Origin of the sequence: Staphylococcus gallinarum (assembly GCF_000875895.1) — a bacterium.
Lineage (GTDB): Bacteria > Bacillota > Bacilli > Staphylococcales > Staphylococcaceae > Staphylococcus > Staphylococcus gallinarum.
The window spans coordinates 747,641-795,487 of sequence record NZ_JXCF01000007.1; the positions used below are offsets into that span (position 1 = coordinate 747,641).

Below are 47,847 nucleotides of genomic sequence, written 5' to 3' on the forward strand. Positions count from 1 at the left end.
GATCACTCATCTTAATATTCTCGTCTACCACTAATCCTTCGATTTGAGTAAATTGGTGACTGTGTGTCGCATCATCAGAGTCTCGACGATACACTTTCCCTGGACATAGAATTTTAACTGGACCTTCACCATTTCGTTGTTCCATCGTTCTTGCTTGTACAGGCGATGTATGTGTACGCATCAGAATCTCGTCCGTTATATAAAAGCTATCTTGCATATCTCTTGCCGGGTGAGATTTCGGTAAATTTAAAGCTTCAAAGTTATAATAGTCCTGTTCAACTTCAAATCCTTCAACAATTTCATATCCTAATCCTAAAAATAGGTCTTCGATTTCTTCAACTGTACGTGTTAATGGATGTTTGGCACCAATAGACATTTTTCTACTTGGTAATGTCACATCGATTTTTTCAGCCTTTAATTGTCGTTCTAATTCTTCATTTGCTAGAAGTTCACGACGTGATTCTATTTCACCTTCGATTGCTTGTCTAACTTCATTAACTTGTTGTCCATATGCTGGTTTTTCCTCATTAGGTAAATCTTTCATATGTTTCATTAACCCTGTTACAGAACCCTTTTTACCTAAATATTTCACTTTTACATCTTGTAATTCTTTTTCATTTTTAGCTTCATTTATATCGACTAATGCCTGTTGCTTAATTTCAGTCATCGCTTCAGTTTGTGCCATGATTTAACCTCCATTTGTCTATTTTCTTGTTAAGTAAAACCAATAAAAATACAAAAAAGACTTCCATCCCGTTGAAACTGGGACGAAAGCCTTCCGTGGTACCACCCAAATTTATGCATAAGCATACACTTGTAATTATTGATAACGGAGTCATTTCCGACTTAAATCTCTTTAAGTAACCAAAAAGGTGAAAAAAACTAAATGTAGCGATATATCTTTCAGTCTACGGATATACTCCCTTATGCTACTACATTATTTTAGTTTACGTCTTTTTATTGGTTCATATTCTACTGTTTAACATTACTTTTATTATATACGATTTTCATTTAAAGGGTCAACCTTTCAAATGATAAATCAAGATACTGCCAGCAATAGCAACATTTAAACTCTCTGCTTTTCCATAAATTGGAATTGTTAGGTTTTGAGTTGTTTGCGCCAATAATTGTTGCGATACACCTTCTCCTTCATTACCTAATAATAATGCAAAGTGTTCTTTCGCACTTATCTCGTGAAATGAATCAGCTTCTTCTAATGCCGTTCCGTACACTGGTCCATCAAACGAATCTATAAATGATTCTAAAGAATCAATGATAATCGGTAAATGGAACACACTACCTTGACTGGCTCTTAATACTTTGTCCTGGTATGGATCTGCAGTGCCCTTTTCTAACACAATTAAATCTATACCTGCAGCATCTGCAGTACGAATTAAAGTACCTAAGTTCCCTGGGTCTTGTATACGATCAATCAACAATACTTGCTTTGCTGTTGTTGTTTCATAATTAGGTTTTTCAATTACAGCAAAAAAACCTTGTGGTGTCACAGTTCCAGATAATGCTTCTGCAACTTTTAAATTTATTTCAAATACTTCCTCTGCATATTCAATTAAATCTGAGCTAATTCTAGAAGTATCTACTATAAATAATTGTTTTATCGTTAACTTACTTTGATAAGCTTCTTCGATAAGGTGATAGCCTTCGATAAGGGCTTGACCTGTTTTGTCTCGATCTTTTTTCTTTTTGAGTTTATTTGCATTTTTAACTTTACTATTTTGTGCGGACGTAATCATTTCCATAGCATAGCCTCTTTATTTTCATATTTTAACTTTTAAAAAGTTGTAAGATATTTGTACGTATATTTTTTATAAAGGATAACAAGAAATGTTCCTTTTCAATTAAGATGTTATTTCCTGTATAGTCTACTATATCACCTTTTTCAGGTGAAATCGTCTCTTGTAATTTGATTTTTAGCGTATGTGCTTTAGCGATATCTTTTCGATCCATAATTTGAAAATGTATATGTGGTTCTGATGTGTTACCTGAATTACCTACTTTCGCAATATGTTGTCCGCGAAAGATTTCATCTCCTACTGATACATTTAGTGAATTAGGCTTTAAATGTGCAATTAAACTATATTCATGTTTTGCATGCTTAATTATAATATAATTACCTTGTGGATGTTTTACATTAAATTCTCCAGGTACACAATCTGGAATACCATCAACAACTTCTACAACTTCACCATTAGCTGGTGCAACGACAGTTAAGTTGTAGGCATAGTAATTAGTTAATTGATTAGGGCTACCTTGATAGCTACATTGATCCTTTAACTTTACTAAATCAATAGCATGTTTGTAACGTTTATAATGGAAGTGATGATTTAATAATTCATTATCTCCGCCGGCAATAACCGTCCACGCTTCTTCAATTGGCATAGTATATTGCAGTTTGGAATACTTTGCACTATCTTGATGTTGTATAGGTAATAATGCAAAACCAATTATTTCATTATATTTATTCAATGTAACACTAACACCCGTTGTCCTCTTGTCATCGAACCACAGGTATTCGTCTTGTCTGTTTATATGTATATGTTTGTAGAATGAATTCACACTTCTTTTCTCATTATATACTTTTAGTAGCTTTTCCAATTCTAATAGCGCAGATACTTCTTGAAAATCTTCGCTAAAATGATTATATATCCAGTTGACATCACTATTCTCAATTTTTTCAATAATTTTTTGCGGATTCATTGCTTCCATTGATTTCACACAACCTATCGCTCGATATCAAATTTACATCTATATAAATAAAAAATCGCTCAAAAATTATTTAGTGAATAATTAATGAACGATATTAAAAGACTTTCATCAAGTCATTAAATTAATGAAATTATTTTGATACAACTTCTTCACCATTGTATGAACCACAGTTCTTACATACGCGGTGAGATAATTTGTATTCTCCACAATTTGGGCATTCTGTCATACCAGGTACTGAAATTTTGAAATGAGTACGACGTTTGTTTTTTCTTGTTTTAGACGTTCTTCTTTTTGGTACTGCCATGATTAATCCTCCTTATATTCAAACACTAAAATAGTTATTTTCAGATTCAATAATCTATTATACTATAGATTACAAAATTCTGCTATTGCTCTTCGTCATATAATTGTTGTAGTTTTTGAAGCCTAGGATCGATTTGCTGAGACTCAGATTCTTCTGCTTCTTTCGCATTCTCAATCGCTTGCTCTTCGTCAATAACTTCCCAACCATTACCCTCACGTAACATTTGATCACTATTATCTGCGAAAACACGCATTGGCTTTTCAATGATAACTAATTCTTCAGCAATATCCTTTAGATTTATCATGCCATCTGATGCATCATGATAATGTTCATCTTCATCGTCATCACCATACTGATTATACCCTTCTAGATCAAATACTTCTTGAGATCTGATATCTAAAGGAACTTCTACTGGAACTAACGTACGCGCACAAGCCATCGTATATGTTCCTGTAACATGCATATCTGCAATGACTTCATTTGATTTTACTGTCAATTCGCCATCAACATTTATTTCAGATAAATCTATTAAATCTAATGATTTTACTAAATGATCAAAATTCACCGTTTGATTGAATTCAAAAGGTTTATCTTGGAATTTTCTTAATTGCGTTATTGACCATTTCATATGGCTTCACCTCTAACAAGCACAAAATTTATTTTAACTTTATAGATATAAGTTGTCAAGATTTTTTCTTAACACAATTATATCTGTTACAATATCTATAATGAATTCTGAAAGGAAGAAATGCAAATGAAAAGCGTTGCACTAGTCACTGAATATAATCCTTTCCACAATGGTCACTTATACCATGCAGAGAAATCAAAGTCAATCACTGATTCTGAAATTTCTATAGCAATCATGAGTGGAAACTTTGTTATGCGAGGAGAACCTGCAATTTATAATAAATTTACTCGAACTCAGATGGCGCTACATGCTGTGGATTTAGTCGTAGAGCTTCCTGCTCATGCTTCACTATCAGCTGGAAGCTATTTTGGTGATGCCGCAGTACGCGTAGCTAATTATTTAAATGTCGACCACCTTGCATTTGGTAGCGAGTCGGGCGATATTAATGCTTTTTTAAATCTCGCTGAACAAATGCAAAAAATTGAACAAACCTCAGCCTTTGCTCAAAAAACTAAAGAAGGCAAAAGCTACCCGCGCATACTTAGTGAATTAATTTCAGATAGCCATTTATTAACTGAACCTAATAACACTTTAGGGATTTCATATGTTAATGCCATACAAAAGCATGGCTTTAATATTAATCCAGTTACTATAAAAAGACACGCATCAAAACACCACGATAGTAAAATACAACATATGCACTTTGCAAGTGGTACATCAATCCGACAATCTCTCCAACTTGAAGATCAGGATTGGCAAAACGTAGTCCCATCTCAAATAAAACATTTATACCATTCAAATATTGTGACAACTGAGCGCACATTTAATTACTTAAAGTATGCATTATTAACTCAGAGTCCCTCAAGTTTACAAAATATCTACACAATGACTGAAGGTTTAGAACATAGGCTAAAAGATTTAATCTTGCAAGCAACTTCATTCGAATCATATATGCAGTTAATCAAGACCAAACGCTATACCTATACACATTTACAACGTGTGCTGATGAATGTATTGCTAGATTACACTTATGATGACATACCAACACAAATAGACTCTGTTCGTATACTAGGAATGAATCAACGTGGCCAAAAATACTTAAAATACCTTAAACAACAATTTCCAGAACGAAATTTTGTAACACAAATCAATAAACGTAATGCCATGACATTTAAAAACGAAATTAAGAGTACGAACATCTATAATTTATTATCCAATGATACAGCTAACGACTTTAACACACACGTCATTTTTTAGCCCCACTTCTCGATTTTATCGAGATTAGTGGGGCTTATGCATGAGCACTCTCATGTATTCCTCTATCCACTTCTCGATTTTATCGAGATTAGTGGGGCTTATGCATGAGCACTCTCATGTATTCCTCTATCCACTTCTCGATTTTATCGAGATTAGTGGGGCTTATGCATGAGGCTACTCATGTATTCCTCTATTCACTTCTCGATTTTATCGAGATTAGTGGGGCTTATGCATGAGCACTCTCATGTATTCCTCTATCCACTTCTCGATTTTATCGAGATTAGTGGGGCTTATGCATGAGGCTACTCATGTATTCCTCTATTCACTTCTCGATTTTATCGAGATTAGTGGGGCTTATACATGAGGCTACTCATGTATTCCTCTATTCACTTCTCGATTTTATCGAGATTAGTGGGGCTTATGCATGAGGCTACTCATGTATTCCTCTATTCACTTCTCGATTTTATCGAGATTAGTCGGGCTTTTGCTTGAGGCTACTCATGTATTCCTCTATTCACTTCTCGATTTTATCGAGATTAGTCGGGCTTTTGCTTGAGGCTACTCATGTATTCCTCTATTCACTTCTCGATTTTATCGAGATTAGTGGGGCTTATGCATGAGGCTACTCATGTATTCACCCTTTTATCAATTGTTCTCGCAATTAAACAGCAAAAAACACCAACCTTTGATGGCTTCATCAAATTTGTTGGTGTCACTGTATCGTCTTATTTCTTGAATTTTTCATTTAATGCCTTTTCAACATGTTCAGGCACAAAATCAGATACATTTGCTTTATATGCAGCAACTTCCTTTACTACGCTAGAACTGATAAATGAATAATTAGTGCTAGTCATCATATACATTGTTTCAACATTACTATTTAACTTTTTATTCATTGAAGTTAAGCGTAATTCATATTCAAAATCACTAACAGCTCTTAATCCTCTAATGATAGTTTGAGCACCAATTTGGTCACAAAAATCTACCAATAATCCATCAAAATGATGCACCGTCACATTATCTAAATGTTTAACTGAAGCTTCTATCAAATCTATTCGTTCTTCTACAGTAAATGTACCCGCCTTACTACTATTTCTTAACACACAAATATGCAATTCATCAAAACGATCCGCACTTCTATCAATGATATCAATGTGCCCATATGTAATCGGATCGAAACTACCTGGTATGACTGCTTTAGTTCTAGACATTTTAATCTCCCTTTTCTAATAACAAAGTGTCTGTTAAACCATAATGATATTGTTTAATCTCTCGGAATGGTTCAGTTTTTATTTTTTCATGATGATTAAACTCACAAACGATAATACCATTTTCTTTTAATAAATTAAACTTTGCAATTTGCTCTAAAGCATCATCAATCAACCCTTTTTCATATGGCGGATCTAAAAATATTACATCGAATTGGATTTCACGCTTGGCTAAGGCTTTTAATGCACGTTCTGCATTATTTTTATATACCTCAGCTTGACTTGCAATATTTAAATGGTCTAAATTGCGCTTAATCACTTTAACTGCTTTAAAATTTTGATCAACAAATATTACTTTTTCCATACCGCGTGACAGTGCTTCTATACCTAAAGCACCACTACCTGCAAATAAATCTAACCCTAATCCTGAAACATCATGCAAGCTGTTAAATATCCCTTCTTTGACTTTATCCATTGTTGGTCGTGTGTTACGACCTTCGATGCTCTCTAATGGCTTGCTTTTATGTATTCCAGATATAACTCTCATTTCAACACTTCCATTCTTAAATTATATTCTTTATAATTCATAAGCAAGGAGGAACATAGCTTATGAAACAATCTTTTATTAAAATTGGTGAAGGTTTAACAGATTTATTTGAATTTAATACACTTATCGAATATAACTATGCCCGCATAGATTATATTGTTTACTTTCATACACCGACTTCCGAACACCAACGATCATCTGTAGCCATTATCATGAAACCAACAAGTGGTCGACATTTCCAAGCCATGTATATCATGATTAATGCCTTGAATTATCCATATCCAAATTCCAATAAGAAATTTGAACTAATTAATCAACAGGCAGAGCAGTACAATATAGAAATAAAGGGTGTAGATGTAAAACCACCTGAGACATTTCATGATATAGAACTATATTATAATTATTTAATTAGCGTACTAAGATTACAGCGTTGGATTCCGCCATTACAATAATGTAGCTACAAACCTATGTTTCACTGTACGCAAAGCAATTACATTAAGGCTCCTATTTATGAAAATTCATGTTGTTCCTTTTCATAATGCTTTTTTAAATATTTATAAGGAGAGCCTTCTATTTCTTTCACATACTTTAGTTTCATCAATTTAGTAACTATTTGATCTGAGTCACTTTCATTGATATACATTACAACATAACGTTGCTTTTTATTAGAACTTACGATATGACCAAATTTTCTAATTTGTCTTTCATGTTTCATATGTTTTAAATATATAATTAAACTTGTTCTAGGCACAATATTCATTTTCTTCTCACTCCATTTATTAGCCCTTTTATGATATCATTTCCTATTATTTTTATAAATAACAATTATTTTGCAGTTGAACAATCTTTTGCTATATTACTAAGTATATTTATGTACTAAGGAGGATTTGTACATGTCAAAATTTAATAAAATGTTTAAAGGATCATTCATTGGCTTAGCAGGTATAGTAGGTAGCTTGCTGTTCATTAATAAATATAAAAGAAAGCCTGAAAATTTACCGACACATCATTTTTATAGTCAAACAGCACCCTATATTCTAGCCAATCGCGGTGGATCAGCTGTTAGACCTGAAAATACTAAACTCGCATTTGATAATGCAATTGCTCATAATATAGATGGATTCGCTGTTGGTGTTACCCTGACTAAAGATGATCAAGTCATCGTTTTCAATAGCACCTCATTAGATGCAACAACAAATGGCTCAGGTACAGTGAGTGAACATACGCTTAACGAAATAAAAAAATTAGATGCAGGATACTATTTTACTGATATCAATGGTCAGACACCTTATCGTAACCATAAAGACGCTACTATATTAACCTTAACAGAATTATTAACTTATTATCCAAATGCTAAGGTAAATATTCATTTAATTAATCAATCAACACAACAACGAAACCACCTGATTTGCGAAAAAGTAAATACCATAATTAATGAATATAATTCAGATAATCGTATAGTAATCGGCAGCAATCAAGGAGAAATAATTGATTATTTCAGACACCTTAACCCGAATACAGCAATTGCTGCTAGCAAGAATGATATGATGAAGGGATTCATCCATTTTTATTTAGGTGCTGGCAATTTATTTGCTACAAAAGCACATACCTTTATTCTACCAATTGAACGAAATGGTATAAAATTTAATTCACCACGTTTTATTCACTGGTTAAATGAGCGCAATATCGTTCCTGGATATTGTCATGTTAATAATTTGGATTTGATGAATGACTTAGTCTATCATGGCGCACATACTTTAATTACTGATCGCCCAGACCTTGCAGAGCGCTTTAAACTAACTTATAAATAATCTTGGCTATTATAAAAGGTCGAAGATATAAAGTTTTCGGACAAGTAAAAAAAGGCAATTTCTATTGAAATTATATAGAAATTGCCTTTTTTAATATTCATTTAGAATGATAGCATGTGGCACTATAGTAATGTTTGAATTCATATAATTTATTTTCACGGTTTGTTTGTACACTTTTATTAACCTATCGTGACATATTATTTATAGAGATATACTGAATTTTACAACGTTAGTGTATATTGAGTCATTTCTTACTCTGCATATTTAAGACACCTTGTAAATTTAATTTAATAGTGTTTACTAAATAATACGGATAGACCTTATTTTATTAAATACTTTTTAATATAAATCAACATATTAATGCAACGTATTTTGGCGAGACTCCTGTGGGAGCAAGACAAGCTGAAGACTACAGGCTGAAGCTGTCCCCTAGGAAAGCGAGCCAATAATACTAGATATTGAATAAAACAGCACTCAGATAAATTGAATTCAATCATCTGAGTGCTGTTTTTCTGGGATTTAAGCCCAAACACTTACTTTAAATATAAAATTTTTCTATGTTCCGTTACATTATAACGAACAATTACAAGACCCGCCTGTTGAACAGCCACCAGAATCTTTTTGAAAGAAAGGATTTCCTGTTTCAATTTTTACATTTTCCGAGAATGAATAAGCAATTTTAACTATTACCTCATCAATCAAGTCTTGCAATGCAACTTCCTTTTGTTTGTAATCCATGACGACAGGTAACATTTCATATGCACGTTTTCGCTTTCTCGTTTCTAACATTACCTTTTGATAATCCGGATGATATTTACCAAATCTCATAATTTCATCATAATTTTGCTTCGACTTTAAGAAAGCTTGATATAAAAGATGTGCCTCATCATTATCTGACAATGCTTGTTGCGCCGCTTCATATGCTTTATAAATATGCGAATCCACTATTTTATCACTTAGCGCTTCAATATCATCCAATAACGTTAATGTCTCTTCAGTTATCATTCTTGGTCATCTCCTTTCTTCTTTTCACCTACAAATATGAGTGTATAATAGCCTTCCATTACTTCGCCGCCCATTTCATTATACTTTGCATTCAACATTCTAGAGCGATGCGTATCAGAATTCAACCAACTGTGTATTAACGTCGGTACATCATTAAAGTCATACCCTACATTTTGACTACTATACGTAAATGGTACTTCCTGAGCATTTAATTGATCTCTTAATGCATCTTCAGTAAATTCAGCACTATCATCTTGTCCTGTTGCTTCGTATAAATTAAACGATGCAATGTGTGCTAATTTATTATTAATTTTTAATGGTTGTGTATTCTTTAATTTGCGCATTTCATTAGTTATTTCATAAAGCGTCATCAACTGATTAGAACTTTGAGCGTATGGCGCATTACCGTGTTTACTTTTTACTTCCTTTTCTTCTTTAGAAGTAACCATTTGATATGGTTTAAATTCAGCTAAAGCATCACTATCTAAAAATCGTACCGCAACGATATGATTCGATTGTTGATCTATATAAATTTGAGCATACATATTTTTAAATTTCACTAATGACTGCGTCTTCATGTCAGTATCAGATAATTCCAGTTCATATTTCTTACCATTGGAAGTAATCGTCGGCTCTGGATTAACGCTGAACTTCTCAAACACATGTGCAGCATTATTAGTAATATGTAATGGTTCAACATTAGCCTTTTTACCTGTTGCATAAACAGATTTAATTATGCCATCTTTGGTTGTAACTAAATAATATGCTTCTTTTTCTTTAAATACGTAGTTTTTATAATTATCTTTATATGGATACACACGATCTGCTTGTCCATATTTTTTAGTCAATTTACTTAGACTTTGACCAACCCACGTCCCTACACCATCTTTGGGCATCGGATTTTCAGCAGTATTTTTACTCTTATCAAAATCCTGAGTTTGTGTTGTTTGTGTTGTTTTCGTAGTATTTTTATTGGGATTTTCTAAAACATCAAACTTTAAACGTGGTGAGTAAAATAGATAAATCAGAAAACAAATTAATACTAAAACACCAATAACTTTAATTATCAGTTTCTTCATCGCTCACCCACCTATTAGCATGTTAGGTTCATTGTACATGGAATTTCATATAACAAGCAAGATAAGACTCTGTATTTGCAAAATCTTCATATAAACGTTATACACAATTTAAATTATGGGTATATGTGCAACAGAGGTGAAATAAAAATGACGGATATTAGAATTCATGGAGCAAAACAGAACAATCTTAAAAATATATCAGTCGATATACCAAAGCACAAAATCACCGTGTTCACTGGTCGTTCTGGCTCAGGCAAATCATCTTTAGTATTTAATACCATTGCTGCAGAGTCTGAACGCTTATTAAATGAAACATATTCAACATACATTCAACACCAATTAACACAATATACTAAACCGCATGTAGATTTAATAGAAAACCTACCAGTTTCTATGGTAATCAACCAAAAAAGATTAGGTGGGCATGCACGTTCTACGGTCGGCACAATTTCAGATATATATGCTTCAGTAAGATTATTATGGTCGAGAATTGGTGAACCATTTGTGGGTTATTCAGACATCTTTTCTTTCAATAATCCTAAAGGAATGTGTCCTACATGTTCTGGCTTAGGTTATGTAGAAGATATAGACTTAAATGAACTCATTGATTTTAATAAATCATTAAATGAAGATGCGATACGTTTCCCATCATTTAGGCCAGACAGCTGGCGTGGTAAGCGATATTTATACTCTGGTTTATTTGATAATGATAAAAAGTTAAAAGATTACACAGAAGAAGAATTAAATATTTTTTTATATACTGAACCTAAAAAATTAAAAAACCCACCTTCAAATTGGCCAAAAACTGCAAAATTCGAAGGACTTATCCATCGTTTCAGACGATCTTTTTTATTAAATGATAACTTTGAGAAAAATAAATTCAAGTCTGACATCGAACGTGTTGTATCTTCAAAATCTTTCCCTACTTGTAATGGTAAGCGATTAAATCAAAAGGTATTACAATGTAAAATCAACGAATTAGATATTGCAGATTTTACTTCGCTATCTATTGATGAGGCAATTTCATTTATTGCTAAGTTAACATCTGATAAAGCTAAGACAATTATCGAACCATTATTAAAGCAACTGCAGTCGTTAAGTTATATTGGCTTAAATTATCTGACTTTATCGCGTGAAACTAAATCCTTATCAGGTGGAGAATCACAACGTATTAAACTTATTCGACATTTAAATAGTCCATTAACTGATTTAGTATATATTATTGATGAACCGAGCATTGGCTTACATCCAGAGGATATTAGACGCATAAATGAAATCATTATCTCTCTGAAAGATAAAGGTAATACTGTACTTGTTGTCGAACACGATCCAGACGTAATTTGTATTGCTGACCATATTATCGATTTAGGACCTTTAGCTGGTAAGAATGGTGGGACTATTACCTTTGAAGGTCCGTATCAGCAGTTACTAAATACTACTTCATCTAGTGGTATCGCTTTACGTAAAAATCATAAGTTAAAACCTCACCCCCGCGAATCTCAAGACTTTATCAATTTAAATCATATAACGAAAAATAATTTGATTGATGTTTCGGTCCAAATTCCTAAAAATGTAATGACTGTGGTTACAGGGGTTGCTGGTTCAGGTAAGAGCACATTAATTTCAACTGGATTGAAATATTTTGATAACAGTATTTTCATTGATCAAAAGCCTATACATGCATCTAGCCGTTCAAATCTATTAACTTATTTAAATATTTTTGATGCTGTAAGAGAATACTTTAGTGACCAAACTGGTTTAAAGAAATCATTGTTCAGCTATAATTCTGAAGGTGCTTGTCCTGAATGTCATGGTAAAGGAATTATAAAAACTGAACTAGCCTTTATGCCTGACTTCACACAAGTATGTGACGTTTGTAACGGACAACGCTATAAACCAGAAGTATTAGAAGCTAAAGTAAATATTCATTCTATCGCTGATATTTTGAATTTGACAATAGATGAAGCGCTAGCCTTCTTTGCAGAGAATATTGATATAGAGCAACCTTTACACGCTTTGAAATCTACCGGTTTGAATTATATGACACTAGGTCAAACACTCGATACGCTATCTGGAGGTGAAATTCAACGTGTAAAATTAAGTAAATATTTGACAAAACCTGTAGAGAATCAAATATTTGTATTCGACGAACCCACTACAGGATTACACGAAGATGATATTCCAATATTATTAGACTGTTTTAATAATTTAATTGCTGAGAATAATACACTTATAATTATTGAACATAATTTAACAATGATGACACAAGCTGATTGGATAGTAGATATTGGACCTTTTGCAGGTGCTAACGGAGGACAGTGCTTGTATCAAGGATACCCAGCAGGTTTGCTTTCTGTCGAACAATCCCTAACAGCTAAGCATTTACAACGCTATATAAAATAAAAAAAGAGGTGTGCCTATTGGCTCACCTCTTTAGTCTTAATATTGCCCAATATAAGACTAACAATTTCATTTATTAATAGTGTTATAAACCTAATGTTGCTTTAATCAATGATGTCGTTTCTCCACCCGGATATAAAACATAGAGTAATACATAAACTGCGACACCTGTGATTGCCGTAAAGAACCAGATAATTGATGCGATTGGTCCAATTCTTCTATGGATCTTTAACTTATCCTTTAACGCAGTAATAATCTGTACTGCACCTAAGATACCACCGATTGTAGCTAAATTAATATGGAATATTAAAAAGATTGTATAATAAAGTTTTACGGAATCTGGTCCGCCAAAAGCAGTATTACCTATAAAGATTGTTCTAGAAGCATAAATAATAAAGAATGCGAGTGCAAAAAACGCTGCACATAGCATTACCTTTTTATGACTTTCTATTTCCCTTTTCCATATTTTACGCCAACCTATTGCAACAAGGATTGCACTAATAACAATAAAACTCGTACTAATTGTAGGTAAAATTGGTAAATTCATAAATTTCATCCTTATTATTAATTATTAGAACATTTGTATTAATGAGACGACAACAACAAGTACAAAGAATACCACTAAGTAATTTAGTGAATATATAAACATTTTTGTTGCCCATTTTGTTTGATCTGTGCCCTTTTTAAAACTTGTTAATCCCATGTATAACCATCCTAAATTTAATAGTGAGGCTAACACGATAAATGTAACACCTATATTACTTAATAAAAATGGTAATGGTAATAACAATACAAGCCAGATGAACATACTTACTCTTGTTCGTTTAAAACCTTTAACTGAAGGTAACATTGGAATATTAGCTAATGAATATTCATCTTTACGTTTGATTGCTAATGCATAAAAATGAATGGGTTGCCAACAAAATACAACTAAAAATAATGCAATTGCTGCAACACTAATATTACCCTCAATAGCAGTCCATCCAATTAAAGGAGGTACAGCACCAGGAAAACTTCCAATAACCGTATTCCAAACTGTGTGGCGTTTTGACCAAATTGAATAGAATGAGACATACCCAACTATACCTAATAATCCGATAACACCAGATGGTATATTTAAGGCAAATAATAATGCTTCCCCTATCAACATCATTCCAAAGCTAAGAATTAATAAATTTCTATTTGAAATTCTATCATTGACCGTTGGTCGTTGTTGCTTACTTGGCATGATACTATCAATATCTTGATCATAATAATTGTTCACAGCACAAGCGCCGCCCATAATAAGCGTTGAGCCAACAATCATCATTAAGATTTGTGGTATTGACGAGAGAAAGGAATGATTTGCCATCACAATTGCAAGCCATGAACCAGCAAAAGCAGGAACTAAGTTACCTTGCACAAGTCCCATTTTTATAATCTGTTGCAACTCTTTAAAGGTTACACGACTTGTATTATGCGACAAAGTTTGTTCTTTGTTCATAATCCCCCTCCTATTTTTTTCATATAATACAATGATATATTAAATTAATGCCTTTTACTACATTTATAATAATTTATTTGTGACACTTTAAAGACAATAATAAATCGTCATTTTTATGACACAACTAATTAACGTTTTCTTGTTATAATAATCCTTGAGATTTATTTAACGTTAAACAAGTATGTCTTTTGGGAATATCATTTACAAACTTTTCAATCTGAATTTGTATTAACTGTGATACTAGATTTATTATCCCAATAGTTTTATTAATAAGTGGGGTGTTAATTATTGTTTAACAAGAAAAACCTGAAATGGTTATCTATACTAGCAACATTAATCATGACATGGGTACAACTTGGTGGCGCACTTGTTACTAAGACCGGATCGGAAGACGGTTGTGGTTCAGATTGGCCATTGTGTCACGGTGCATTACTTCCGCAAAATTTACCTATACAAACGATTATTGAATTAAGTCATCGTGCCGTTTCAGGGTTATCATTAATTATTGTTTTATGGTTAGTCATTGTTGCCTGGAAACATATCAGTTACATCAAAGAAGTTAAACCACTTTGTATCATTAGTGTTGGTTTCTTACTTCTTCAAGCTTTGATTGGTGCAGCAGCAGTTATGTGGCAGCAAAATGCATACGTACTCGCATTGCATTTCGGTATTTCACTCGTTTCGTTCTCATCAGTATTTGTATTAACATTGATTATTTTCGAAGTCGATCGCAAATACGAAGCTGATGAACTATTTATCAGAAAACCATTAAGAATATATACATGGTTGATGATGTTAATCGTATACTTAACTATTTATACAGGTGCATTAGTTAGACATAAAAAGGCCAGCCTCGCATACGGTCAATGGCCATTACCATTTAATGATTTAATGCCACACACAGTACAAGATTGGGTAAACTTTACTCATAGAGGCATGGCATTTATCGCATTTATTTGGATAATGTTGACATTCATTCATGCAGTTAATAATTATAGACATAATAGAACCATTAGATATGGTTATACAGCAGCGTTCATCCTTGTATTATTACAAGTCACGACTGGTGCTTTATCTATAATCACACATGTAAACTTATTTATTGCACTGCTACATGCATTATTTATTACATTGTTATTCGGCTTAATTGCTTACTTTGTAATACTCATGCTACGCACAATTCGTAGTGGCGGATAAGTTAACGGGTTCATTAAGAAATATACTTAAATCAAAACCTTAACATATCTTCTAATTAAATAAATAGAATGACGCGTGAACTTTACGATGATAACTTTTATTAACAAGAAACGTCAATTCCTAATGAAATAATAATAGGAATTGACGTTTCTTCTTTTGTTAAATTTTCTGCTGTTTCATTAATATAAAGCATTTTAACCATCATATTTATCTAGAACACTAAATAAACGCTTTGATTTATAGAAACATTTCTGAATCTAAAAATCAAAGCGTTGTGTTGTTTATCTAATCGATAGCTAGGACAATAATCAACCTAATCTACTGGCTCTTTTTCAATTTCTATTAATAAATCACCTGTCTCAATGGCTTCACCACTTTGTACAGTAACTTTCTTAATGACACCATCAAATGGCGCTTGTATTGTTGTTTCCATCTTCATTGCTTCAGTTATCAATAATGCTTGACCACTTGTGACATTTTCACCTTCTGCAATCTTCACTTCTGTAACTGAACCTGGCATCTGAGCCCCAATATGATTAGGATTCAATTTATCAGCTTTTGGTTTCACACTTGCATTAGCTTTTACATTTTCATCTTGTATAAAGATACGACGAGCTTGACCATTCATATCATAGAATATAGTACGTACACCTTTTTCATCCGGTTCAGTAATAGTCTTTAATGTAATAATAAGTCGCTTACCAGTATCAATTTCAATTTCAACAGTTTCATTAGAACGCATACCAAAGAAGAAGGTTGGTGTATCTAATAATGAAACATTTCCGAATTGTTCTTGTGTCGCAATAAACTGTTCATATACTTTAGGATATAAAACATAACTTATAATATCCTGTTCAGTAACTTCACTCTGTTGTTTCTCTTCTAATTCTTTTCTTACAGCTTCAAAATCAACAGGTTCTAAATACTCCCCTGGACGGTCTGTTAAAGCAGTTTGACCTTTTAAGATAACTTGTTGTAGCTCTTTATTAAATCCATTAACCGGTTGTCCGATATCACCTTTAAAGAAGGATACTACAGATTCAGGAAAGTCTAGTTTATGTCCATCTTTAATTACTGCTTCCTCATCTAAATCATTTTGAACCATATACAACGCCATATCGCCGACAATTTTAGAAGATGGTGTTACCTTCACCAAATCGCCAAATAAGAAATTCACTCGACGATACATGTCTTTAACTTCATTAAAGCGATTACCTAATCCTAGACTTTTCGCTTGTTGTCTAAGGTTTGAGTATTGGCCACCTGGCATTTCATGTTTATAGATTTCAGTGTTTGGTGACTTAATATCACTTTCAAAATCGCTGTAATATTGACGTACTGTACCCCAATAATGTGATAATTCTTCCATTCCTTCGATATCAGCACGTAAATTTCTATCAAAACCGTTTAATGCATAATATAATGCATTTCCACTAGGTTGACTCGTTAAACCGCTCATTGATGCTACAGCTGTATCTATTACATCCACGCCAGCATCGATTGCTTCTTTATAAATCATCAAGCCATTACCACTAGTATCATGCGTGTGCAAATGAATCGGTAAGTTAACTGCAGATTTCAATTCTCCAACTAATTCATATGCTGCTTTTGGTTTCAATAACCCTGCCATATCTTTAATTGCCAAGATATGGAATCCTTCACGTTCCAATGTTTTCGCCATATTCACATAATATTCTAATGTATAGAGATCAGAGCGTTCAGGGTTTAAGATATCTCCAGTGTAACAAATTGTACCTTCTGATATTTTACCAGCTTCTTGCACCGCTTCATTTGCTACTTTCATTTGATCAACCCAGTTCAATGAATCAAAAATTCTAAATACATCTACACCAGCATCTGCACTTTCGGCAACGAATTTTTTAATCACATTATCTGGGTAATTCTTATAACCTACCGCATTTGAAGCGCGTAATAACATTTGGAATAAAACGTTTGGAATTGCCTTTCTAAGACGTTCTAAACGTTCCCAAGGGTTTTCCTTAAGGAAATTAAATGCAACATCAAACGTTGCACCACCCCATAATTCTAATGAAAAGTTATCTTTCATTACTTGAGCTGTTTTTGATGCAATATTCATCATGTCTTTCGTACGTACTCTTGTTGCCAGTAATGATTGATGTGCATCTCTAAATGTAGTATCTGTAATTAATACATCTTCTTGTTGTTTCAACCAATCAGCAACTGCTTTAGGCCCTTTTTCATCAAGTAATTGCTTTGTACCTTGAAGCTGTTCGATTTCTTTCTTTGCCACTTTTGGTATTGGTGATGTTTCATAAATCGGTTTCGGACGTTTTTCAACATTTGGAAAACCATTAATAGAAACATTTCCAATATACTCTAGTGTTTTTGTTCCACGGTCAAGCGTTGGTTGAATATCAAACAATTCAGGTGTATTCTCTATATACTTCGTTGTGTAATCGCCTGTTTTAAATTGAGGATGTCTCATCACATTTATTAAGAATGGAATATTGGTTTTAACACCACGAATTCTCATTTCTTGTAGTGATCGGTCCATCTTTTCATCAGCTTGCTTAAACGACATAGCATGTGTGGATAATTTAACCAGTAATGAGTCATAATATGGTGAAATTTCTGCACCTTGGAAGCCATCACCTGCATCAAGTCTAACTCCAAAACCACCACTTGAACGATAAGCACTAATTCTTCCTGTATCTGGCATAAAGTCGTTCGTAGGATCTTCAGTAGTGATACGACATTGAATTGCATAACCTAACGTGACAATATCCTTTTGCTCAGGCATATTGATTTCTTCATCAAATAAACTTTCTCCATCAGCTACAAGTATTTGCGTCTTAACAATATCTACACCTGTAATCATTTCTGTAATAGTATGCTCTACCTGAACACGAGGATTCACTTCAATAAAGTAAAAATCTTCACCAGACACTAGGAATTCAACTGTCCCAGCATTAACGTATTCGATATGTTTCATAAGTTGTATCGCTGTATCACAAATACGTTCTCTTAGTTCATCAGATAGTGCTACAGATGGTGCTACCTCAACTACCTTTTGATGACGACGTTGAACAGAACAATCACGTTCATATAAATGAACAATATTCCCATGTTCATCACCAATAACCTGTACTTCAATATGCTTAGGATTATCGATATATTTTTCAATATATACTTCGCTATTTCCAAATGATTTCTCTGCTTCAGATTTAGCACGGTTAAAACCATCTTCAAGTTCTTCACTTGTACGCACAATACGCATACCTTTACCGCCACCGCCACTTGTTGCTTTAATCATTAGTGGAAAACCAGCAGTTTCAGCAAATGCTACAGCAGCTTCATAATTTTCAATTGGTCCATCTGTACCAGGAATTACCCTTAAGTCTGCCTTAATTGCAGTTTCTCTAGCTTTGACTTTATCACCAAACATATCTAAATGTGATACATGTGGTCCAATAAATTTAATGCCTTCTTCGGCACATCTACGCGCAAATGTTTCATTTTCACTTAAAAAACCATACCCCGGATGAATCGCATCCACTTCAGCACGCTTTGCAACTTCAATAATTCTCTCTATATTCAAATATGAATCTGCAGGCCCTAAATCTTCACCTACTAAATAGGATTCATCAGCTTTATATCTATGTAAAGACCCCTTATCTTCATTAGAATAAATAGCAACTGTTTTAATATCTAATTCGGTTGCCGCCCTAAAAATTCTAATCGCAATTTCCCCACGATTGGCCACCATAAGTTTGTTTATTTTTTTCAAAACTTGGTCCCCCTTAAAAGTTTGAATTTTCTAAAAAGTTTGATATTGAATACATTATAGCAAAATACGAACAATGTAAACAGTAAAAAAATCTCACACTTTTTGTTGAATATGACAATTGAAATACCATTAAAGTTGTTTACACTAGTAATTAAATTAACTTTGATTGAGTGATAAACATTGTTTTAAAGCTATTTCTAGCTTATTGTATCATAACTAACAGATAATAAAAAGTTATATATTACGATAAGTTTTTGTTATCATTTATAGTCAGCGTTCTAACTTTTTCGAAATTTATGTGATAATATAAAAAAATAAGCAAACGTTTTCAATGTCTAAACATTGAAATGTTTGCTTATTTTTGTCGTATCAAATCATTTATTAAAACGATTAAATTTTCTAGGAACTTCTACGTTTTTTTGTTGTTTTCTTGCTTGCTTTCTACGGTATTCTTCTATTTTAATTTGTTTCGCAGTGATTAATAATAATCCCATAGCAATACTTAAACTAATCATTGAAGAACCACCAAAGCTGATAAACGGCAATGGAACACCTGTTAGTGGGATTGTCCCAGAAATACCGCCTAAGTTTACAAAGGTTTGACTTCCTATATAACTGGCAATACCGACACAAACTAATTTATAGAAGAACGAAGGTGTTTTATTCGCTAGTTGGAAGGCCCTGTATACGATAAAGAATAATAGGCAGATGACAAACAAACCACCGATAAGTCCTAATTCTTCACAAATAATTGAAAAGATAAAATCTGTGTGAGGTTCAGGTAAATAACCTAATTTCATAATACTATTACCTAAGCCCCTACCAAACAGACCACCATTACCTATTGCAATTAATGAGTTTGAAATATGATAACCTGTTCCAGATTCTTTACTAAATGGATTTGCTAATGTACTAAAACGTGCAGTCAAGTAATCAGGTACTAGACCTAATAATAAGAATAACCCACCAATGATAACGATCCCAGTTAGTACTATCAAACCATATTTAATAGACTTTTCTACACCAATACCGGCATAAAATAAAATTGAAAAGAAAATAACTAATATAAGTAACGTTTGACCAACATCTCGTTGTAAAAATACGAGCCCAATACAAAATGATGCCAAAATAATTGGCGACATTAAAATTCTCGGCTCTTTAAACACTTGCGGTCGTTTCTTCTCAATCATATAAGGTATGTACAATATAATCGCAATCTTCAATAACTCTGATGCTTGCAAATTCATAAATCCTAAGTTAATCCAACTTTTAGAACCATTGATATTACTACCAATGACTAAGGTTGCACATAATAATAGAATGATGCCTCCCATCATCCATTGTTGAAACTTTGTCTTTTCCAAAAATTTCACGTTCATAAAGAAAGCCATAAAAAAGACGAGTATCAAACTCATAATGACATACATCAATTGTCTAGTATAAAAATATGTCCCTGATACGGAAACACCACCAGTTAAGGTCCCTTTTGTTGCAGCTACCATGCTGGCGCTATAAACCATAACCAATCCAATAAGACACAGTAATAAATATGTAATTACTAGTGGATAGTCGATATATTTAGCGTTTTTGCCTATATATCGAAAAAATTGCTTTATGTTATTCATTTGACATATCATCCAATTCTAATTTTTAATATCTTATTTTTAAATTTGCAGATTGCATTTTTATTTATTACTTTTTCTTTAAATTTAGTATCTCTATAGCACTATTTAAATTTTATTGTAGTAAGAAAGTGCGCTTTTTACATTATATCAAACATTGTCATAATTTCTCGAATAAATATATCATAAATTATAACTTTTTAATGCTTCGATTTCTAATAATTTCAGAAATAACAAAAGTGACTGCGAAGCAATCAATTATAAATTGATGTTCCAGTCACTTTGCCTGTACTTTATGTAGCTTTAATATTACTACAAAAAAATATTTATTTTAGATCTGGACTTACGCCATACCAGTTTTGAATATTACAAATTAAACATTCGTAAATGCATCATGCAATTTAGAAAGTTCTTTTTCTAATCGAAGCATTAATCCTTTGCCCGCTTCACTGTCAACTAAACCAAGTTCAACAGCGAAATCTACTTCTTTTTGTAATCCAAACATCTGAGTATCGAGTACTTCTTCATACAATGGGCATTGTGGTAATGTAAGATTGTCCATTTGTACTTTAATAAGTTGGAGAATCCTATCAGCATCTTTATTCAACTGGTCATATGCCGCATTATTTAAATCCTGACTCTTTACCATGACATACTCCCCCTATCAATTGTAACTTTATAAATAAAAGTGTATCTTACTGAATAGTAAAAAGCAAGAGTATTCAGTAATATACTAAATACGCTTATGTGTGATAAAATTATATTTAAAGTTAATTTTACATTCACAATAACTAGAGCATACTTCATAAATTGCCTTCTGCTCTAAAGTAAGCGTTTTTATTTACTAGCTAATTTTAGTAAAAGGTAATGAGCTAATGTAATAATGATAATTTTTCGTCACAAAATATTCATTTATTATCGTTAAGTCATTGTTACTCAATATTAGTACTTAATGATTCAAATGATATATTTAATATTATTAATACATAGAATAGTTCAATAGTTATTGTCGAGATTTATCAATAGGAGTGGGATTATGATTCAAATTAAGGGAGCAGTAAATTTTCAAATCACATTAGATAGTACAACTTGGATCTTTGACGACCGTAAGGTACAAATCGAAGACTTGGAAAATGGCGTTTTTGATGGTACCAAACCCATCGCTTTTGAAGACAATAGAGAATGGAATCGTGCAATATTAGAAGGTCAAACCAATCCACCGACACTGAACTCTGAGATTAAATATAAAAAAAGAGCAGTTCTTGAAGGTTCATTTGTCATTAATATGACACCATTTTTCAAAAATGCAGAAATTCAAGAAGGTGCACAACTCATTCGTCTTTCTAATAGCGACCAATCGATTGATGTACCAATTGATTTATTACCATATTTATTCTTCCAATTTTCAAAGGATGGAAAACGTTTATATGATGATAATGCTGTTGATAGCTTTGTATATATTCCAGATCAAGGTTACGATTATCAATTCGAGCATGTTACCCATATTGAGGTGATTTAAATTTGAAACAAGTTCAATGTATCATTTGTGATACGAAGGTTTTTATAGATGAAAACACACTAGAAGCAAAGAGATTGAGAAATGATCCAATGCATACCTTTATGTGTGACGAATGTAAAAGTAGATTAGACACACCTAAACAACGCAACCAAACCTATACATTTAATCATTTAGCTAAAGAGTAGTCATCACAAAATCCGAGTTATATGTTAGTAATGTAGTTAGCCTATTCATGTGATAATTCATGCTATGCACATTAACTAATATATGACTCTTTTTTTATAATAAGGTACTAGTCGATTTATCAATTTAATGAATGATGAAATTTAAAACTGTTATGTTATATGCATGGTGCAGTATAAAACGTGGATAAATTTTTATTGTTTATTAAAAATACACTGTCCTTTTTTGTATTCTTTACCTAATTTTAAATTAAGTATTTTTTTTAAATTAAGAAGATGTAAGGTATGTATCAAGGTTATGAGGTGATGTCTCTACTCTAAGCATTCTAGCTATGTTCGCTATATTTATACGAAATATTAAAATAAAGAATGCCAACCCAAAAGATTAAAATTTAATCTTTTGGATTGGCATTTTTCAATGATTTATATCCGTAACTCCAATTGTAGTGAATAATCTAATGAGCGATTATATTTACATTTAAGAGATGAAAACTTCATTTATTCTTCTTCTTGCATCATTTGTTTTAAACGTTTAGATTCTTTTTCACGTGCTGACTTTTCTAAGATTGTTTTTCTAATACGAATACTTTCTGGCGTAACTTCAACTAATTCATCATCATTAATAAATTGTAAAGCTTCTTCAAGTGTTAATACTCTTGGACGTTTCATTGTAACTGTTTGATCTTTTGTAGCCGAACGAACGTTAGTTTGATGCTTTTCTTTTGTAATATTTACAGTTAAATCATTTTCGCGGTTATGTTCACCAACAATCATACCTTCATATACTTCTGTACCTGGTTCCATAAAGTTTGTACCGCGATCTTCAAGTCCCATAATGGCATATGAACTAGCTTGGCCTTGATCCATTGATACTAATGCACCATTTCTACGTCCACCTATTCTACCTTTAACACGTGGTCTAAATTCTTCAAATGTATGGTTAATAATTCCATATCCACGTGTTTGTGACATGAATTCTGTTGTATAACCAATTAATCCACGAGCAGGTACCATAAAGATAATTCGCGTTAAACCATTATCTGTAGTAACCATATCCAACATTTCACCTTTACGTTGGCCTAATGATTCAATAACTGCACCTGTATATTCTTGTGGTACTTCACATTGTACACGTTCAAAAGGTTCACATTGAACGCCATCAATTTCTCTAATAATAACTTGAGGTTTAGAAACTTGTAGTTCAAACCCTTCACGACGCATATTTTCAATTAAGATTGATAAGTGTAATTCACCACGACCAGCAACAATCCACGTATCTGGAGAGTTTGTTGGAGTAACTTTTAATGAAACATCTGTTTCTAATTGTTGATCTAATCTTTCTTGAATTTGACGTGCAGTTACGAAGTCACCTTCACGACCTGCAAATGGTGAGTTATTAACTTTAAACGTCATTTCTAAAGTAGGCTCATCAATTCTAAGGACAGGTAACGCTTCTTGGTGATCGTGCGGTGTTACAGTTTCACCTACGTTAATATCTTCCATTCCTGAAACTGCGATTAAATCACCAGCTTGTGCTTCTTTAATTTCTTCACGTTTCAAACCGAAGTAACCAAAGATTTTTGTAACACGGAAGTTTTTAACTGAACCGTCTAATTTTAATAGAGATACACTATCTCCTACACGCATTGTTCCACGGAATACACGACCTACACCAATACGTCCAACATAATCATTATAATCTAATAATGCAACTTGGAATTGTAAAGGTTCGTCTTTATTATCTACAGGTGCTGGTACATAGTCGATAATAGTTTCATACAATGATTGCATGTTTTCATCTTGCTTTTCAGCATCTAAACTTGCAGTACCATTAACTGCAGAAGCATATACAACTGGGAAATCTAATTGTTCGTCTGAAGCTTCTAATTCGATAAATAAGTCTAATACTTCATCCACAACACCTTCAGGTCTTGCTTCTGGTTTATCAATCTTATTGACTACTACTACTGGTTTTAGATTTTGTTCTAAAGCTTTTTTCAATACAAAACGTGTTTGAGGCATTGTACCTTCGTAAGCGTCAACAACTAATACAACCCCATCAACCATTTTCATAATACGTTCAACTTCGCCACCGAAGTCTGCGTGTCCTGGTGTATCTAGGATATTAATTCTTGTCCCTTTATAATCTACTGCTGTATTTTTCGCAAGAATAGTTATACCACGTTCTCTTTCTAAATCGTTTGAATCCATTGCTCTTTCATCTACATGCTCATTTTCACGAAAGATACCTGATTGTTTTAATAATTCATCAACTAGTGTTGTTTTACCATGGTCAACGTGAGCGATGATTGCTATGTTACGAACATCTTCTCTTAAATTAGTCATATTACAATTTCCTTTCTCGAGTAAATTCCCACTTTTCTTTGCAACTTTTTTATTATATCATATAATTGGTTAAAGAAAACTATAAAGGTGTGGTTGGGATGCAACAAAAAAAATCTAAAGCAATATTTTGGGTACTCGCTGTCGTAGCGATTGTATTCTTGCTTTTATTTAGCTTTAGTCTAGCAGCTACAAATGTTCCACTGATGATTTTAACACTTATATTATTCATTGCAACATTTGGTTACGGTTTCACGTTAAAAAAGAAATATCGTGAAAATGATTGGCTGTAATTCACTTTAAAAATTAACTTGTATGACAAAGATAACCATTCAAACACCTAAGAAAAAACATAAGCTTCAAATTATAATTAACAAAGCCCTTAAATGAAACATCAATTTCATTTAAGGGCTTTGTTCTTTTATAAATACACTCACTTATGACCTGTTAAACGTTGTTGAATCAACTCTATAATCTCTTTATTTTGAGGAAAGTGATGATATACAAGTTCTTCGTGAAGTTGAGGATTTGCCATAACAATTGAGTTGGCTCTGAATAAGGATAATGGTTGTCCTTGTAAATCAGTACCAACACCTTCTACTTCATTTAATATAATTAAACCACCTGCAAAATCCCAAGGTTGTAACCTAGGTGTTATATATGCTGCCAACCTTCCTGTTGCAACATGAATAATTTCTAATGCTGCCGAGCCATATGCTCTTGCACTTCTTGCTTCATCAACAATTGGCTTAAATACATCTTCTAATTTCGGCTTTGTTAACCAATTGGGATTTATACCGATAATACTTTTCTTTAATGTTGTTGATTCTATAGGTGCAAGCGGCGTTTCATTTTCAAATGCACCTTCACCTACTTTAGCGTGATACAATACATCATTCATCACGTCAAAGACAAAACCTGCATATGGTTTGCCATCAGAATAAATGCCTATAGATATTGCAAAGTTCTCCTTTTGATGTACAAAATTCAGGGTACCATCGATTGGATCAACCACCCAGATAATACCTTGTGTATCAGTTAATTCATGTCCATGACCTTCTTCACCTATCACTTTGTGTTCAGGATATGTCTTTTTTATTGTATCATATATAAATAATTCAGTTGCTTTATCTACATTAGTAACTAAATCATTAGGATTTGATTTCGTTTCAATTTCTATGTCTTGTTTCATAATTTTTTTAACATTATTGCCCGCTTCTAAAATCAGACCTTTTGCAAATTCATAAACTGTCATAGTCTCAGCTCCTTAACACTTCTATTATACATTACTTATTACATAAAAAGGTAACGGACGTATTTTTATCTATTTTCTTCATTATATGTATAAGTCACATTTGTAATTTACATCCAATATCGCTAATAATTTTGTTATACCCTATTTATTATCCCTTCACACGCGTGTTTACATTGTTTAACTTTGAAACAAACCAAATGTATGTTCTTAAATAATGTGCTACAATACAACCAAACTATGAAGTTGTACAGGAGGTTAATATGACAAAATATACTTTTAAACCTAAGGATTTTAAATCATTCCAAGTAGATGGTTTAGATGCACGTATGCAAGCACTCGACGAACATGTTCGTCCACAGCTCAATGCACTTGGAGAGTACTTCGCACAATACTTAGAGACAACTACTGGCGAGCAATTCTATCCTCATGTTGCTAAACACGCACGTCGAAGTGTTAATCCACCAAAAGATACATGGGTTGCCTTTGCTACGAATAACCGAGGCTATAAAATGTTACCACATTTTCAAATTGGCTTATTTGAAGACCAATTATTTGTAATGTATGGTGTAATGCACGAAGCTAAAGATAAAGCCCAACGTGTAGAAGTCTTCGAAGATAAATTTGATACAATTAAACAATTACCTACAGATTATAGCGTAAGTTTAGACCATATGAATCAAACAAAGACATATATTAAAGATATGTCTGACGACGAACTACATAAAGCAATTGATCGCGTTAAAAAAGTTAAAAAAGGTGAATTCTTTATTGCTCGTACTTTAACACCACAAGCAGCAGAATTAAAATCTGACAAAGCCTTTTTAAGCTATTTAGAAGAAACATTTGAACAACTACTTACTTTCTATAGATAATTCAAATTATCTCTCTATATAAAAGCCATGAATTAAAAATGCCGAGCCTCTTCATATGGCCCGGCATTTTTTATACTTTGCTGTAACTACTACTAATAAATGTATGGATCGTCATCTTTTTTTCTTTTACGTTGTTGTGTTTCCTCATCAAAGGTATTATTGTTGCTATTTCTATTATGTTGCTTATCATTATTGTTGAATGTTTCACCATGATTGTTATTTGTGGTCTTGTTGTTTGGTCTTCTAGCGAATAACATGATACCTGCAATTAACCATAAAATTAATGCAATCAAGTTACTTGAAAAAATAGCTGTCAATGCTGCTACAATTAATAAACATGCAGCTAAAACTCTATTTTTCTTAATTAAAAATGTACCAATTACACCTAATAGCAATGAAACTAACAAATAAATTGTCAATAAAGTCAATGAGGCTTTGAACGTACCTAATGACATCTCTAATCCTTGTTGTTGATTCATTTGATTAAAGATTTCTTTAAAATCAGGTACATTAATCATGAACAAACATAGTACGATAAACAATAAATATACAATACTTAAAGCATTGGCAATCCAAGATAGTATCTTTTCTGCTTTTCTATTCATCTTACTCCTCCTCTCAATGCTTTTCTTCTATCATAGCAAATTTTCATAAGTTTAAACATTCAAGTCAACTATTAATTTTAAGCGTTCAATATAGTACAATTCAAACAATTTCCAAATATTTTAGGTTGACCTAATATTTTTTTTGGGTTAATCTGATGATTATTAAGTTTTATATTGGAGGTGAGGCAATATGTCTCAACAAAATGATACACAACAAAAAAGTATGGACGAAATAAACAATACAGTTACTGTTGTTTCAGACGGTAAGTTCAGTCAAAAGCTATTGTCATATTTAGGACCGGGACTATTAGTTGCTGTTGGCTATATGGATCCTGGGAATTGGATTACATCTATGCAAGGTGGCGCACAATTCGGATACATTTTGCTATTCGTGATTTTACTTTCAAGTTTATCAGCTATGTTATTACAAAGTATGACTGTGAGATTAGGAATAGCAACAGGTATGGATTTAGCCCAAGCTACAAAGCACTACCTCAATAAACCCATGTCCTTTATATTTTGGATAATAGCAGAACTCGCTATTATTGCGACGGATATTGCAGAAGTTATTGGAAGTGCAATTGCACTCGACTTACTGTTTGATATTCCTTTACTTGTAGGTGCTTTAATCACTGTGTTAGATGTCTTTTTACTGTTATTTATTATGCGTTTTGGATTTAGAAAAATTGAAGCGATTGTCGGTACATTAATTTTTACTGTACTGGTTATTTTTATATTTGAAGTCTTTATTGCTTCGCCAGATGTTACGAGTATGTTAAATGGATTTGTTCCTCATAGTAAAATTATAACTGATAATAGTGCCTTATTTATTGCATTAGGTATCATCGGCGCAACAATTATGCCCCATAATCTATATCTACATTCATCTATCGTACAAACTAGAATGTATGATAGACATGATATGAAATCAAAAGCGCAAGCTATCAAATATGCTATTTTGGATTCCAATATACAATTATCGATTGCATTTGTAATAAATTGTCTATTACTTATCTTAGGGGCGGCACTTTTCTATGGTGTGAATACTGAAAAACTGGGTGGCTTTTATGATTTATACACTGCATTACACCATCAACCAATTTTAGGCGCATCTCTTGGAGCAATAATGAGTACTTTATTTGCTGTTGCCTTGTTAGCTTCTGGTCAAAATTCTACAATAACTGGTACTATGGCTGGACAAATAGTCATGGAAGGTTTTATTAATTTAAAAATACCAAATTGGTTGAGACGTTTAATCACTAGATTACTAGCAATACTTCCTATTATTTTCTGTTTAATCATTTTCAATAGCAATGAAGCAAAAATGGAACAATTGCTCGTCTTTTCTCAAGTATTTTTAAGTATAGCCTTACCATTTTCACTGATACCATTACAACTTGCAACAAACAATTATGGATTAATGGGTCAATTTAAAAATAAAACTTGGATCAATGTAATCTCATGGATACTTATAACAATATTAAGTATTTTAAATATTTATCTTATTGTTCAAACTTTCCAAGAATTATAACTAACACTTAGATTATATATACTAGAAATCCCCCAAAAATTCCAATGAATATTTGGAGGGATTTTTTATATCAATGTTTGTTAGCGTTATGAAACTTAAACATAAGACTTGTAACGCATCTATTTTAATATATACAATATTAAGGCACACGCATAGCGTATGCTTTATTCCATAATAAAAAGGCAATTTCTATATTATATTAATAGAAATTGCCTTTCTCCATAGTTCAGAAATTTAAATACTTACTGAAACATTTTTAGTTATTTTTCCTTATCTTGCGATTGAGAACCATCTTCTACTGAACGTTCAGCCTTTTGTTGTTTCTCATCATGTGACGTCATTTTTTTACGTTCTTCAAAATTCATTCGACGTTGGTTGGCTGCACTTGGCATTTGTTTACGTCGTTCTTTTTCACGTTGTTTTCGTTCTTTCTTTTCTTGCTTTATGCGTGCTTTTTCTTCTGCACGTTCTTGTTTTTCTCTTTCTTTACGTTGTGCTTCTTCGTATTTCAAGCGTTGTTGTTCTTCATATTCAGCTTGTCTGCGTTGAGCCTCTTCAGCCTCACGTTGTTGTCTTTCTCTTTCCAATGCTTCTTGTTGTTCACGCGTCATTTCATCTTCTTCTTTATGCGCAGTATTATCATTTACAGCATTGCCCTCTTCATCATAAACGCTACTGACATCACCAAAATCGTCTTGTTGTTTTTTATTTTTATAATTATACTTGGCTTGTCTAGATAACACTGCTGGCTCTTCTTCTGAATCGCCATTTGAAGCATTTACCTTTTGTGCCACATCAGAAGAGTATCCACCACGACGTAGTTGATTATCTGCTGAACCTTGTTGCTCTTGAGTAGTTCCTGTGTTAGATTGCGGTTCCTCTCTTACAGGTTCTACCGGCTCACTATAATGACCTTCATTTTTTTGACGTTCAGGACGTTCGTAACGCTCATATGCATCATATGGTTCATCTGCATAATAACCAGGTACAGTTTCAACTTTATCCTTTCTCGCAAACATCATGATTGCTGTGATAAAGAATAGAATCGGTATAATGAGTGGTACAAATAGTAATACTAAAGGTAACGTTATTACAGACGCAACTAAAAATAAAATTCCAGATAATATTCTAATATTCATAGAAATTAAGGCCAAAAATGACACTAATAAACAAATAATGAAATAAACAATTACTGCCCAAATACCATTTTGTAGCCATATTACAAATTGAGTTGTATTTAGACTATTATTCGCGAGTATTTGTTGAATAAAATCATTGCCATTTAAAGATGTCTCTAACCTTTGAATCGATGTATCACTGCTAAATGAAACTAGTGCGATAAACATCGTAATGATGGTTAATAATAGTAAAAATATCCAACTTAACCATCCCAATACTTTTTCAGCTATACGACTCACAGGTCGCCTAACTTGAGTATATTGATCTCCTGACATGTAATCACAACTCCTTATAATGCTTGTCAAATAATTATATCTAATTAATCCTAAAATAACTACTATCTACAATCTATTTTAAGGACATTTTAAAATTTAAAAATCTTTCATTGTATTCACTTAATGCTTCTTTTCCTAAATCTTTATAAACTTCCAATTTAGACTGTGTTTGTTGAGAAGGATAGAAACGGTTATCATGCTTGATTTCAGCTGGTAACGAAGCTCTCGCTGCTTTATTCGGCGTTGCATATCCAACCCATTCTGTATTTTGTTTGTTATTACGTTCATCCAATAAAAAATTCATGAATTTATATGCCCCTGCTTTGTTTTGAGCAGTTTTAGGAATAACCATATTATCGAACCATAAATTTGATCCTTCTTTTGGTACGACGTAATCAAAATCATCATTTTCTTGTACAATTGGTGCTGCCACACCACTCCATACAACAGCAATATTAGCTTCGTGCTGTTCTAGCATCATCGTAACTTCATCACCTACCACACCTTTAACATTAGGACCGAGTTTCGTCAAATTGCTTTCCGCTTCTCTTAGATGTGTGTTATTCGTGTCATTTAAACTATATCCTAATTTGTTGAGTGATAATCCTATAATTTCTCTAGCTCCATCAACAAGTAATATATCATTCTTATATTGTTTGTTATATAAGCTTTGCCAAGAGTCGAATGATGCATTCGGGTAAGCTTTCTTATTATATAAAATACCTACCGTACCAAAAAAGTATGGCATTGAATATTTATTGCCTCTATCATATGGCATATTCATATAATCAGAATCTAAATTTTTAATATTAGGTATCTTTTTATGATTTAAAGGTAATAAAAGATGCTCACTTTTCATCTTTTCTACCGTGTAATCACTCGGAAAGGCCACATCATAATGTGTACCACCGTTACGGATTTTAGCTTCCATAGCTTCATTCGAATCAAATGTCTCATATACTACTTCAATGCCGGTTTCTTTTTGAAACTTTTTGATTAAACTTGGGTCAATATATTCTCCCCAATTATAAACATAAATTTTCTCACCGCTCTTAGTATGTTCTTTAGCAGTATACTTATGACTGATAAATAAACAAATCAAACCAATCAAGATAGAAACAAGTATTAGTTGTAAAAATCGTTTCATCGTTCAATACCTCGCTTCATTTGACCTCTATGTTTGATGAGATTCTGTATTAAGTAATAGCCTAAGACACCTAACAAAATAACCACAAATAGAATCGTAGATATTGCATTAATTTCCATACTAATACCTTTACGCGCCATAGCATAAACCTCAACAGATAAGACGCTGAAACCATTACCAGTAACAAAGAAACTGACAGTAAAATCATCCAATGAATAAGTTAGTGCCATAAAGAATCCTCCAATAATTGCTGGGAATAATTGTGGCAACATGACTTTATTCATAATTTGAAATTCACTTGCTCCTAAATCTCTTGCAGCATCTAGAGTATGATGATTCATTTCATATAATTTAGGTAATACGATAATAACCACAATTGGGATACAAAAGGCAATATGTGAGATTAAGACCGTTGTAAATCCTAACCCTAATCCTGTGAAATGTCCAATTGCTGTAAACATGATTAAAAATGAAGCACCAATCACTACATCAGAAGAAACCATTAATACATTATTCAAAGTAAGTAATGATACACGTATTTTCTTATTTTTTAAATGATACAGTGCAATTGCACCCATCGTACCGATAACAGTAGCAATTGAAGCTGCTAACAAAGCAACTGCAATTGTATTAAAAATGACTGCCATCAACCGATCATCTTGAAATAAATCACGATAATGATCCAGCGTGAAACCTTCAAAGTGTATCATATTACCTGCAGCATTAAATGAATAAACCATCAAAAATAGTATCGGAATATATAACAACGCAGTTAACATAAAGATATATAATTTACCATACCATTTCATGTGATTCACCCTTTTCCATTCGTAGATTTAGTATTTGTAATGATAAGTACAATAGCCATAAAGACAATTAGACATAATGCTATTGTAGAGCCCAGTCCATAGTTTTGAATCACTAAGAATTGTTCTTCTATCGCCGTACCTATATTAATCACTTTATTACCTGCAATCAGTCTAGTAATCATAAACAATGATAATGCCGGAATAAATGTAACTTGTATTCCTGTAAGTACACCTTGTTTTGTTAATGGAATAATGACCTTTCTCAATGTGGTAAATGCATTTGCTCCCAGGTCTGTAGATGCTTGTAGTACGTTATTAGGAATATCTTTCATACTGTTGAAAATTGGTAAAATCATGAATGGAATATAAATATAACTAGCAACAATTAAAAAAGCAGGTGTCGTAAATAACAAATCAGCTTTTGGTAAATGTAGCATAGTCAACACTTGATTGATAATACCATCATGACTGAATATACCAATAAATGCATAGGTCTTTAGCAGTAAATTAATCCACGTTGGTATAATAAGAATTATTAACCATAAACTTTGGTGTTTCGAAGCACGAATAAAATATGCCGCAGGATAACTGATTAGTAATGTGATTATCGTAATTGCTAGAGCATATAAAATAGAATCCCATATCATTTTAAAGTAAGTTGCTGAAAATATTTTTTTATAATTTTCAAAGCTAAAATGACCTTGTAAATCAAAAAATGAAAAATAAATCAACAGCAATACTGGCACAATAATAAACAGTATCATCCATAAAATATATGGTACAAATAAAAATTTATTAATTTGCTTCATTTTCATGCTCCTCATAACTCTCAATACGCTTATCAAATTCCTCTTCTGTTTCACCAGGCACCATAATATGTATTGCTTCTGGATCAAAATATAGTCCTACTTTACTTCCAATTTCAGCCTTTTTAGTGGAATGTATCATCCATTCATAACCTTTACGATCAATACAGTTTATTTCATAATGGACGCCTCTAAATAACATTGTATCTACCGTGACTTCAAACAAACCTTGTTCTGCTGCTATAAGTGAAATATCTTCAGGTCTAATAACAACTTCAACATGAGTCCCTTCTTCAATTCCCATATCAACACAATCAAAGTCTTGACCGTAAATATTAACAACATAGTCTTTGACCATTTGTCCTTGTACAATATTTGACTCACCAATAAAATCTGCAACAAATCGATTTACAGGCTCATCATAAATATCAGTTGGCGTACCAAATTGTTGTATCTTACCATCTTTCATAACAAAGATATAATCGCTTAACGCTAAAGCTTCTTCTTGGTCGTGCGTTACAAAAATAAACGTAATACCTAATCTGGACTGTATTTCACGTAATTCATACTGCATCTCTGTTCTCAATTTCAAATCTAGTGCCGATAACGATTCGTCCAAAAGTAAAATTTCTGGTTCATTAACAATTGCACGTGCAATAGCTACACGCTGCTTTTGTCCACCACTCATCTCATCAATTGAGCGAGTCTCATAACCAGATAATTTCACTAATGCTAAGGCTTCTTTAACCTTTTGCTTTATTGTTCGTTTATTTAATTTCTTTAATTTTAATCCAAATGCGATATTATCATACACATTTAAATGCGGAAACAAAGCATAGTCCTGGAATACTGTATTTACTTTTCTTTTATTTGCTGGTAAATCATTTATCACTTGGTCTTTGTAAACAATTTCACCATGATCTGTTTGTTCAAATCCAGCAACCAACTTTAAGATTGTTGTTTTTCCACATCCAGAAGGTCCTAATAATGTGTAAAAATGACCCGATTCGATATCTAAATCTATGTTGTCTAAAACAGTTGACCCATCAAACGATTTGCTAACTGATTTAAATGATAATATTGGTTTCATAATTTTTATCCTCCTATAAATAAGATGCAGTAGCAACTACCATAACTCGAGCTTGTGATGTCGATGGATTAAATAGTTTATGTATTTGATTTGCCTTGAAATATAAAGCATCTCCTTGACTCGCATGATACGCTTTATCACCAAGCATCAATGAAATTTCACCTTCTAGACAATAAATAAAAGTATCTGACGGGGATGGCTTAAAGTTTTTATAAGCACTTTTACCTTTCAATGTTAACAATAATGGCTCCATTTCAAACTCATTTGATCTTGTTACAGGCCATGTTAATAAGTAACCTTTATCATATTCATCATAAGTTTTTTGCTCAGCTTGCTTATATAGCACTTTTTCTTCCACTTTAGTTTGAAAAAAATCTCCCGGATTAGTTCCTAATACCTCAAGCACATTTAGAAATGTTTCCATACTAGGTGAAGCATGACCACTTTCAATTTGAGATATATAGCCCTTAGACAAATCCGTGCGTTCTGCCAATTCTTCTTGTGTTAAATTTTTAATACGTCTTAAATCTTTTAATTTTTTACCTATTTCCATAGCGTCACCTATTTTTCAATCTTTCTCATTGCACTCTGAATTTCCAACTTTTTAAAATAGAAATTAAAAAATGCTATATTCTGTTTACTATTATCAAACATTTTGTTTAATGCTTAATAAAAATATCAGAATATAGCCATCATGACAATAGTTATTTATCATTTACACTAAAATATTTTTGTTCTGGTGAACTTTGCACTGCTTTCACTGCTTTATAGCTATTATAGCCACTATTTTTTTCGAATTCTTTGAATATTTGTTTTTCTTCAGCTTTACCTGGCACAACATTTTTAAATTTCTTATATTTATCTATGAGCTGAGTTCCTTCAACTTTTGTTTCGTAATATGCTTCAATTGCGTTAAAAAAAGAAACGACATCCATCATTTCATCATTAGACCAATCTAAATCTATAGGATATTGATATTCCATACTATTAATCCTCCATTCAACCTGACAATATATACTTATTAACCTAAATATATTTTTAAATTAAAAAAATAGCCACTAGTTTGCACCAGTGGCCATTATTCATAAATTGTGTTATAGCACAATTACTATATTACATAGTGTGGATTGGGAATCCAATAGCTTTTTCAGCTGCTTCCATAGACATTTCACCTAATGTAGGGTGAGCATGTACAGTTAACGCTAAGTCTTCAGCATTCATACCAGCTTCAATTGCTAAACCTAATTCAGAGATAATATCAGAAGCACCAGTACCAACAACTTGAGCACCAACTAATGTGTTATCTTCTTTTAATGTTAACAATTTAACGAAACCAGTTGTATCATCTAATGATAATGCACGACCGTTAGCTGCGTATGGGAATTTAGAAGCTTTTACTTCTAAACCTTCTTCTTTAGCTTGAGCTTCAGTGTAACCCACTTGTGCAAGTTCTGGCTCAGTGAAACATACAGCAGGCATACCGATGTAGTCTACTTCTGAAGCTTCTCCAGCGATAGCTTCAGCTGCAACTTTAGCTTCATAGCTTGCTTTGTGTGCTAATGGTAAACCAGGTACGATATCACCAATAGCATAAATATTGTCAGCAGAAGTACGGCTTTGTTTATCTACTTCTAATAAACCACGATCAGCGAATTTAAGACCAAGTTCTTCTAAGCCTAATTCATCTGTATTTGGACGACGACCTACAGTTACTAATACGTAATCTGCATCAATTGTTTGTTCTTCGCCTTTAACTTCGTATGTTACTTTAACGCCATTATCAGTTTCTTCAGCTGATTTTGCCATAGCTTCAGTTACGATTTCAACGCCTTTTTCTTTCATACCTTTTTTAACAGGTTGAGTCATTTGCTTTTCGAATCCGCCAAGGATATCTTTTGCACCTTCTAAAATCGTAACTTCAGAACCGAAGTTAGCAAATGCAGTACCTAATTCAGAACCGATATAACCGCCACCAACAACGACTAATTTACCAGGAACTTCTTGTAAATTTAATGCGCCAGTTGAGTCGATAACGCGGTTACCAAATTTGAAGTTAGGGATTTCAATTGGTCTAGAACCAGTTGCAATAATCGCGTTTTTAAAGTTATAAGTTTGCGCACTTTTTTCGTCCATAACACGTAAACTGTTGTTATCAACAAAATAAGCTTCACCTTTAACGATTTCAACTTTATTACCTTTTAATAAACCTTCAACGCCACCAGTTAATTTTTTAACTACTGATTGCTTAAATTCTTGAACTTTATCAAATTTTAAAGAAACACTTTCAGCAATTACCCCTAAATTTTCTGAATGTTTTGTTTCATCATAACGATGTGAAGCGTGTAATAAAGCTTTAGAAGGAATACATCCAACGTTTAGACATACGCCACCTAATTCGCCTTTTTCAACGATTGTTACTTTTTGACCTAATTGCGCTGCACGAATTGCTGCAACGTAACCTCCTGGTCCTGCTCCAACTACAATAGTATCTGTTTCAATTGGGAAATCTCCAACTACCATGTTTTACCCCTCCATTAATAATAATTCTGGATTATTTAATAAACGTTTGATATGGTTCATAGCATTTTGTCCAGTTGCACCATCAATTTGTCTGTGGTCAAAGCTTAATGATAATGATAATACTGGTGCTGCTACAATTTCACCATCTTTAACGATTGGTTTTTGAGCAATACGACCAATACCTAAAATAGCTACTTCAGGATGGTTGATAACTGGTGTGAACCATTGTCCACCTGCTGAACCAATGTTACTGATTGTACATGTTGCACCTTTCATTTCATCAGAAGTTAATTTACCATCACGTGCTTTAACAGCTAATTCATTAATTTCATCTGAAATTGCGAACATTGACTTACGGTCAGCATTCTTAACAACAGGTACTAATAAACCTCTATCAGTATCAGCTGCGATACCAATATTCCAGTAATGTTTGTGTACAATTTCGCCAGCTTCTTCATTGAATGAAGTGTTAAGTGCTGGGTATTTTTTAAGTGCAGAAACTAAAGCTTTTACAACATAAGGTAAGAAAGTTAATTTAGTACCTTGTTCTGCTGCAACTTCTTTAAATTTCTTACGGTGATCCCATAACTCTTGAACATCAATTTCATCCATTAATGTTACATGAGGTGCAGTGTGTTTAGAGTTAACCATTGCTTTAGCAATTGCTTTACGCATTGCTGGGATTTTTTCAGTTGTTTCTGGGAATTCGCCTTCAGTAGCAACTGGTGCTGATTGTGTAGCACTTGCAGTTTCTTCAGCTTGAGGTGCTGCTGCACTTTCATTTGAAGCTGTTGCTTGTCCACCATTTAAGTAAGCATCAACGTCTTCTTTAGTAGTACGTCCGTTTTTACCTGTAGCAGCTACAGCTTTGATGTTTACACCGTTGTCACGAGCGTATTTACGAACTGAAGGCATCGCTTTAACACGTTTGCTTTCATCTACGTCTGCATCGTCAGTAGCAACTGGTGCTTCTTCTTTAGCAGTTTCTTCAGCAGCTGGTGCTTCTTCACTTGCAGATTCATCACTATCGCTACCTTTAAATTGCATATCTTCTGCATCAGGTGCATCAATTTTAACAATTGTATCACCAACAACTGCTACTGTACCTTCCTCTACAAGTACTTCTTCGACTGTACCTGAAACAGGAGATGGAATTTCTACAACTGATTTGTCATTTTGGACTTCAGCTAATACATCGTCTTCTTCAATCTGATCTCCAGCTTTTACAAACCACTTTACAATTTCACCTTCGTGGATACCTTCACCAATATCTGGTAATTTAAATTCAAATGCCACGTTATTTCCTCCTAAAAAATCATATTAAGTCAAAATAAGAAAATGAGCGAAAGACATATATGTCAAAACCTCATGCTGTTTTTTATATAAACTTGAAATGAAGTAGGATTTAGCAATAGCTAAAATCCCACTTCTTCAAGGTTATAATTAAAATTCTAATGTTTCTTTTGCTTTTTCAACGATATCATTTTTGTTTGGTAACCAAACATTTTCAGCTTGTGTAAATGGATATACAGTGTCAGCTGCTGCAACACGTGCGATTGGTGCTTCTAATGAAAGAATAGCACGCTCAGCAAGTTCAGATGCAACAGTAGCACCAACACCAGCTTGACGTTGAGCCTCTTGAACGATTACAACGCGACCAGTTTTTTCAACTGATGCTACTAATGTTTCGATATCGATTGGTTGAACAGTTCTTAAATCGATAACTTCTACTGAATAACCGTCTTTTTCAAGTTCTTCAGCAGCTTTTAGTGATTCTTGAACCATAGCACCGTAAGCGATAAGTGTAATATCTGTACCTTCTTGTTTCACACTTGCTTTACCAATTTCAATTGTATACTCTTCTTCTGGAACTTCTTCACGGAAAGAACGGTATAATTTCATGTGCTCTAAATACACGACTGGGTCATTACTTCTGATTGCAGAAATTAATAATCCTTTTGCGTCATATGGATTTGATGGAATTACAACGTGTAAACCTGGAGACTGTGCTAAGATACCCTCTAAGTTATCAGCGTGTAATTCAGGTGTATGCACACCACCACCAAAAGGAGCGCGGATTGTTACTGGTGCTTGTTTTGAGTTACCTGAACGGAAACGTGTACGTGCAATTTGACCTGCAACAGAGTCGAATACTTCAAATACGAATCCTAAGAATTGGATTTCCATTACTGGACGGTAACCTTCAGTTGTTAAACCTAGGGCTAAACCACCGATACCAGATTCTGCTAATGGTGTATCGAATACACGATCTTCACCGAATTCTTTTTGTAAGCCTTCAGTTACACGGAAAACACCACCATTAACACCCACGTCTTCACCGAAAAGTAAAACATTTTCATCGTTTTGTAATTCAGTTTTAAGCGCGTTGTTAATTGCTTGAACCATTGTCATTTGTGCCATTGGTTACTTCGACTCCTTCTCTTTATAGATTTCATATTGCTCTTGTAAATGTTGAGGCATTTCATCGTACATAATTTCCATTAAGTCAGTAACAGTTTGTTTTTCAGTGTTATCTGCTTCTTTGATAGCAGTTTTGATTTCTGCTTTTGCACGTTCGATGACTTCATTTTCTTTTTCTTCAGTCCATAATCCTTTATTTTCAAGGAATTTTCTGAAACGTACTAATGGATCTTTTTTCTCCCATTCAGAATCTTCGTCTGAAGTTCTGTATTTAGTAGGGTCATCTCCAGCCATTGTATGTGGACCATAACGGTATGTTATAGTTTCAATCAATGTAGGACCTTCACCATTAACAGCACGATCACGTGCTTCTTTAGTTGCTTGATATACAGCTAATGCATCCATACCATCAACTTGTAAACCTGGAATACCAACAGAGATAGCCTTTTGAGCTAATGTTGTAGCAGCAGTTTGTTTACTACGTGGTGTTGAAATCGCATAGTTATTATTTTGAATTACAAAAATTGCTGGTGCTTTGTAAGCAGACGCAAAGTTAATACCTTCATAGAAGTCACCTTGTGAAGAACCACCGTCACCAGTATAAGTAATTGCTACAGCTTGTTTACCACGTTTCTTCATACCTAATGCAACACCAGCAGTTTGTACATATTGTGCACCGATAATGATTTGTGGACTTAATGCATTCACACCTTCAGGCATTCTATTCCCTTTGAAGTGACCTCTTGAGAATAAGAAAGCTTCAGTTAAAGGTAAACCATGCCAAATTAATTGAGGCACATCACGGTAACCTGGTAAAATAAAGTCTTCTTTCTCTAATGCGTATTGTGAAGCTAATTGTGAAGCTTCTTGTCCAGCTGTTGGAGCATAGAAACCTAGTCTACCTTGTCTGTTTAATGAGATAGAACGTTGGTCAAGAATACGTGTCCATACCATTCTCTCCATTAGTTCAACGAGTTGTTCATCAGTTAAATCCGGTAATAAGTCTTCATTAACAACATTACCATCTTCATCCAAAATCTGGATCATTTCAAATTGAGACTCAGTATCTTTTAATACTTTCTCTGCATCGAATTGGGCTTGTAATTTCGGAGCCATTCAATTCACCATACCTTTCCCGTATAATAGAAATTCATTTTATCCTCTAGTATTGTATCACAAAACTGTTACACTGTTAAATATTTTAAAAAAGTTCTGTAATACTTAAAATGAGTACAGTTTTAGAACTGTATCATTCTTTTGCACAACTCTGTATTAGTCCTATTTATCGCAATGTTGATACATTACAAGTTACAAAATGTAAGCGCATCCAACAACTATAGTATATCGCGTCATTTTAAAATTTCAAAATATAACTCACCCATTTAACTTATCGTGTCTACTTGTTGCTTTTCATCTTTCACTTTTTTCACTGTATCTGAATATTTTTTAAATGCTTCATTCATTTTTTTGTATGATTCTGATACTTCTTTGGATTTTTTATCTATTTGTGATTGTTCCACATTATCGCCAGATGTATACTCAAACATTGCTTTTTCTTTTTTTAATACATCATCATAGGCATCGGCATATTTTTTATGTGCTTTATATTTATCAAGCTGTGCTTTGTCTAATTTTTTAACCATTTTTTGTTTCTGCTTGTTTTCAATATTATCTATATGCTTTTGACCTTTTTTGTACTGCGCTTCCGACTTATCAAATGCCTTTTCTTCTTTTTCAAATTCATCTTTTCTTTCTTTTACATTATCGACAATTTTCTCAGAAGTTTTTTGTACTTTTTCTTGATTTTTACCACTAACACTTTTAACTAATTTTTGTTTTTCTTGTTCAAGTGTATTTATTTTTTCACCTACAGAATTTACAATTTTTTCCTCATCGTTTGCTTTATCGACTTGTTTATTGTAGTTTTTTATTTCTCCTCTATCAGTTGTGCAACCTGCCATTAAAATTGTAGATGCAAGTAATACACTAACACCGTGTTTAAATTTCATAGTTTGAAATCCTCCTTTATGTGAGTGTTATGTTATATAATATTATATAACAATTCAAATTTATCACTGTATTTTAACTATTAAACTTTGGTATATTTTATATTAAGGAAGGTGTTAGAACAAATGTTAACAATGAAAGACATTATAAGAGATGGACATCCTACTCTTAGAGAAAAGGCTAAAGAAGTTGAATTACCTATATCTGAAGAAGATCGCAATACTTTAAAAGAAATGCGAGAATTTTTAATAAATAGTCAAGACGAAGAGACAGCTAATAAATATGGATTACGCTCAGGTGTTGGTTTAGCTGCACCTCAAATCAATATTTCTAAAAGAATGATTGCTGTATATTTACCTGATGATGGAGAAGGCAGAAGCTATGACCTTATGTTAGTAAATCCTAAAATTGCAAGTCATAGTATTCAAGAAGCATATCTACCAACAGGCGAGGGTTGCTTAAGCGTTGATGAAAATATTCCAGGTCTAGTTCATCGTAAAAACCGAATCACAGTTAAAGCAAAAGACATAGATGGTAACGATGTTCAAATGCGTTTAAAAGGTTATCCAGCTATTATCTTACAACACGAGATTGATCATTTGAATGGCGTGATGTTTTACGATTATATCGATAACGATAATCCACTCAAACCACACCAAGATGCTGTAGAAGTATAGATTGGATGCACTGAAATTATTGTTAAGTTAGTAATTTCTTAAATTCATTTTGAATCAAACAAACGCTTTACATTATATAAAGATGATTAAAGTTAGTATAATTTATCGTACTTTTCCAACTTCTATCACCTTTGCCAATTAATAATTCGTGACACGAGCACATTAATTAACCAGTAAATGACAGTATAATCATTTGCTGGTTATTTTATTTACAATAATTGCATTGTTGATGCACTTCCCAGGACTATGTCTCAAACATCGCCTTAAACTGTCAGGCATCATACTCTGTGGCATTCCACAAAAATACTCTATTTAAAATTTATGTACAGATTATTTTATATAAACCTACTTTCTACTATTATTATAGAATTTCATACATCATCCAAGTCTTAACGTATAACCCAATGATTTATAAATTATCCATTTTAATACAATCTTTTATCAAACCTTAAAAGCATGAACTGTGAGTTAAATTTATTATAGCTATTTTAAAATTCATTTCAGTTCGACATCCTATTTGACTAACAATACTATAGATTGTCATCTTGAAATTATGCTTACACAAAGCGTGCACGTTAAATGTATATTCTCACAACTGAAAATACTGCCAATTTAGACAAACGAATGTAAATTGACAGTATCATAATCCATATTCAGTTTAACGCAACCTGCTCTTAACATTACCAACACGTTGAAACAATGCACTGTTCCAGCCACTTAATCAAGTTAATAATCACTAAAGCCACTTTCAATTACATAAAAACATCTCTACGTTCATTAAACGGAATGTCTAATTTTTGCAATCCTTCCTTCAATTGGTTCAACTCTTGAATATCAATAAACTCAGGATCATGATTATGCTTCACGTAATACTGATTACCACTAATATTATCAACGATTTCACTATAATTAAAAAACATCAATACTTGCTCAGCGCGAATTTCAAATGTAATACCTTCAAAAATTTTATCCGTTCTTTTTTTCTCGTTCTTCACATCTTCAATTATTCTAGTTACTTGTTCCATTCCAATCACCTTCACTTATTCTTCAAACTCAATTTGCTAATTATACTTTCCTTATAATATGTATCTATACTTTATTATCATAAATAAAAATTATAACCTACTCAAGCTTTTAGTAAATTAATTTAAAATTTTCAGAAAATTTTAAGGTTTCATTGCTCTAGCTAACATTAAATTTCACATAAATAATATGGCAAACCATAACTATATTAGCTTACAACAAGATAAAACTGCTTTATTTATTCAACTACATCATGTAAAATGAGATATAACTGAAAATATAAATATATTTGTATTTTTCAAAATGAACGATAATTAAAATAATCCGAAATCATCTAGCAACCATTTGCACATGGTTTACTTATATTTAGTCAATGAAACTACCCCGTACATGATAATTCTCATGTTATTCATACAAAAGTTTGTTTTCATCATCTAAATTAAGGGATTATTTACTATAAAACATTTAATCAAGAATTAGAATCTTAGGAGGAACTATATAATGGCAGTATTTAAAGTATTTTATCAACATAACAAAGACGAAGTGATTGTACGTGAATCAACTCAAACAATTTATGTTGAAGCAGAAACAGAAGAACAAGTAAGAAGATATTTAAAGGAACGTAATTATAATATTGAATTTATTACAAAATTAGAGGGCGCACATTTAGAGTATGAAAAACAATCAGATCATTTCAATGTGGAGAAAGCTGAATAATGAAGCAAATTCATAAAAATGAAGTTGCGGTATACGCGCTTGGAGGCCTAGGTGAAATTGGTAAAAACACTTATGCCGTGGAATATCAAGATGAAATTGTAATCATCGATGCTGGTATTAAATTCCCAGATGATAACCTTTTAGGTATTGATTATGTAATTCCTGATATTACCTATTTAGAACAGAACCAAGACAAAATTGTCGGTCTGTTTATTACTCACGGTCATGAAGATCATATAGGTGGTGTGCCCTACCTACTTAAACAAATCAATGTACCTATATACGGTGGCCCATTAGCCTTAGGTTTAATCCGAAACAAATTAGAAGAGCATCATTTATTACGAACTACTGAGCTCATTGAAATCGATGAAAGTAGTGTAATCAAATCAAAGCATTTTGAAGTGTCATTCTATTTAACAACGCACAGTATCCCAGAAGCTTACGGTGTAATTGTCAATACGCCTGAAGGTAATATTGTTCACACAGGTGACTTTAAATTCGACTTTACTCCCGTTGGAGAACCAGCAAATATTGCAAAAATGGCAAGACTTGGTGAAGAAGGCGTACTGTGTTTATTATCCGATTCAACAAACTCATTAGTACCTGACTTTACGTTAAGCGAACGTGAAGTTGGCCAAAATGTTGAAAAGATTTTCCGAAATTGTTCAGGCCGTATTATATTTGCAACATTCGCTTCTAATATTTATCGCGTTCAACAAGCAGTTGAAGCAGCAATTAAATATAATAGAAAAATTGTTACATTTGGTCGTTCAATGGAAAATAACATTAAAATCGGTATGGAACTTGGCTATATTAAAGCACCACCAGAAACATTTGTTGAACCTAATAAAATAAATAGTATTCCTAAACATGAATTATTAATTTTATGTACTGGTTCTCAAGGTGAACCTATGGCAGCTTTATCAAGAATTGCAAACGGCACTCACAAACAAATTAAAATCATTCCAGATGATACAGTTGTCTTCAGTTCATCACCTATCCCAGGTAACACTAAGAGCATTAACCGTACGATTAATGCATTATACCGTGCAGGTGCAGAAGTCATTCATCATAAAGTGTCGAATATTCATACTTCAGGTCACGGTTCACAAGGTGATCAACAATTAATGTTACGATTAATTCGACCAAAATTCTTCTTACCTATTCATGGTGAATACCGTATGCTAAAAGCGCATGGTCAAACTGGTATTGATTGTGGTGTAGATCCAGACAATGTATTTATCTTTGAAATTGGTGATGTATTAGCACTAACTAAAGATTCTGCAAGAAAAGCTGGACGTATTCCATCAGGAAATGTACTCGTTGATGGTAGCGGTATTGGTGATATCGGCAATGTTGTAATTAGAGATAGAAAATTATTATCTGAAGAAGGTTTAGTAATCGTTGTTGTTAGCATCGATTTCAACACTAATACTTTACATTCAGGTCCTGATATTATTTCACGTGGTTTTGTGTACATGCGTGAATCAGGTCAATTAATATATGATGCACAACGTCGAATAAAAACTGATGTCATTTCAAAATTGAACCAAAACCCAGAAATACAATGGCATCAAATCAAGTCTTCAATTATCGAAACTTTACAACCTTACTTATATGAAAAAACAGCACGTAAACCAATGATTTTACCTGTTATCATGAAAGTTAACGAAGATGGTCAAACACCACCGCCAAGTAAACCAAAAGCAAAAGCAAATAAATCAAACAAACAAAATACAACTAAGAAAAATAATAATCAATCAGAGAAACAACAAGCTAAGTCAACAAAAGTTGCTAAATCACCAAAGAAACCTAAAGCACCTAGAAAGCCTAAACAGCAAAACACAGAATCAGCAACTACGGACGAAAAATAAACGTATCATCGAAATGGTTTCGATGAACATAAAAGACAGTATCTATTACATTGTAATAGATACTGTCTTTTTCATTATTGTTAGTTGATTGTACTATCTTAAATCTCATTCATATAAAGCCAAGTGTCAGGACAAGCTGAAGACTACAGGCTGAAGCTGGCCCCTAGGAAAGTAAGCCATTTATATTAATATTAAACACCCACTAGCATACGAGTATTGTGGATTGATGATTTATATATAAATACAAAAAGACATATTTATTTCAAAAATCCTATGACTATATAATATACAATCATCATTATTCGTGGAAGTATTTTGGCGAGACTCCTGAGGGAACAGGACAAGCTGAAGACTACAGGCTGAAGCTGGCCCCTAGGAAAGCGAGTCATTTATACTAATATTAAACACCCATTCATTTTACATCAAATTAACCCTCAAAGATATTTAATTATTATATATACAAACGGACCAATCCACATTAATGGATTAGTCCGTTTTGATATCATAAATTAACACTTACCTCTAGTATGAATCACATTACTTTAACGAACGACTTTCTTTTCAAAACGACTCAAATCGTTATCATGGCCAATCATAATTAATATATCTCCTATTTCAACACTTAAATTCGGATCTGGAGATACTAAAATTTCTCGACCTCTTTTGATAGCAATGATACTAATACCAAACTGTGCACGAATATCGAGTTGTATAATCGTCTGCCCTGCCATCTTTTCACTAGCTTTAATTTCAACAATAGAATGTTCATCAGCAAGTTCTAAATAATCAAGTACACTAGCACTTGCAACATTATGTGCGATACGTCTACCCATATCACGTTCTGGGTGTACAACCGTATCAGCACCAATTTTGTTTAAAATTTTAGCATGATAATCATTTTGCGCTTTGGCTGTTACTTTTTTAACACCTAATTCTTTCAAGATCAATGTCGTCAAAGTACTAGATTGAATATTTTCACCTATAGCGACAATTACATGATCAAAGTTTCTTATACCTAAGCTTTTCATTACTGCTTCATCTGTAGTATCAGCAACTACAGCATGCGTAGCAATGTCACTGTATTCGTTCACACGTGCTTCATTTGAATCAATCGCCATTACATCCATATCAAGTGCATTTAATTCTCTAACTATACTGCCACCGAATCGACCTAAGCCAATTACCACATATTCTTTATCCATATGCGTCCTCCAATTTAAAAATCGAGGCCATAAGCAGTTTGTTAACTATAAAACTTAGATAACAAATACTGCCTACACCTCTTTAATTAAAACTGTTATTTTTTGCCTTCGACATATTCTTTGTCAAAAACAAATAATTTCATTATTAATATTAACGATGGGATTAATAAAAGTAAAGCAAAAATAAATGCAGTGATTAACGTTATTGCCATACTTGGATTAGTCACGCCATGTTTAATATGAATATATGGGGTTAATATATATGGCAATTTACTTGCACCGTATCCAAAGAATGCGAATCCCATTTGCAACATGACAAAGATAAATGCTACACCGTGTCCTTTTTTTAGATATGTTAAAATCATTGCACCTATAAAGAAGATTAAGCTCAATAAGAACATCCACCAATAATTTGTGACTGCATTCATAAAGTGTGTCTCATTATGCACTCTTAAAGATAAGAATACAAATATCGAAATCGCAATCATCGGCGGTCCCCAGAATAAGAACCAATATCTAAGTAAACGATATGCTTCAGTATCTCGCGCTCTTGCAGCATAAAATGTTAAGAATCCAGAAGAAATATACAATACCGAAATGACTGCTAAAAATACCACTGCCCATGCATATGGACTTAACAATAATTCCACCCAATTCAAATCGATGTTACCGGCATGCTCTTTAATAAAGCCACCTTCTGAAATTGTTAATGTCGTAGCTAATGCGGCGGGTATAAATAAACCAGCAATTCCATAT

46 protein-coding genes (1 of these 46 running past the window's edge) are annotated in these 47,847 nt (G+C 32.9%); 13 read left to right on the forward strand and 33 right to left on the reverse strand.

What is annotated here, in order from left to right; translation table 11 throughout:
• The 5 genes from pheS to SH09_RS07280 all read right to left on the reverse strand — a co-directional run.
• Nucleotides 1-685, reverse strand: the 5' portion of a protein-coding gene (gene pheS / locus SH09_RS07260) for a phenylalanine--tRNA ligase subunit alpha (RefSeq protein ID WP_042738959.1). The gene continues 374 nt to the left of window position 1, outside the view; only the first 685 of its 1,059 coding nucleotides appear in the window; the start codon lies at nucleotides 683-685; the stop codon falls past the left edge of the window.
• A 334-nt stretch (nucleotides 686-1,019) separates the two neighbouring features.
• Nucleotides 1,020-1,760, reverse strand: a complete 741-nt coding sequence (locus tag SH09_RS07265) for a TrmH family RNA methyltransferase (protein ID WP_042738960.1) — start codon at nucleotides 1,758-1,760, stop codon at nucleotides 1,020-1,022.
• Nucleotides 1,761-1,785: 25 nt separating this feature from the next.
• Entirely contained in the window at nucleotides 1,786-2,727 is a 942-nt protein-coding gene (locus SH09_RS07270; protein WP_042738961.1) for a M23 family metallopeptidase, read from the reverse strand.
• A gap of 130 nt (nucleotides 2,728-2,857) precedes the next feature.
• Nucleotides 2,858-3,031, reverse strand: a complete 174-nt coding sequence (rpmF, locus tag SH09_RS07275) for a 50S ribosomal protein L32 (protein ID WP_001830121.1) — start codon at nucleotides 3,029-3,031, stop codon at nucleotides 2,858-2,860.
• An 82-nt stretch (nucleotides 3,032-3,113) separates the two neighbouring features.
• Nucleotides 3,114-3,659: a YceD family protein gene (locus tag SH09_RS07280; RefSeq protein WP_042738962.1), complete on the reverse strand. Its 546-nt coding sequence runs from the start codon at nucleotides 3,657-3,659 to the stop codon at nucleotides 3,114-3,116.
• Nucleotides 3,660-3,785: 126 nt separating this feature from the next.
• Here SH09_RS07280 and SH09_RS07285 point away from each other — a divergent pair, with 126 nt between their 5' ends.
• A complete protein-coding gene (locus SH09_RS07285) occupies nucleotides 3,786-4,916 on the forward strand; it encodes a nucleotidyltransferase (protein ID WP_042738963.1) in 1,131 nt (376 codons plus the stop codon).
• Between the two features lie 725 nt (nucleotides 4,917-5,641).
• On the opposite strand, the gene coaD is transcribed toward SH09_RS07285, so the two are convergent.
• Nucleotides 5,642-6,127 carry a pantetheine-phosphate adenylyltransferase gene (coaD, locus tag SH09_RS07290; RefSeq protein WP_042738964.1) on the reverse strand — a complete coding sequence of 162 codons (486 nt, stop codon included), beginning with the start codon at nucleotides 6,125-6,127 and terminating at the stop codon, nucleotides 5,642-5,644.
• 1 nt (nucleotide 6,128) lies between these two features.
• Entirely contained in the window at nucleotides 6,129-6,671 is a 543-nt protein-coding gene (rsmD, locus tag SH09_RS07295) for a 16S rRNA (guanine(966)-N(2))-methyltransferase RsmD (RefSeq protein ID WP_042738965.1), read from the reverse strand.
• Between the two features lie 62 nt (nucleotides 6,672-6,733).
• On the opposite strand from rsmD, the gene SH09_RS07300 reads away from it, so the two are divergent.
• Nucleotides 6,734-7,123, forward strand: coding sequence for a DUF7147 family protein (locus tag SH09_RS07300; RefSeq protein WP_042738966.1), 390 nt, complete (start codon nucleotides 6,734-6,736; stop codon nucleotides 7,121-7,123).
• Nucleotides 7,124-7,179: 56 nt separating this feature from the next.
• Here the strand turns inward: SH09_RS07300 and SH09_RS07305 are convergent, their stop codons facing one another.
• Nucleotides 7,180-7,431: a YlbG family protein gene (locus SH09_RS07305; protein WP_042738967.1), complete on the reverse strand. Its 252-nt coding sequence runs from the start codon at nucleotides 7,429-7,431 to the stop codon at nucleotides 7,180-7,182.
• Nucleotides 7,432-7,564: 133 nt separating this feature from the next.
• On the opposite strand from SH09_RS07305, the gene SH09_RS07310 reads away from it, so the two are divergent.
• Nucleotides 7,565-8,482 carry a glycerophosphodiester phosphodiesterase family protein gene (locus SH09_RS07310; RefSeq protein ID WP_042738968.1) on the forward strand — a complete coding sequence of 306 codons (918 nt, stop codon included), beginning with the start codon at nucleotides 7,565-7,567 and terminating at the stop codon, nucleotides 8,480-8,482.
• Nucleotides 8,483-9,052: 570 nt separating this feature from the next.
• Here SH09_RS07310 and SH09_RS07315 read toward each other — a convergent pair.
• Together SH09_RS07315 and SH09_RS07320 are read right to left on the reverse strand one after the other, a co-directional pair.
• Nucleotides 9,053-9,487 carry a YlbF/YmcA family competence regulator gene (locus tag SH09_RS07315; RefSeq protein ID WP_042738969.1) on the reverse strand — a complete coding sequence of 145 codons (435 nt, stop codon included), beginning with the start codon at nucleotides 9,485-9,487 and terminating at the stop codon, nucleotides 9,053-9,055.
• Nucleotides 9,484-10,566 carry a CAP domain-containing protein gene (locus SH09_RS07320; RefSeq protein ID WP_042738970.1) on the reverse strand — a complete coding sequence of 361 codons (1,083 nt, stop codon included), beginning with the start codon at nucleotides 10,564-10,566 and terminating at the stop codon, nucleotides 9,484-9,486. The genes SH09_RS07315 and SH09_RS07320 overlap by 4 nt, the downstream gene beginning before the upstream one ends.
• A 147-nt stretch (nucleotides 10,567-10,713) precedes the next feature.
• Here SH09_RS07320 and SH09_RS07325 point away from each other — a divergent pair, with 147 nt between their 5' ends.
• The gene (locus SH09_RS07325) at nucleotides 10,714-12,969 is read left to right on the forward strand and encodes an ATP-binding cassette domain-containing protein (RefSeq protein WP_082039191.1); all 2,256 of its coding nucleotides are present in this window, start codon (nucleotides 10,714-10,716) and stop codon (nucleotides 12,967-12,969) included.
• An 82-nt stretch (nucleotides 12,970-13,051) separates the two neighbouring features.
• Here the strand turns inward: SH09_RS07325 and SH09_RS07330 are convergent, their stop codons facing one another.
• Nucleotides 13,052-13,513, reverse strand: a complete 462-nt coding sequence (locus SH09_RS07330) for a DUF420 domain-containing protein (protein WP_042738972.1) — start codon at nucleotides 13,511-13,513, stop codon at nucleotides 13,052-13,054.
• Between the two features lie 24 nt (nucleotides 13,514-13,537).
• On the reverse strand, nucleotides 13,538-14,449 hold the full coding sequence (gene cyoE, locus SH09_RS07335; RefSeq protein ID WP_042738973.1) for a heme o synthase: 912 nt from the start codon (nucleotides 14,447-14,449) through the stop codon (nucleotides 13,538-13,540).
• Between the two features lie 288 nt (nucleotides 14,450-14,737).
• On the opposite strand from cyoE, the gene SH09_RS07340 reads away from it, so the two are divergent.
• Nucleotides 14,738-15,646, forward strand: coding sequence for a COX15/CtaA family protein (locus SH09_RS07340; RefSeq protein WP_042738974.1), 909 nt, complete (start codon nucleotides 14,738-14,740; stop codon nucleotides 15,644-15,646).
• A 313-nt stretch (nucleotides 15,647-15,959) separates the two neighbouring features.
• On the opposite strand, the gene SH09_RS07345 is transcribed toward SH09_RS07340, so the two are convergent.
• From SH09_RS07345 to SH09_RS07355, 3 genes are all read right to left on the reverse strand, one after another.
• Entirely contained in the window at nucleotides 15,960-19,415 is a 3,456-nt protein-coding gene (locus SH09_RS07345) for a pyruvate carboxylase (protein WP_042738975.1), read from the reverse strand.
• A 374-nt stretch (nucleotides 19,416-19,789) separates the two neighbouring features.
• Nucleotides 19,790-21,040: a cell division peptidoglycan polymerase FtsW gene (ftsW, locus tag SH09_RS07350; protein WP_042738976.1), complete on the reverse strand. Its 1,251-nt coding sequence runs from the start codon at nucleotides 21,038-21,040 to the stop codon at nucleotides 19,790-19,792.
• A gap of 370 nt (nucleotides 21,041-21,410) precedes the next feature.
• The gene (locus SH09_RS07355) at nucleotides 21,411-21,686 is read right to left on the reverse strand and encodes a YlaN family protein (RefSeq protein WP_042738977.1); all 276 of its coding nucleotides are present in this window, start codon (nucleotides 21,684-21,686) and stop codon (nucleotides 21,411-21,413) included.
• A 387-nt stretch (nucleotides 21,687-22,073) separates the two neighbouring features.
• Between SH09_RS07355 and SH09_RS07360 the strand changes: the two genes are divergently transcribed.
• Nucleotides 22,074-22,556: a hypothetical protein gene (locus SH09_RS07360; RefSeq protein WP_042738978.1), complete on the forward strand. Its 483-nt coding sequence runs from the start codon at nucleotides 22,074-22,076 to the stop codon at nucleotides 22,554-22,556.
• A gap of 2 nt (nucleotides 22,557-22,558) precedes the next feature.
• Nucleotides 22,559-22,741, forward strand: coding sequence for a YlaI family protein (locus SH09_RS07365; RefSeq protein ID WP_042738979.1), 183 nt, complete (start codon nucleotides 22,559-22,561; stop codon nucleotides 22,739-22,741).
• A gap of 495 nt (nucleotides 22,742-23,236) precedes the next feature.
• On the opposite strand, the gene typA is transcribed toward SH09_RS07365, so the two are convergent.
• The gene (typA, locus tag SH09_RS07370; protein ID WP_042738980.1) at nucleotides 23,237-25,084 is read right to left on the reverse strand and encodes a translational GTPase TypA; all 1,848 of its coding nucleotides are present in this window, start codon (nucleotides 25,082-25,084) and stop codon (nucleotides 23,237-23,239) included.
• Nucleotides 25,085-25,182: 98 nt separating this feature from the next.
• Here typA and SH09_RS07375 point away from each other — a divergent pair, with 98 nt between their 5' ends.
• Complete coding sequence (locus SH09_RS07375) at nucleotides 25,183-25,374, forward strand: DUF5325 family protein (RefSeq protein WP_042738981.1); 192 nt, start codon at nucleotides 25,183-25,185, stop codon at nucleotides 25,372-25,374.
• A 140-nt stretch (nucleotides 25,375-25,514) separates the two neighbouring features.
• Here SH09_RS07375 and SH09_RS07380 read toward each other — a convergent pair whose 3' ends face one another.
• Complete coding sequence (locus SH09_RS07380; RefSeq protein WP_042738982.1) at nucleotides 25,515-26,336, reverse strand: inositol monophosphatase family protein; 822 nt, start codon at nucleotides 26,334-26,336, stop codon at nucleotides 25,515-25,517.
• 260 nt (nucleotides 26,337-26,596) lie between these two features.
• On the opposite strand from SH09_RS07380, the gene SH09_RS07385 reads away from it, so the two are divergent.
• On the forward strand, nucleotides 26,597-27,208 hold the full coding sequence (locus SH09_RS07385; protein WP_042738983.1) for a YktB family protein: 612 nt from the start codon (nucleotides 26,597-26,599) through the stop codon (nucleotides 27,206-27,208).
• 92 nt (nucleotides 27,209-27,300) lie between these two features.
• Here the strand turns inward: SH09_RS07385 and SH09_RS07390 are convergent, their stop codons facing one another.
• Nucleotides 27,301-27,813 carry a DUF4064 domain-containing protein gene (locus tag SH09_RS07390; protein WP_042738984.1) on the reverse strand — a complete coding sequence of 171 codons (513 nt, stop codon included), beginning with the start codon at nucleotides 27,811-27,813 and terminating at the stop codon, nucleotides 27,301-27,303.
• A gap of 190 nt (nucleotides 27,814-28,003) precedes the next feature.
• Between SH09_RS07390 and SH09_RS07395 the strand changes: the two genes are divergently transcribed.
• A complete protein-coding gene (locus SH09_RS07395) occupies nucleotides 28,004-29,344 on the forward strand; it encodes an Nramp family divalent metal transporter (RefSeq protein ID WP_042738985.1) in 1,341 nt (446 codons plus the stop codon).
• 260 nt (nucleotides 29,345-29,604) lie between these two features.
• Here SH09_RS07395 and auxB read toward each other — a convergent pair whose 3' ends face one another.
• The 12 genes from auxB to SH09_RS07455 form a co-directional block, all read right to left on the reverse strand.
• Nucleotides 29,605-30,798, reverse strand: a complete 1,194-nt coding sequence (auxB, locus tag SH09_RS07400) for a lipoteichoic acid stability factor AuxB (RefSeq protein WP_042738986.1) — start codon at nucleotides 30,796-30,798, stop codon at nucleotides 29,605-29,607.
• A 73-nt stretch (nucleotides 30,799-30,871) separates the two neighbouring features.
• On the reverse strand, nucleotides 30,872-31,945 hold the full coding sequence (locus SH09_RS07405; protein ID WP_042738987.1) for an ABC transporter substrate-binding protein: 1,074 nt from the start codon (nucleotides 31,943-31,945) through the stop codon (nucleotides 30,872-30,874).
• Nucleotides 31,942-32,754, reverse strand: a complete 813-nt coding sequence (locus SH09_RS07410) for an ABC transporter permease (RefSeq protein WP_042738988.1) — start codon at nucleotides 32,752-32,754, stop codon at nucleotides 31,942-31,944. The genes SH09_RS07405 and SH09_RS07410 overlap by 4 nt, the downstream gene beginning before the upstream one ends.
• A gap of 5 nt (nucleotides 32,755-32,759) precedes the next feature.
• Complete coding sequence (locus SH09_RS07415) at nucleotides 32,760-33,563, reverse strand: ABC transporter permease (protein WP_042738989.1); 804 nt, start codon at nucleotides 33,561-33,563, stop codon at nucleotides 32,760-32,762.
• The gene (locus tag SH09_RS07420; protein ID WP_042738990.1) at nucleotides 33,550-34,650 is read right to left on the reverse strand and encodes an ABC transporter ATP-binding protein; all 1,101 of its coding nucleotides are present in this window, start codon (nucleotides 34,648-34,650) and stop codon (nucleotides 33,550-33,552) included. Before SH09_RS07420 ends, SH09_RS07415 begins: the two co-directional genes overlap by 14 nt.
• A gap of 13 nt (nucleotides 34,651-34,663) precedes the next feature.
• Nucleotides 34,664-35,203 carry a helix-turn-helix domain-containing protein gene (locus tag SH09_RS07425; protein WP_042738991.1) on the reverse strand — a complete coding sequence of 180 codons (540 nt, stop codon included), beginning with the start codon at nucleotides 35,201-35,203 and terminating at the stop codon, nucleotides 34,664-34,666.
• A 151-nt stretch (nucleotides 35,204-35,354) separates the two neighbouring features.
• On the reverse strand, nucleotides 35,355-35,633 hold the full coding sequence (locus SH09_RS07430) for a UPF0223 family protein (RefSeq protein ID WP_042738992.1): 279 nt from the start codon (nucleotides 35,631-35,633) through the stop codon (nucleotides 35,355-35,357).
• A gap of 130 nt (nucleotides 35,634-35,763) precedes the next feature.
• Nucleotides 35,764-37,170, reverse strand: coding sequence for a dihydrolipoyl dehydrogenase (gene lpdA, locus SH09_RS07435; RefSeq protein WP_042738993.1), 1,407 nt, complete (start codon nucleotides 37,168-37,170; stop codon nucleotides 35,764-35,766).
• Nucleotides 37,171-37,173: 3 nt separating this feature from the next.
• Nucleotides 37,174-38,466 carry a dihydrolipoamide acetyltransferase family protein gene (locus SH09_RS07440; protein ID WP_042738994.1) on the reverse strand — a complete coding sequence of 431 codons (1,293 nt, stop codon included), beginning with the start codon at nucleotides 38,464-38,466 and terminating at the stop codon, nucleotides 37,174-37,176.
• A gap of 147 nt (nucleotides 38,467-38,613) precedes the next feature.
• Entirely contained in the window at nucleotides 38,614-39,591 is a 978-nt protein-coding gene (locus SH09_RS07445; protein WP_042738995.1) for an alpha-ketoacid dehydrogenase subunit beta, read from the reverse strand.
• Nucleotides 39,592-39,594: 3 nt separating this feature from the next.
• The gene (pdhA, locus tag SH09_RS07450; protein ID WP_042738996.1) at nucleotides 39,595-40,707 is read right to left on the reverse strand and encodes a pyruvate dehydrogenase (acetyl-transferring) E1 component subunit alpha; all 1,113 of its coding nucleotides are present in this window, start codon (nucleotides 40,705-40,707) and stop codon (nucleotides 39,595-39,597) included.
• Between the two features lie 266 nt (nucleotides 40,708-40,973).
• The gene (locus SH09_RS07455; RefSeq protein ID WP_042738997.1) at nucleotides 40,974-41,600 is read right to left on the reverse strand and encodes a YkyA family protein; all 627 of its coding nucleotides are present in this window, start codon (nucleotides 41,598-41,600) and stop codon (nucleotides 40,974-40,976) included.
• Nucleotides 41,601-41,723: 123 nt separating this feature from the next.
• Between SH09_RS07455 and def the strand changes: the two genes are divergently transcribed.
• Nucleotides 41,724-42,275: a peptide deformylase gene (def, locus tag SH09_RS07460; protein ID WP_042738998.1), complete on the forward strand. Its 552-nt coding sequence runs from the start codon at nucleotides 41,724-41,726 to the stop codon at nucleotides 42,273-42,275.
• A 752-nt stretch (nucleotides 42,276-43,027) separates the two neighbouring features.
• Here def and SH09_RS07465 read toward each other — a convergent pair.
• Nucleotides 43,028-43,300 carry a hypothetical protein gene (locus tag SH09_RS07465; RefSeq protein WP_042738999.1) on the reverse strand — a complete coding sequence of 91 codons (273 nt, stop codon included), beginning with the start codon at nucleotides 43,298-43,300 and terminating at the stop codon, nucleotides 43,028-43,030.
• Nucleotides 43,301-43,799: 499 nt separating this feature from the next.
• Between SH09_RS07465 and SH09_RS07470 the strand changes: the two genes are divergently transcribed.
• Both SH09_RS07470 and rnjA read left to right on the forward strand, forming a co-directional pair.
• Nucleotides 43,800-44,015: a DNA-dependent RNA polymerase subunit epsilon gene (locus tag SH09_RS07470; RefSeq protein ID WP_042739000.1), complete on the forward strand. Its 216-nt coding sequence runs from the start codon at nucleotides 43,800-43,802 to the stop codon at nucleotides 44,013-44,015.
• Entirely contained in the window at nucleotides 44,015-45,889 is a 1,875-nt protein-coding gene (rnjA, locus tag SH09_RS07475) for a ribonuclease J1 (RefSeq protein WP_042739001.1), read from the forward strand. The genes SH09_RS07470 and rnjA overlap by 1 nt, the downstream gene beginning before the upstream one ends.
• 542 nt (nucleotides 45,890-46,431) lie before the next feature.
• Here rnjA and SH09_RS07480 read toward each other — a convergent pair.
• Together SH09_RS07480 and SH09_RS07485 are read right to left on the reverse strand one after the other, a co-directional pair.
• Nucleotides 46,432-47,091, reverse strand: coding sequence for a potassium channel family protein (locus SH09_RS07480; protein WP_042739002.1), 660 nt, complete (start codon nucleotides 47,089-47,091; stop codon nucleotides 46,432-46,434).
• A gap of 95 nt (nucleotides 47,092-47,186) precedes the next feature.
• Nucleotides 47,187-47,847: cytochrome d ubiquinol oxidase subunit II (locus SH09_RS07485; protein WP_042739003.1), on the reverse strand; the 661-nt coding region annotated here is incomplete at its 5' end.

Excerpts from the sequence above, each read along its gene's own strand:
- SH09_RS07265 (WP_042738960.1), bottom strand. The coding sequence starts at position 1,760 with ATGGAAATGATTACGTCCGCACAAAATAGTAAAGTTAAAAATGCAAAT.
- SH09_RS07270 (WP_042738961.1), bottom strand. The coding sequence starts at position 2,727 with ATGGAAGCAATGAATCCGCAAAAAATTATTGAAAAAATTGAGAATAGT.
- rpmF (WP_001830121.1), bottom strand. The coding sequence starts at position 3,031 with ATGGCAGTACCAAAAAGAAGAACGTCTAAAACAAGAAAAAACAAACGT.
- SH09_RS07280 (WP_042738962.1), bottom strand. The coding sequence starts at position 3,659 with ATGAAATGGTCAATAACGCAATTAAGAAAATTCCAAGATAAACCTTTT.
- SH09_RS07285 (WP_042738963.1), top strand. The coding sequence starts at position 3,786 with ATGAAAAGCGTTGCACTAGTCACTGAATATAATCCTTTCCACAATGGT.
- coaD (WP_042738964.1), bottom strand. The coding sequence starts at position 6,127 with ATGTCTAGAACTAAAGCAGTCATACCAGGTAGTTTCGATCCGATTACA.
- rsmD (WP_042738965.1), bottom strand. The coding sequence starts at position 6,671 with ATGAGAGTTATATCTGGAATACATAAAAGCAAGCCATTAGAGAGCATC.
- SH09_RS07300 (WP_042738966.1), top strand. The coding sequence starts at position 6,734 with ATGAAACAATCTTTTATTAAAATTGGTGAAGGTTTAACAGATTTATTT.
- SH09_RS07305 (WP_042738967.1), bottom strand. The coding sequence starts at position 7,431 with ATGAATATTGTGCCTAGAACAAGTTTAATTATATATTTAAAACATATG.
- SH09_RS07310 (WP_042738968.1), top strand. The coding sequence starts at position 7,565 with ATGTCAAAATTTAATAAAATGTTTAAAGGATCATTCATTGGCTTAGCA.
- SH09_RS07315 (WP_042738969.1), bottom strand. The coding sequence starts at position 9,487 with ATGATAACTGAAGAGACATTAACGTTATTGGATGATATTGAAGCGCTA.
- SH09_RS07320 (WP_042738970.1), bottom strand. The coding sequence starts at position 10,566 with ATGAAGAAACTGATAATTAAAGTTATTGGTGTTTTAGTATTAATTTGT.
- SH09_RS07325 (WP_082039191.1), top strand. The coding sequence starts at position 10,714 with ATGACGGATATTAGAATTCATGGAGCAAAACAGAACAATCTTAAAAAT.
- SH09_RS07330 (WP_042738972.1), bottom strand. The coding sequence starts at position 13,513 with ATGAATTTACCAATTTTACCTACAATTAGTACGAGTTTTATTGTTATT.
- cyoE (WP_042738973.1), bottom strand. The coding sequence starts at position 14,449 with ATGAACAAAGAACAAACTTTGTCGCATAATACAAGTCGTGTAACCTTT.
- ftsW (WP_042738976.1), bottom strand. The coding sequence starts at position 21,040 with ATGAATAACATAAAGCAATTTTTTCGATATATAGGCAAAAACGCTAAA.
- SH09_RS07355 (WP_042738977.1), bottom strand. The coding sequence starts at position 21,686 with ATGGTAAAGAGTCAGGATTTAAATAATGCGGCATATGACCAGTTGAAT.
- SH09_RS07360 (WP_042738978.1), top strand. The coding sequence starts at position 22,074 with ATGATTCAAATTAAGGGAGCAGTAAATTTTCAAATCACATTAGATAGT.
- typA (WP_042738980.1), bottom strand. The coding sequence starts at position 25,084 with ATGACTAATTTAAGAGAAGATGTTCGTAACATAGCAATCATCGCTCAC.
- SH09_RS07375 (WP_042738981.1), top strand. The coding sequence starts at position 25,183 with ATGCAACAAAAAAAATCTAAAGCAATATTTTGGGTACTCGCTGTCGTA.
- SH09_RS07380 (WP_042738982.1), bottom strand. The coding sequence starts at position 26,336 with ATGACAGTTTATGAATTTGCAAAAGGTCTGATTTTAGAAGCGGGCAAT.
- SH09_RS07385 (WP_042738983.1), top strand. The coding sequence starts at position 26,597 with ATGACAAAATATACTTTTAAACCTAAGGATTTTAAATCATTCCAAGTA.
- SH09_RS07390 (WP_042738984.1), bottom strand. The coding sequence starts at position 27,813 with ATGAATAGAAAAGCAGAAAAGATACTATCTTGGATTGCCAATGCTTTA.
- SH09_RS07395 (WP_042738985.1), top strand. The coding sequence starts at position 28,004 with ATGTCTCAACAAAATGATACACAACAAAAAAGTATGGACGAAATAAAC.
- auxB (WP_042738986.1), bottom strand. The coding sequence starts at position 30,798 with ATGTCAGGAGATCAATATACTCAAGTTAGGCGACCTGTGAGTCGTATA.
- SH09_RS07405 (WP_042738987.1), bottom strand. The coding sequence starts at position 31,945 with ATGAAACGATTTTTACAACTAATACTTGTTTCTATCTTGATTGGTTTG.
- SH09_RS07410 (WP_042738988.1), bottom strand. The coding sequence starts at position 32,754 with ATGAAATGGTATGGTAAATTATATATCTTTATGTTAACTGCGTTGTTA.
- SH09_RS07415 (WP_042738989.1), bottom strand. The coding sequence starts at position 33,563 with ATGAAGCAAATTAATAAATTTTTATTTGTACCATATATTTTATGGATG.
- SH09_RS07420 (WP_042738990.1), bottom strand. The coding sequence starts at position 34,650 with ATGAAACCAATATTATCATTTAAATCAGTTAGCAAATCGTTTGATGGG.
- SH09_RS07425 (WP_042738991.1), bottom strand. The coding sequence starts at position 35,203 with ATGGAAATAGGTAAAAAATTAAAAGATTTAAGACGTATTAAAAATTTA.
- SH09_RS07430 (WP_042738992.1), bottom strand. The coding sequence starts at position 35,633 with ATGGAATATCAATATCCTATAGATTTAGATTGGTCTAATGATGAAATG.
- lpdA (WP_042738993.1), bottom strand. The coding sequence starts at position 37,170 with ATGGTAGTTGGAGATTTCCCAATTGAAACAGATACTATTGTAGTTGGA.
- SH09_RS07445 (WP_042738995.1), bottom strand. The coding sequence starts at position 39,591 with ATGGCACAAATGACAATGGTTCAAGCAATTAACAACGCGCTTAAAACT.
- pdhA (WP_042738996.1), bottom strand. The coding sequence starts at position 40,707 with ATGGCTCCGAAATTACAAGCCCAATTCGATGCAGAGAAAGTATTAAAA.
- SH09_RS07455 (WP_042738997.1), bottom strand. The coding sequence starts at position 41,600 with ATGAAATTTAAACACGGTGTTAGTGTATTACTTGCATCTACAATTTTA.
- def (WP_042738998.1), top strand. The coding sequence starts at position 41,724 with ATGTTAACAATGAAAGACATTATAAGAGATGGACATCCTACTCTTAGA.
- SH09_RS07465 (WP_042738999.1), bottom strand. The coding sequence starts at position 43,300 with ATGGAACAAGTAACTAGAATAATTGAAGATGTGAAGAACGAGAAAAAA.
- SH09_RS07470 (WP_042739000.1), top strand. The coding sequence starts at position 43,800 with ATGGCAGTATTTAAAGTATTTTATCAACATAACAAAGACGAAGTGATT.
- rnjA (WP_042739001.1), top strand. The coding sequence starts at position 44,015 with ATGAAGCAAATTCATAAAAATGAAGTTGCGGTATACGCGCTTGGAGGC.
- SH09_RS07480 (WP_042739002.1), bottom strand. The coding sequence starts at position 47,091 with ATGGATAAAGAATATGTGGTAATTGGCTTAGGTCGATTCGGTGGCAGT.